This window comes from Megalodesulfovibrio gigas DSM 1382 = ATCC 19364, from assembly GCF_000468495.1.
GTDB classification, from domain to species: Bacteria; Desulfobacterota; Desulfovibrionia; order Desulfovibrionales; family Desulfovibrionaceae; genus Megalodesulfovibrio; species Megalodesulfovibrio gigas.
Genome location: NC_022444.1, coordinates 2,492,698 through 2,540,742, shown reverse-complemented (window position 1 = coordinate 2,540,742; position 48,045 = coordinate 2,492,698). Strand labels below are relative to the sequence as shown.

49 protein-coding genes, 1 tRNA gene and 1 pseudogene (1 of these 51 only partly in view) are annotated in these 48,045 nt (G+C 58.8%); 19 read left to right on the top strand and 32 right to left on the bottom strand.

Going from position 1 to position 48,045, the window contains the following annotated elements:
• Positions 1–511 precede the first annotated feature (511 nt).
• The 7 genes from DGI_RS11220 to DGI_RS17315 all read left to right on the top strand — a co-directional run bounded on the left by DGI_RS11220 (position 512) and on the right by DGI_RS17315 (position 11,705).
• Positions 512–4,174 carry a chemotaxis protein CheB gene (locus tag DGI_RS11220; protein WP_021761166.1) on the top strand — a complete coding sequence of 1,221 codons (3,663 nt, stop codon included), beginning with the start codon at positions 512–514 and terminating at the stop codon, positions 4,172–4,174.
• Positions 4,175–4,180: 6 nt separating this feature from the next.
• Positions 4,181–4,648 carry a PAS domain-containing protein gene (locus DGI_RS11215; RefSeq protein ID WP_021761165.1) on the top strand — a complete coding sequence of 156 codons (468 nt, stop codon included), beginning with the start codon at positions 4,181–4,183 and terminating at the stop codon, positions 4,646–4,648.
• Positions 4,649–4,655: 7 nt separating this feature from the next.
• Complete coding sequence (locus DGI_RS11205) at positions 4,656–6,725, top strand: hybrid sensor histidine kinase/response regulator (protein WP_158407324.1); 2,070 nt, start codon at positions 4,656–4,658, stop codon at positions 6,723–6,725.
• A 94-nt stretch (positions 6,726–6,819) separates the two neighbouring features.
• On the top strand, positions 6,820–8,523 hold the full coding sequence (gene kaiC / locus DGI_RS11200; protein WP_021761163.1) for a circadian clock protein KaiC: 1,704 nt from the start codon (positions 6,820–6,822) through the stop codon (positions 8,521–8,523).
• 34 nt (positions 8,524–8,557) lie between these two features.
• Positions 8,558–8,884 carry a circadian clock KaiB family protein gene (locus DGI_RS11195; protein WP_021761162.1) on the top strand — a complete coding sequence of 109 codons (327 nt, stop codon included), beginning with the start codon at positions 8,558–8,560 and terminating at the stop codon, positions 8,882–8,884.
• A gap of 20 nt (positions 8,885–8,904) precedes the next feature.
• Positions 8,905–9,240, top strand: coding sequence for a circadian clock KaiB family protein (locus DGI_RS11190; RefSeq protein WP_021761161.1), 336 nt, complete (start codon positions 8,905–8,907; stop codon positions 9,238–9,240).
• Between the two features lie 8 nt (positions 9,241–9,248).
• Positions 9,249–11,705: a PAS domain S-box protein gene (locus DGI_RS17315; RefSeq protein WP_021761160.1), complete on the top strand. Its 2,457-nt coding sequence runs from the start codon at positions 9,249–9,251 to the stop codon at positions 11,703–11,705.
• A 1,188-nt stretch (positions 11,706–12,893) separates the two neighbouring features.
• On the opposite strand, the gene DGI_RS11180 is transcribed toward DGI_RS17315, so the two are convergent.
• The 10 genes from DGI_RS11180 to DGI_RS11140 all read right to left on the bottom strand — a co-directional run bounded on the left by DGI_RS11180 (position 12,894) and on the right by DGI_RS11140 (position 20,851).
• A complete protein-coding gene (locus DGI_RS11180) occupies positions 12,894–14,255 on the bottom strand; it encodes a glycerate kinase type-2 family protein (RefSeq protein WP_021761159.1) in 1,362 nt (453 codons plus the stop codon).
• A 26-nt stretch (positions 14,256–14,281) separates the two neighbouring features.
• Positions 14,282–14,839, bottom strand: a complete 558-nt coding sequence (locus tag DGI_RS17310) for a TerC family protein (RefSeq protein ID WP_051286711.1) — start codon at positions 14,837–14,839, stop codon at positions 14,282–14,284.
• 254 nt (positions 14,840–15,093) lie between these two features.
• A complete protein-coding gene (gene garR / locus DGI_RS11170; RefSeq protein WP_268741856.1) occupies positions 15,094–16,008 on the bottom strand; it encodes a 2-hydroxy-3-oxopropionate reductase in 915 nt (304 codons plus the stop codon).
• Between the two features lie 29 nt (positions 16,009–16,037).
• The gene (gene hyi, locus DGI_RS11165; protein WP_021761157.1) at positions 16,038–16,823 is read right to left on the bottom strand and encodes a hydroxypyruvate isomerase; all 786 of its coding nucleotides are present in this window, start codon (positions 16,821–16,823) and stop codon (positions 16,038–16,040) included.
• Positions 16,824–16,837: 14 nt separating this feature from the next.
• Complete coding sequence (locus DGI_RS11160; RefSeq protein ID WP_144284174.1) at positions 16,838–17,548, bottom strand: GntR family transcriptional regulator; 711 nt, start codon at positions 17,546–17,548, stop codon at positions 16,838–16,840.
• Between the two features lie 210 nt (positions 17,549–17,758).
• Positions 17,759–17,911 (bottom strand): transposase, encoded by a 153-nt coding sequence (locus DGI_RS17995; RefSeq protein ID WP_021761155.1) that lies wholly within the window; start codon positions 17,909–17,911, stop codon positions 17,759–17,761.
• Positions 17,912–17,914: 3 nt separating this feature from the next.
• A complete protein-coding gene (locus tag DGI_RS11155; protein ID WP_021761154.1) occupies positions 17,915–19,069 on the bottom strand; it encodes a tyrosine-type recombinase/integrase in 1,155 nt (384 codons plus the stop codon).
• Positions 19,070–19,340: 271 nt separating this feature from the next.
• Positions 19,341–19,434: transfer RNA gene (locus DGI_RS11150), tRNA-Ser, on the bottom strand.
• Positions 19,435–19,463: 29 nt separating this feature from the next.
• Entirely contained in the window at positions 19,464–20,015 is a 552-nt protein-coding gene (gene tadA, locus DGI_RS11145) for a tRNA adenosine(34) deaminase TadA (protein WP_327023878.1), read from the bottom strand.
• The gene (locus tag DGI_RS11140) at positions 20,012–20,851 is read right to left on the bottom strand and encodes a phosphoribosylformylglycinamidine synthase subunit PurQ (RefSeq protein WP_021761152.1); all 840 of its coding nucleotides are present in this window, start codon (positions 20,849–20,851) and stop codon (positions 20,012–20,014) included. The genes tadA and DGI_RS11140 overlap by 4 nt, the downstream gene beginning before the upstream one ends.
• Positions 20,852–21,145: 294 nt before the next feature.
• Between DGI_RS11140 and DGI_RS11135 the strand changes: the two genes are divergently transcribed.
• The 11 genes from DGI_RS11135 (at position 21,146) to DGI_RS11085 (ending at position 30,968) form a co-directional block, all read left to right on the top strand.
• Positions 21,146–22,804: a CTP synthase gene (locus tag DGI_RS11135; RefSeq protein WP_021761151.1), complete on the top strand. Its 1,659-nt coding sequence runs from the start codon at positions 21,146–21,148 to the stop codon at positions 22,802–22,804.
• Complete coding sequence (locus DGI_RS11130; RefSeq protein WP_021761150.1) at positions 22,801–23,370, top strand: KdsC family phosphatase; 570 nt, start codon at positions 22,801–22,803, stop codon at positions 23,368–23,370. Before DGI_RS11135 ends, DGI_RS11130 begins: the two co-directional genes overlap by 4 nt.
• 189 nt (positions 23,371–23,559) lie before the next feature.
• Complete coding sequence (gene rpoN, locus DGI_RS11125; RefSeq protein ID WP_021761149.1) at positions 23,560–24,987, top strand: RNA polymerase factor sigma-54; 1,428 nt, start codon at positions 23,560–23,562, stop codon at positions 24,985–24,987.
• Between the two features lie 57 nt (positions 24,988–25,044).
• Positions 25,045–25,605 (top strand): ribosome hibernation-promoting factor, HPF/YfiA family, encoded by a 561-nt coding sequence (hpf, locus tag DGI_RS11120; RefSeq protein WP_021761148.1) that lies wholly within the window; start codon positions 25,045–25,047, stop codon positions 25,603–25,605.
• Positions 25,606–25,623: 18 nt separating this feature from the next.
• Positions 25,624–26,073 carry a PTS sugar transporter subunit IIA gene (locus DGI_RS11115; RefSeq protein ID WP_021761147.1) on the top strand — a complete coding sequence of 150 codons (450 nt, stop codon included), beginning with the start codon at positions 25,624–25,626 and terminating at the stop codon, positions 26,071–26,073.
• Entirely contained in the window at positions 26,049–26,990 is a 942-nt protein-coding gene (rapZ, locus tag DGI_RS11110; RefSeq protein ID WP_021761146.1) for an RNase adapter RapZ, read from the top strand. Before DGI_RS11115 ends, rapZ begins: the two co-directional genes overlap by 25 nt.
• 18 nt (positions 26,991–27,008) lie before the next feature.
• A complete protein-coding gene (locus DGI_RS11105; protein ID WP_021761145.1) occupies positions 27,009–27,458 on the top strand; it encodes a PTS sugar transporter subunit IIA in 450 nt (149 codons plus the stop codon).
• Positions 27,459–27,471: 13 nt separating this feature from the next.
• Positions 27,472–27,942 (top strand): PTS sugar transporter subunit IIB, encoded by a 471-nt coding sequence (locus tag DGI_RS11100; protein ID WP_021761144.1) that lies wholly within the window; start codon positions 27,472–27,474, stop codon positions 27,940–27,942.
• A 66-nt stretch (positions 27,943–28,008) separates the two neighbouring features.
• Positions 28,009–28,731 carry a PTS sugar transporter subunit IIC gene (locus tag DGI_RS11095; RefSeq protein WP_081697008.1) on the top strand — a complete coding sequence of 241 codons (723 nt, stop codon included), beginning with the start codon at positions 28,009–28,011 and terminating at the stop codon, positions 28,729–28,731.
• 92 nt (positions 28,732–28,823) lie between these two features.
• On the top strand, positions 28,824–29,741 hold the full coding sequence (locus tag DGI_RS11090) for a manganese-dependent inorganic pyrophosphatase (protein ID WP_021761142.1): 918 nt from the start codon (positions 28,824–28,826) through the stop codon (positions 29,739–29,741).
• A 300-nt stretch (positions 29,742–30,041) separates the two neighbouring features.
• Positions 30,042–30,968, top strand: a complete 927-nt coding sequence (locus DGI_RS11085) for a DMT family transporter (RefSeq protein WP_027193442.1) — start codon at positions 30,042–30,044, stop codon at positions 30,966–30,968.
• A 388-nt stretch (positions 30,969–31,356) separates the two neighbouring features.
• On the opposite strand, the gene DGI_RS17990 is transcribed toward DGI_RS11085, so the two are convergent.
• The 21 genes and pseudogenes from DGI_RS17990 to DGI_RS11000 all read right to left on the bottom strand — a co-directional run bounded on the left by DGI_RS17990 (position 31,357) and on the right by DGI_RS11000 (position 45,478).
• A complete protein-coding gene (locus DGI_RS17990; protein ID WP_021761139.1) occupies positions 31,357–31,929 on the bottom strand; it encodes a toll/interleukin-1 receptor domain-containing protein in 573 nt (190 codons plus the stop codon).
• A complete protein-coding gene (locus tag DGI_RS17985; RefSeq protein ID WP_021761137.1) occupies positions 31,913–32,425 on the bottom strand; it encodes a TIR domain-containing protein in 513 nt (170 codons plus the stop codon). Before DGI_RS17985 ends, DGI_RS17990 begins: the two co-directional genes overlap by 17 nt.
• A 1,129-nt stretch (positions 32,426–33,554) precedes the next feature.
• The gene (locus DGI_RS11080) at positions 33,555–33,797 is read right to left on the bottom strand and encodes a hypothetical protein (protein ID WP_021761135.1); all 243 of its coding nucleotides are present in this window, start codon (positions 33,795–33,797) and stop codon (positions 33,555–33,557) included.
• Positions 33,794–36,118, bottom strand: coding sequence for a hypothetical protein (locus DGI_RS11075; RefSeq protein WP_021761134.1), 2,325 nt, complete (start codon positions 36,116–36,118; stop codon positions 33,794–33,796). Before DGI_RS11075 ends, DGI_RS11080 begins: the two co-directional genes overlap by 4 nt.
• Positions 36,115–36,924 carry a hypothetical protein gene (locus DGI_RS11070; RefSeq protein ID WP_021761133.1) on the bottom strand — a complete coding sequence of 270 codons (810 nt, stop codon included), beginning with the start codon at positions 36,922–36,924 and terminating at the stop codon, positions 36,115–36,117. Before DGI_RS11070 ends, DGI_RS11075 begins: the two co-directional genes overlap by 4 nt.
• Positions 36,924–37,232: a Mor transcription activator family protein gene (locus DGI_RS11065; RefSeq protein WP_021761132.1), complete on the bottom strand. Its 309-nt coding sequence runs from the start codon at positions 37,230–37,232 to the stop codon at positions 36,924–36,926. The genes DGI_RS11070 and DGI_RS11065 overlap by 1 nt, the downstream gene beginning before the upstream one ends.
• Positions 37,229–37,546, bottom strand: a complete 318-nt coding sequence (locus tag DGI_RS11060; protein WP_021761131.1) for a hypothetical protein — start codon at positions 37,544–37,546, stop codon at positions 37,229–37,231. The genes DGI_RS11065 and DGI_RS11060 overlap by 4 nt, the downstream gene beginning before the upstream one ends.
• Positions 37,539–37,985, bottom strand: coding sequence for a regulatory protein GemA (locus tag DGI_RS11055; protein ID WP_027193443.1), 447 nt, complete (start codon positions 37,983–37,985; stop codon positions 37,539–37,541). Before DGI_RS11055 ends, DGI_RS11060 begins: the two co-directional genes overlap by 8 nt.
• Before the next feature lie 88 nt (positions 37,986–38,073).
• Positions 38,074–38,235: a hypothetical protein gene (locus DGI_RS18795; RefSeq protein WP_021761129.1), complete on the bottom strand. Its 162-nt coding sequence runs from the start codon at positions 38,233–38,235 to the stop codon at positions 38,074–38,076.
• The gene (locus DGI_RS11050; RefSeq protein ID WP_021761128.1) at positions 38,228–38,524 is read right to left on the bottom strand and encodes an HU family DNA-binding protein; all 297 of its coding nucleotides are present in this window, start codon (positions 38,522–38,524) and stop codon (positions 38,228–38,230) included. The genes DGI_RS18795 and DGI_RS11050 overlap by 8 nt, the downstream gene beginning before the upstream one ends.
• 18 nt (positions 38,525–38,542) lie before the next feature.
• Positions 38,543–39,160 carry a DUF3164 family protein gene (locus DGI_RS11045; RefSeq protein ID WP_021761127.1) on the bottom strand — a complete coding sequence of 206 codons (618 nt, stop codon included), beginning with the start codon at positions 39,158–39,160 and terminating at the stop codon, positions 38,543–38,545.
• Positions 39,161–39,169: 9 nt separating this feature from the next.
• Positions 39,170–39,787 carry a hypothetical protein gene (locus tag DGI_RS11040; RefSeq protein WP_027193445.1) on the bottom strand — a complete coding sequence of 206 codons (618 nt, stop codon included), beginning with the start codon at positions 39,785–39,787 and terminating at the stop codon, positions 39,170–39,172.
• Positions 39,774–40,493, bottom strand: coding sequence for an AAA family ATPase (locus DGI_RS11035; protein WP_021761125.1), 720 nt, complete (start codon positions 40,491–40,493; stop codon positions 39,774–39,776). The genes DGI_RS11040 and DGI_RS11035 overlap by 14 nt, the downstream gene beginning before the upstream one ends.
• A 13-nt stretch (positions 40,494–40,506) precedes the next feature.
• Positions 40,507–42,705 carry a DDE-type integrase/transposase/recombinase gene (locus DGI_RS17305; protein ID WP_021761124.1) on the bottom strand — a complete coding sequence of 733 codons (2,199 nt, stop codon included), beginning with the start codon at positions 42,703–42,705 and terminating at the stop codon, positions 40,507–40,509.
• On the bottom strand, positions 42,702–42,965 hold the full coding sequence (locus DGI_RS11025) for a hypothetical protein (protein ID WP_021761123.1): 264 nt from the start codon (positions 42,963–42,965) through the stop codon (positions 42,702–42,704). Before DGI_RS11025 ends, DGI_RS17305 begins: the two co-directional genes overlap by 4 nt.
• On the bottom strand, positions 42,965–43,567 hold the full coding sequence (locus DGI_RS19265; protein ID WP_021761122.1) for a hypothetical protein: 603 nt from the start codon (positions 43,565–43,567) through the stop codon (positions 42,965–42,967). Before DGI_RS19265 ends, DGI_RS11025 begins: the two co-directional genes overlap by 1 nt.
• Before the next feature lie 32 nt (positions 43,568–43,599).
• Positions 43,600–43,926, bottom strand: coding sequence for a hypothetical protein (locus DGI_RS19260; protein WP_027193446.1), 327 nt, complete (start codon positions 43,924–43,926; stop codon positions 43,600–43,602).
• 91 nt (positions 43,927–44,017) lie between these two features.
• Positions 44,018–44,167: pseudogene (locus DGI_RS19255) on the bottom strand (helix-turn-helix domain-containing protein); the annotation flags it as partial.
• A 51-nt stretch (positions 44,168–44,218) separates the two neighbouring features.
• The gene (locus DGI_RS11010) at positions 44,219–44,437 is read right to left on the bottom strand and encodes a hypothetical protein (protein ID WP_021761121.1); all 219 of its coding nucleotides are present in this window, start codon (positions 44,435–44,437) and stop codon (positions 44,219–44,221) included.
• Positions 44,438–44,447: 10 nt separating this feature from the next.
• Positions 44,448–45,206, bottom strand: a complete 759-nt coding sequence (locus DGI_RS11005; RefSeq protein WP_027193447.1) for a BRO-N domain-containing protein — start codon at positions 45,204–45,206, stop codon at positions 44,448–44,450.
• Between the two features lie 83 nt (positions 45,207–45,289).
• Complete coding sequence (locus DGI_RS11000; protein WP_021761119.1) at positions 45,290–45,478, bottom strand: hypothetical protein; 189 nt, start codon at positions 45,476–45,478, stop codon at positions 45,290–45,292.
• Positions 45,479–45,685: 207 nt separating this feature from the next.
• On the opposite strand from DGI_RS11000, the gene DGI_RS17975 reads away from it, so the two are divergent.
• Positions 45,686–46,579 (top strand): helix-turn-helix domain-containing protein, encoded by an 894-nt coding sequence (locus tag DGI_RS17975; protein WP_158407323.1) that lies wholly within the window; start codon positions 45,686–45,688, stop codon positions 46,577–46,579.
• A gap of 512 nt (positions 46,580–47,091) precedes the next feature.
• Here DGI_RS17975 and DGI_RS17300 read toward each other — a convergent pair.
• On the bottom strand, positions 47,092–48,045 hold the 3' portion of the coding sequence (locus tag DGI_RS17300; RefSeq protein ID WP_021761116.1) for a phage minor head protein. Its footprint extends 258 nt past the window's final position; the window shows 954 of its 1,212 coding nt (coding positions 259–1,212); its start codon lies beyond the right edge, outside the window; it ends in the stop codon at positions 47,092–47,094.

Below are 48,045 nucleotides of genomic sequence, written 5' to 3'. Positions count from 1 at the left end.
GTGGCGTTGGCCGTGATCTTCTTGGTCAGGAAGCCGTCTGCATTGTATTCATACTGCGTGTCGCCGGCACGGAGCAGGCGGTCAGAAGTGGGTGCGCATTTCTGGACAGGTCTGTACGGTGAGAAGTGGCCCCGGAAAACCGGGCCACACGAATAATCCGGAGCGGAACCTCGGGAGTGCTTGATGCACTGGTCCTTGTTTTTGCCATGACGGTCTATGCAATGCCCGGAGACCGGGAGCGATTCCTTGCGGCAGCATGAATGGTTATGTAGCCAAGCCTGTACCGGTGGAAGAGTTCAAGAAAGCGCTTGAGCGGGCGATGGATGGCAATCGGCAAGGGAACTGAGTAGTAGCTTGCTTGTCCGCCCATTCATCCACCCGCATATAATCAGGTTTTTCCCCCTCTTGAATAAACTGTTTTGATAGGCGACTTATCTTGCAAGAGGGGGGGCTTCATGAATGGTGTCTCGCGCTTCAGGGTTACTCCTCTTATTCAAAACCGGAGGCTGCAGTGAGACCAGCGACGCACTATGTTGGAATCGGGGCCTCTGCTGGGGGACTGGAAGCCATCGAGGCTTTTTTCAAGAACATGCCCCCAACGTGCGGGCTTGGATTCATCGTTGTCCAGCATCTTTCCCCCGATTATAAAAGTCTCATGGTAGAGTTGCTTTCAAAGCGTACGGATATGCCTGTGTATCGTGCCGAGGAGGGCATGACCGTTGAGGCGGACTCCATCTACCTCATCCCGCCCAAGAAAAACCTGACCATCTTCCATGGCAAATTACTTCTGAATGATCAGGATTATTCGAGAGGCATCAATTTACCCATTGATGTGTTTTTACGATCCCTGGCGGAAGACCAGGGAGAGAAAGCCGTGGGCGTGATTCTCTCCGGCACAGGAAGCGATGGCATGCGTGGGGTGCGCGCCATCAAGGAAAACGGGGGGATGGTCATGGTCCAGAACGAGGAATCCGCCAAGTTTGACGGCATGCCTCGTTCGGCCATCTCCACAGGCTTGGCGGATTTCATTCTCCCTCCCGACAAGATGCCCCAGCAACTGCTCTCCTTTGCCAAGCATCCCTATGTGGTCAACAAGGGCGACACCGCAGAGCCTTTTGCCACGGAAGGAGATGACCTGAGCCGCATCTTTGCCATTATCCGCGACAAGACCAAGGTTGACTTTACGTTCTACAAGCCAAGCACCGTCAACCGCAGAATTGAACGCCGCATGACGGTGAATCAGATCTCTGACATAAAAGACTACCTTTCATTTCTTCAGAGCTATCCAGGGGAGGCTGTGGCCCTGTATCGCGAGTTGCTGATTGGTGTGACCAGCTTCTTTCGCGATGCTGAGGCATTCGAGTTCCTTGGCAACGAATGCATGCCGAAAATCCTGGAGAAGACGGACCGGGAAATACGTTTGTGGACCACAGGCTGCTCCACCGGAGAGGAGGCCTATTCCTTGGCCATCCTCATCCGCGAGGCCATGGAAAGCATGGGCCAGTTTCATGACGTCAAGATATTCGCCACAGACATTGACAAAGACGCCGTCCATGTTGCTGCGGCAGGGAGCTACCCGGAATCCATCGCGGCGGACATAGACCCCAGGCTCCTGGCAAAATACTTTTACCGCAGGGGCGAATTCTTCCAGGTTGCCCGCACCATTAGGGAAATGGTTGTCTTTGCCCAGCACAACATCGTCAAGGACCCGCCCTTTACAAATATCGACCTGCTCAGCTGCCGAAACCTGCTTATTTACCTCCAGCCTGTCCTGCAGCACAAAGCCATGGAGCTCTTCAATTTTTCATTGAAAGCTGAAGGATATCTCTTTCTTGGCTCCAGCGAAACCACCGGAGAAATGGCTGAATATTTTGAACCTGTGCATCAAAAGTACAAAATCTACAGGTCGCGCGGACGACACAAACAAATCACGGACAGCGACAAGCTGATCGTCGCCTCCGAGGCCCGACATCTGGGGAGAATGGCGAAATTCACCGGACTCAGACGGGCCTTGAAGGCCAGCGACGACGAACGCATTCTGGAGCGACTCCTTGAAACGCTGGCTGGGGATTATGTGCCGCTTGCTGTGGTGGCCAACGAGCAGTTGGAAGTGTTGCACGTGCTTGGCGACAGCTCGGGTTTTTTCAAACTGCCCTCGGGGCGCACCGTGAACGACATCTCAAAAATGGCCACCAAGGAACTGGCCATTCCCCTCTCCACAGGCATCCAGAAAGTCCTGCGCACTGGCAAGGAGCTGCGATATTCCAACATCCGGCCCCGTGCCAGCGATACGGCCAAATCCATCAACATACGAATCAAGCTTCTCCCGACCAACAAGAGCCAAGATCCCTTGGTCGCAGTGTTTCTTGAGGAAGTGACGGTGGCAAGGGACGCGCCCGCAGATGTGATGTCCTTCGACATGAGCAGAGAGACGGAACAGCATATCCGTGACCTTGAACATGATCTGCAGTTCACACGTGAGAACCTCCAGGCCACCATCGAGGAACTTGAAACGTCCAACGAGGAGCTTCAGGCAACAAACGAAGAGCTTCTTGCAAGCAATGAGGAGTTGCAATCCACAAACGAAGAGCTTCAGTCCACCAACGAGGAGCTTTATACAGTCAATGCCGAGCATCAAAGCAAGATAATTGAATTGACAGAGTTGCACAACGACATCAACAATATCCTCACCAGCACGCAGATTGGCTTGCTCATGCTTGACGAGAACCTGGTCATACGTCGCTCATCGCCCCAGGTCCGTACGATTTTCAACATCCTGGAGCAGGACACAGGCAGGCCCTTCAACCATCTTGCCCATACCTTGATCAATGTCGATCTCTTGGCAATGGTTCGAGACGTCCAAAGGACCGGCAAGTCCCTGGGCAAAGAGGTCCGCACTGAGGACGGCAAGTGGTTCCTCATGCGCGTGCTGCCATACACTGTTGGGCCCAAGACATTCTCGGGAACGGTGATTTCCTTCGTGGACATCACCGCCATGCGCCAGGCGCAATCGATCCTTGAGGACACCCGCAAGACCACCGCCGAAATATTGCGGTTCATGCCCTCGGGCCTCTTTCTCTATAAACTGGAGGACGACGGCCGTCTGGTGCTCCTGGATGGAAATCACGAGGCGGAGCAACTGACAGGAATTAAAATCCGCGATTGGCTGGGCAAGGAGTTTGACGAAATTTGGCCCAAAGCCAAGAAGCAGGGACTGACCGAAAAGTTTCTTCAGGTGCTTCGGAACAGCGAGGCCTTGCACTCCGAGGAATATGCCTACAACGACGGGAGCACTTCCGGGATATTCAATATTACCGCCTTCCCGTTGACCCAGCGGCGACTGGCTGTGGCCTTTGAGAATATCACCAGCAGGCTTCGCCTGGAGGAAGACCTGCGACTCAGCGAGGCGCGCTACACCAAGCTGTTCGAAAACATGACGCAGGGAGTGGTGTACCAGAATGCCGACGGGTCGATAATCGATGCCAATCCTGCGGCTCAACGTATTCTTGGTCTCACAAGGGATCAGCTCTTGGGGAGATCCTCCTTCGATCCTCGCTGGAAGGCGATTCGGGAAGATGGATCCCCGCTCCCCGGGGAGGAACATCCGGCCATGGTTGCCTTGCACACAGGCATGGAGGTGCAGAAGGTAATCATGGGCGTGTTCCATCCCGAGCGTGGTGAAACCAATTGGGTATTGGTCAGTGCTGTGCCTCAATTCCGCCAAGGCCAGGAACAGCCCTGTCGGGTGTTCACTACGTTTGAAGACATCACGGAAAGCATTCGCAGTGAAAAGGAGCTTGAAGCCGCCCGAAAAAGGTTGGATGCGGACTATGCCGCGGCAGGGTTGGCCTGGTGGGACTGGGATGTCAGGAGCAATAAGTTGGTGGCCAGTCCGCTCAAATCGTCCATGCTTGGCTATGCCCCTGATGAAATCGGCAGTGAGGTGAACGACTGGCTTGCTTTGATCCACCCCGAGGACAGGGACAAGGCCATGGAGGCCATGCAGTCACTTCTTGAAGGGAAGGGCAATGACTATCATTTACGCTATCGAATGCGCGCCAGGAGTGGGAACTACATCTTGCTGGAGGAAACCGCCCGTTTAGATCAGACCGCCGACGATGGTACGCCGGTCAGCATTGTAGGTACCGTGCGAAGAGTGTCCGAGGAGGTGTGAGTCGCGATGAAAAAGAACAAGCAGTACATGGAAGAGCTGAGGAAGAAGGCGGAATCAATAAAGAAATCAATTGCTACGAACAAAATCGAATACGACGCCTCAGAGTCGAAAAAAATAATACATGATCTTCAGACGTATCAAATAGAGCTTGAGCTACAGAATGAGGATCTTCGCAATACCCAGCAAGAGCTGGAACGTACGCGAAGCATGTTTTCACGTCTTTTTGACAATGCTCCAGTTGGCTACATCACTATCGACGAGTTCGGAATAATCCACCAAGCCAATCAGACCTTCGCGGAATTGGTGGCCATGCCTCACGGATCCTTGCTGCGCAAGCCATTTTCAAGATTCATCCTTGATGAAGACAGCCCCATCTTTCTCTCTCGGTTCAGAGCCTTTTTCAGCAAGCCGGGAGGCAAGACCATGGACGTGCGCCTGTCCAGGGCCACGTCCTTTTTTTTTTGCCAGGCTTGAGGGACGTGTGGATGATCTTCCATGTCCCAGTACAGAAAGCCATGAACAGCGACTCTTGCTAATTGTAAGCAACATTAGTGAACAGAAGCAGGCGCAACAAGCGCTTGAGCGAGCCAATCAGCGCCTGAACGAAGCACAGACCCTGGGCAGGCTCGGCGATTGGGATTGGGACCCGGCGACAGACACGGTGACTTGGTCTGACAATCTGTTTTGCATCCTTGGCTTGGACCCAGAAGGCCCTCCGCCAGGATATCAGGGGCAATTGCAGCTTTATCATCCCAAAAGTGCGGAGCGACTCCATCTGGCAGTGAGCCAGGCCCTGGAACACGGTACTCCCTATGAACTGGAATTGGTTCGAACCAAGCCGGATGGGCAGGAAATTCATGTTCTGGCAAGGGGCATGGCCGAAGAAGAAGGAGAAAGGGGCGTTCGGCGTCTTTACGGTTCGGTTCTGGATATCACGGAACGAAAGAAAGCTGAAATTGATCTGCGTAATGCCCTAAATCGGCTCTCATTTCACGTAAGCAACTCGCCGCTGGCTGTGATTGAATGGCAAGAGGGCAAGTACATCACAAGCTGGTCTAAGCAAGCCGAGGCCATCTTCGGCTGGACCGCGGATGAAGTGATGGGAAAAAACTGGGGGGATTTCCCGATAGTGCATCCCGAGGACCAGGATATTGTCCAGAGGCAGGTGAGCCGTCTCTTTGCTTGTGCGGAGTCCTCGAATATTTGCAAGAATCGTAACCTTCGGAAAGATGGAAGCGTATTGCATTGTATGTGGTACAATTCCATATTGCGAGAAGAATACAATGGAGCTGTATCAATATTGTCACTGGTGTCAGATGTAAGCGAACTCACAGAAACAATTGAAAGGTTACTGATTACAAAGGCTGTCGCAGAGGCTGCAACAAAGGCCAAAAGTGAATTTCTGGCTAACATGAGCCATGAAATCCGCACGCCACTCAACGGCATCATGGGAATGCTCCAGCTTTTGCAGACGACCACCATTGATGCCGAGCAGGCAGAATACGTGACAACGGCCGTACAGTCTTCCCGGCGTCTGACCCGACTGCTTTCGGATATCCTCGACCTCTCCCGCGTGGAGGCCGGCAAGATGGATATCGTCATGCAGTCTTTCGACTTCAATGACGCTATGGAGGCCGTTATTCATCTCTTCGTGCCCACAGCTGTGCAGAAACAACTGCGCCTCAGCATGCACATCAATCCCGCCATTCCGTCCCGACTGGTGGGCGATGCCGCTCGGCTGCAACAGGTGCTCAGCAATCTGATCGGCAACGCCCTCAAGTTTACCAACGCAGGGTCCGTCCTGGTCGAGGCCCACCCGCTGCCCGCCAGAAACGCGGAGGAATACCGCGTGTTTTTCACGGTGACCGATACGGGAATAGGCATTCCCGACGACAAACTGGGCTTGCTGTTCAAACCGTTTACCCAGGTCGGCCAGGGCTACCAGCGGGAGTTTCAGGGAGCAGGGCTTGGCCTTTCGATTTGCAGGCGACTTGTGGAACTCATGGGCGGGAATATCTCCATCGAAAGCGAGCCAAATGAAGGGACCTCCTTCAACTTCTGCATCACATTCGGCGTCGCAGCGCAGGTTGGCTATGAGCTCGCTATGAAGACAACCCTGGAGGACGAGCGCAGGCTCTCGATCCTCGTGGCAGAGGACGATCCGGTCAATCGGGTTTTCACGGTGCGGATGGCGGAAAAGCTCGGGCACAGGGTGGTTGCCGTTGTCAATGGGCAGGAAGTCCTGGAGGCTCTGGGGACTGACGAATTTGACCTCATCCTGATGGATATCCAAATGCCCGCCATGGACGGCGTTGAGGCCACCCAGCGCATCAGGGCAGGAGAGGCCGGCAAAGACAAAGCCTGTATCCCGATTGTCGCTCTCACGGCCTACTCCATGGCGGGTGATCGGGAGCGTTTCCTGGCAGCAGGCATGAGTGGCTACCTGGCAAAACCAGTGGAATTGGAGGCACTCCAAGAATCGATACGCCATGCAAAGGGGATCAATAACCGTACTACAAACGCTTCTGGATGCCTATCGTCAGGCGTCTGATATCGCACGAAAAAGTAATTAATCACTGATCGTTGTTGGCTTGAGCAGAGCACGAAGTCCTCAAAATTTACAGTAAAGTCAAGGAGCGTCCAGGATGGCCATCGACCCCTCTCCCATTGCTGGCGAGACCACACTCTCCAAATGCCTGACCGGCATCCAGGGGCTGGACGAGATAACCGGTGGTGGCCTGCCCAAGGGTCGCCCCATCCTGGTCTGCGGCGGGCCGGGCTGCGGCAAAACGCTACTCGGCATGGAGTTCCTTGTCCGTGGGGCCAGGGAATTTGGCGAGCACGGCGTGTTCGTCACCTTTGAGGAGCGCCCAGAAGAGCTGGCCCAGAACGTGGCTACCTTCGGCTGGAACCTGAAGGAATTGGAAACCAAGGGCAAACTTGTCATTGAGCATATCCGGGTGGAGCGTAGCGAGATTGAGGAAACCGGAGAATACGACTTGGAGGGGCTGTTCATCCGCCTGGGCGCGGCCGTGGCCGCCGTAGGAGCCAAGCGCATCGTGCTGGACACGGTGGAGTCCTTGTTCGCAGCCCTGCCCAACGAACTGATCCTGCGGGCCGAACTGAGACGGCTTTTTGGCTGGTGCAAGGACAAGGGGTTGACCGCAATCATCACCGGGGAGCGCGGGGACAAGACCCTCACCCGGCACGGCCTGGAAGAGTATGTGTCCGACTGCGTGGTGGACCTGAACATCCGCGTAAAAGATGACATCGCCACCCGCAGACTGCGCATCGTCAAATACCGGGGAAGCATGCACTGCACTAACGAGTACCCCTTCCTCATCGGCTCGGAGGGGTTCTCGGTAATGCCCATCACTTCCATCAGCCTGGATTACGCCACCTCAAACGAGAGGGTTTTGACCGGGGTGGAGCGCTTGGACGCCATGCTCGACGGCCGCGGGTACTATCAGGGCTCAAGCATCCTCATCTCCGGCTCGGCGGGCACGGGCAAATCGAGCTTGGCCGCCGCCTTAGCCAAATCGACGTGCTCCTTGGGAGGCAAGTGTTTGTACTTCGCTTTCGAGGAACCGGTCAGCCAGATCATCCGCAACATGGACTCCATCGGCATGGACCTGGGCAAATGGATGGACGCGGGCCTTCTCAGGTTCCACGCGTCCAGGCCTACCAGTCATGGGATGGAGATGCACCTTTTGACCATGTACCACCTGGTCCGAGAGTTTAAACCCCAGGTGGTGATCATCGATCCCATCTCCAACCTCTCTTCCGTGGGCAACGAGGACGAGGTGAAATCGTTGTTGACCCGGTTCGTGGACTTCCTTAAGGGGCGCGGAGTCACCACCCTGTTCACCGACCTCACCTCTGGCATGAGCATGGGCGAGTACACCGAGGTGGCGATCTCCTCGCTCATGGACACCTGGATTCTGTTGCGCAACATCGAGACCAACGGGGAGCGCAACAGGGCCTTGTTCGTGCTCAAGTCCAGGGGCATGGAGCACTCCAACCAGGTGCGGGAGCTCATCCTCTCAAGCCAAGGGCTGGATCTGGCCGACGTCTATCTTGGAACCGAGGGAGTGCTCATGGGCTCGGCCAGGGCCACTCAGGAAGCTCGGGAGCGCGAAGACTCCTTGCGGCGCGTCCAGGAGCTGAAAAACCAGAAGCGCACCCTGCTGGCCAAACGGGTCAGCCTTGAGTCGCAGATTGCCTCGATTAGGCAGGAGTTGGTCTCCATGGAAGCAGAGATGGAGGCGGTCGAAGCCGCTGGCAAGGCCCAGCTTGAAGCCGTGGCCATGTACCGCGATGAGATGGCCCGCATCCGCAAGGCTGACTGAATTTTGATAACCACTTTGAGCAGGCATAGATACAATGACAGATAAGAATTTCGTCCGTCCCGTGGAGAACTCAGAAGCCGGAAATATCTGGAGGCTGCGCCTGTACGTGGCCGGACAGACCCCCAAGTCCCTGAAAGCCTTTGCCAACCTGAAGAAGGTCTGTGAGGACCACCTCAAGGGCCGATACGAGATTGAGGTCATCGACCTCGTTGAAAACCCCAATTTGGCACGCGAAGACCAGATCGTGGCCATACCTACGCTTATTAGGAAGCTGCCCGAGCCAATCAAGAAGATCATAGGCACCCTTGCCGACACTGAGAAAGTCCTGGTTGGCTTGAACATTCTCGTGAGAACCGATTAACTTTAATACCTGGGCACGCTATGCATGAAGCGAAAAACTGGTCCGACGATTTCGAGAAGGCTCTAAAAGCTCACGACCAGCAGCAGTATGTCCTTCGCCTTTTTGTGGCCGGGATGACCCCCAGGTCCATGGAGGCCATTTCCTCCATAAAAGATATCTGCGAGGGACACCTCAAAGGCCGGTACGAAATAGATGTCGTCGACATTTACGAATACCCTGAGTTGGCCAAGGAGCAGCAGGTTCTGGCCGTCCCCACTCTCGTAAAGCTTCTGCCGCTCCCCTTGCGCAAGTTCATTGGCAGCTTGTCGGACGAGGAGCGCATTCTCAAGGGACTTGATATCCAGCCAAAAAAGTGAGCTCTGCAATGCCCACGGAGACCGACAAGCCACCTGAAGCTCTGGCACGGGAAAACGATGAACTGCGTGCCCGCTTAATAGAGGCCGAGGAAACCATCAGGGCCATAAGGCTCGGAGAAATTGACGCACTCGTCGTAACCGGCCCTAGAAACGACCAGGTTTTCATGCTCGAAGGCGCGGACCATGCCTACCGGGTGATGGTCGAACAGATGAACGAGTCTGCTGTAACCCTACGTACAGACGGCTTAGTGCTTTTCTGTAATTCGAATTTTTTCAATCTCCTGGAGTCCCCTGCGGAGCGCGTCCGAGGGAGATATTTCCAATCCTTCGTCTCGCCCGATGACCAGAAGCTGTTTGCCAGCCTCCTTGAGCAAGCCGCCAAGGACAGTGCCAAGGGTGAGGTTTTGCTCAAGGCGGCCAGTGGAAGGCAAATCCCGGTCCTTCTTTCTTTGAGAATCATGCGGACTGGTGGGCCTCCAAGTATCTCCATGCTGATCACTGACTTGAGCGAGCAAAAGAAGTCGGAAGCTCTGCGCCGGACAGCCAAGCGGCTTGCCGAGGCCCAGCGTATTGCCCAGGTCGGCGACTGGGCATGGGACCCGGAAGCCAACAAGGTGACGTGGTCGGATCAGATGTTCGAGATTCTCGGTATGGACCCGTCAGCGCCCGTGCCCGACTATGGCGGCCAACTCGCCCTCTACCACCCAGAAAGTGCTCAGCGGCTGAACGAGGCCGTGACCCAGGCGTTGGAGCGCGGTGGAGGCTACGAGTTGGAATTGAAACGCACCCGGCCCGATGGAAGTCAGGTGGATTTGCTCGTGCGCGGGATGACCGAACAAGACGAAAAGGGCTGTCCCCACTTTCTTTACGGCTCGGTGCAGGACATAACTAAACGCAAGCAGTCTGAAGAGGCGCTCCAGCGCAGCGAGGAGCGGTATCGATCCCTGTTCATGTCACAGCTTGATGCCTTCGCTCTGCATGAAATCATCCTCGACGACTCTGGCAAGCCGGTGGACTACCGGTTCCTGGCCGTCAACCCGGCCTTTGAAAAAATCACCGGCCTTGCAGCCGACAAGGTTCTAGGCCGAACAGTTACCGAGCTACTGCCGGATATCGAGCCCCATTGGATCGAGGCATACGGCAAGGTGGCCTTGAAAGGCGAAGCGCTGCAACTGGAGAACTTCAGCACCGACCTGGGCCGCCATTTTGAAGTCCAGGCCTATTGCCCGGAACGGGGCCAATTCGCCGTGGTTTTTCGGGATGTGACCCGAATGATTAACGACAGTGTCGCGCTTACCCTTGCAAAAGAGGCATCCGAAGCCGCCAACAAGGCTAAAAGCGAATTCCTGGCCAACATGAGTCACGAGATAAGGACACCGCTCAATGGCATCTTGGGAATGCTTCAGCTTCTGCAAACAACTCCGGTTGACGACGAACAGCATTTATACTTGCTACAAGCCGTACGGGCATCTCAACGTTTGACACGGCTTCTTTCGGATATTCTTGATCTTTCCCGGGTCGAGGCAGACATGTTGCACGTCGCCATGGATGCTTTTGACTTCAAAGACATCATGGATGCCGTAATTCAACTTTTTACACCCGTGGCGCATAAAAAGAATCTGAGCCTTGCGTGCCATATTAATCCAGACATACCCTCTGTATTGAGAGGCGATGCGGCGAGGTTGCAGCAGATACTTGGCAATCTGGTTGGAAACGCCATCAAGTTTACAGACAAAGGGTATGTCATGGTCGAGGCAAGCCCCTTGTCCCCTCGTAATCATGAAGAATACCGAGTGCTTTTTTCGGTAACAGATACAGGCATAGGCATTCAAGATGACAAACTTCATAAGCTCTTCAAGCCATTTACGCAAGTCAGCCAGGGGTACAGAAGAGACTATCAGGGCGCAGGTCTTGGGCTTTCGATATGCAAGCGCTTGGTTGATCTTATGGGAGGCAATATTGCTGTTGAGAGTGAAGTTGGTATTGGAACAACCTTTTATTTCAATGTCAAATTGAGTAACATTGATCCGCAAAATGAAGTCACCAGCACTGAACCATTCCGTGGTAGCGTTCTTCCTGGGACGCTATCCATCCTTTTGGCGGAAGATGAGCAGATTAATAGACTATTCACGGCGCGTCTTGCAGAGAAGCTCGGCTACAGGGTCGTTACGGTTAAAGACGGCAAGCAGGCACTGGACGCCCTGAAAAGTGGCGAGTTCGACGTTGTCCTGATGGATATTCAGATGCCAGTCATGGACGGCGTTGAGGCCACAGCGCGCATTAGAGCTGGTGAGGCTGGCAAGGACAAGGCCAGCATCCCTATCGTCGCCCTGACGGCCTACGCCATGGCCGGCGACAAGGAGAAATTCCTTGGCGCGGGCATGGACGGCTACCTGGCCAAGCCTATGGAGACGGAGGCGCTGCTCAAGGTTATTGAGGAAATCACGGCGAAGCGCCAAAGGTGACGTGATGATGGCCCCGTTGTCCGGCTTATGCCGGTGACTGTCAGCAGTGTTACGGCAAGGAGACCACCCTGGGCAGCGAATTGTTGCGCAGTCTGCTGTTGGTGGTGATCCGCAACGCCATTATCAACTCTGCCTAGCCCCCTGAACAACAATCCACGGGCCATGTTAAATCAGCGTCGCACTGTCGATGGCGCCGAGAATCCGGAATGCAATCTGCAACTCCCCTCGTGGCAGCTTGTCCGGGCCAGCACTGCAGCGCCAACCTATTTTTGTCCCGAAGAAATCACCTCTAGCCTACGCACGACACATTCCCCTTGCGATAATTCTGCCCCGTGGTGCTTGATGCCGGGGTGCCGGCACGAGGGTGGGAAGAGGCGCTGCAACAAGAAGCCGTGCGCTTCGTGTCGGCCTCAGAAATCAGGTTGATGCGACCTGCCGGCAGGTAACGGGCCTTTTCGCCTACCACGTCGAAAGGATGACTCGCGCCGCCCCGACCTCGGGCTGGCCGGACTGGCGCAGTGTTCGCACTCGACTGCAAACTCCTGTTCATCCCTCAGCCTTCCACAACGCCGCGGCCTCCAGGTCAAGTGCTGCCGCACCGGCGGGCTGGCAGCATGTTCCTGCCAAGCTCTGCCCGCGCCGCTTGCCTGGGGACAGGCGGGGGGGAGGGCTGTCTCGTACCCCCCGTGTCCACCCCGGTCATGGCGCCATGCAGCACCATCCAGGCGTACTCCATCATGCTGCGGTAATCGTTCTCGACATGCTATACTAGATGTTCATTGGAGTTTGCACTTGAATGCAAAAAGATGATTCAGCTGATTAAATTGATGCAATCGTGCTATGATTGGCTCTTCACGAGTGATTATCTTGATTCATAATAATGTGTGAAAAAATTAACACGTTGGAGTGGCAACATTTTTATCGTCGTTGTATCTTTTATGAGTGTATGATGACTTGCTTGATTTTCACTGATTTGCATATTGATGCACGCATATGATAATAAAATGAATCTGGATCAATCATTCAAACAAGGCATGCAAATAGTGGCGTAGGTAAATGATGAAGAGGAAAAAGTGCATGTTGGTGTTGTCAAATCAAAGAATGGTTACATTGCGCATGGGCTGTGTTGTTTCTCTGGCCACACCATGGGGAATGGGTGCGGGCAGGTCAGCTCGCTTCCCCTCATTTCTAGGGAACCAACAACACTTTGATGTCGCAAACGTTTGTGTTGGTGGGGCCGGTTTTCAGCAGTTCGTCCAGGGCTTCGAAGTAGTGGTAGGAGTTGTTCGCTGCCAGGAAAGACGCAGGCTCAAGTCCGGCGGCACGGCCCCGTTTCAGGATGTCCATGGAGGCGAAGGCTCCCGTCGCGTCCGTTGGGCCGTCGCTGCCATCGGTGGAGGCCGCCAGGAAGAGGCTGTCACCGGCGTCCTTGGGAGAGCGCGCCAAGCCAGCCAAGTAGGCCAGGGCCATCTCCTGGTTGCGTCCGCCCTTGCCTGAGCCGCGCAGGGTAACCGTGGTCTCTCCCCCGGCGATGAGGCATGCGGGACGTTTGACCGGGATCGCATTGACTGCGATGTCCTTGGCGATGCCACAAAACAGGCTGGCCATCTCACGCGCCTCGCCTGTCAGGTGGGAGGTGAGCAGCATGGTATTGTAGCCCAGACGGCGCGCTTCGTCCTGGGCGGCCAGAAGGGCCTGGTAGTTGGTGCCGATGAGCACCGTCCGCGTCTGGTCGAAAGCCTTGTCTCCGGCCTTTGGGGTGTCCGGTTCGAAGCCCTTTGCTCCTGCGCGAAGCAGGTCTTCGGCGGTCTGGGGAATCTTCCCGGCCAAGCCATAGCGCTCTATCACCCCCACGGCATCGACGCAGGTAGTGGAATCGGGCACTGTGAGCCCGCTGGCGATGGCGTCCAGGTCATCGCCGATGACATCGGAGAGAATGAGGCTTAAGCACTGTGCCGGGGCAATGGCCTTTGCAAGCCTGCCGCCCTTTATACTTGAAAGTTTCTTGCGGACACAGTTGACTTCCTGGATGGTGGCCCCGCAGGCCAGGAGTTCCTTGGTAACTCCTTGCTTGTCCGCCAGCGACAGGGTGCCGGTCTCGCCGTTTAACGGCGCGGCCAGGATGGCGGAGCCTCCGCCCGACACCAGCACGATGACCAGGTCGTTCTCGCCCGCGTTGGCGGCTTCCTCCAGCACGGCCCTAGCCGCCTTGGTGCTTCGCTCGTCGGGTACCGGGTGAGAGGCCTCGACCAGGCGAATACTAGAGAGGAATTCCAGGTGTCCTTCTTTCACCGCCACCAGACCGGAATGGATGCGATTGCCCAGGACGCGCTCCAGGCCAAGGGCCATGCGTGCAGAGGCCTTGCCCGCTCCCAGCACCAGGATTCGTTCGAAGCGTGAAAGGTCAAGGCTGAAGCGCTCCGTCTCCGTGGCCAGGGTCAGGGTGTCTCCTGACAAGGACAACAAGCGTTCCATCATGGCCAGGGGGTCAACGCGGGCAAGTCCTGCCCGAAAAATGGCCTCCGCGTGGGAATGGATTTCAACGCTCATGCTCACCTCCCTCAACCTCTCATTGTTTAGCACCAGCATCGATTGCAATCGGCTGCAAACGCAGCCATGCCCGAGCGGCCACAATAACCTCTAGCGCGCCCCAGCTTTCCCGCCACTTGCGTGGAGGCCTCCAGCCGGTTGTATTGCACCGTCCAGAGGTCGGTGAAGATCATCTCTCCAAGGTAACCTTCCCAGCATGAAAGTGCCCAGGTAAGGCACCCATGGAGGCTGTCCCCGGTCCGGGTCAAAAGCATCGAGGTGAAGGCCACCAACGGGATGGACCGTCCCAGGCCGAAGATCTGCATGAACGAGTCGCTTCTGGAAGCCACGGCAAGGTTGCTTTCCGTGGAGATCACTTGGTCGGCCACGATGATGGTTGTCAAGGCCTGGAACAGGGGCGTGCATTTTCGCCGGCAGTTGCTCTGCGGGCATCCAGCCACCAGGAGCATGACGCCGATCAAGGATATGAGCATCTCGCAGATGCGTTTCACGTACGGCATGTCCATGAGTTTTGCGGAGAAGACGGTCAGCGCGACCCGCAGGAAGACCGCCGCACCGGTGCCCACCGCGATGGCGATGGCCACCGCTTTGTCTCCGGCCAGCGCTAGGTCGATGAGGATGCTGCTGCCCCCTTTGAGGGCATCTGCTCATCTGCCCCTTGCTCTTGAAGGACATTGGCGTGAAAGGGGCAGAGCAGACGTTCACAGTTATCTAACCACCTTCATACACATTGTTTTCTTCGGTCTCGACGTTTAAGTAATGCCGCAGGGGTCAGGTAAGATCTGGGCCTTTAAACTTTGTCTCTATTCCGGCCACGCTGCTCGTCTTGCAACAGATATCAGCGTCGCACCTCCACCTTGGCCAACTTTTCCCAATAGCGGATAAGCGCCCCGTGGTCGGCGTCGCCCAGGCCGTCCGCCTTGAGCGCCTGCATGATCTCCATCACTTGAGATGTCAGTGGCAGGCTGACGTTTAGTTCGTGAGACGTCTCAAGCACGTTGCCAATATCTTTGGCGTGCAGGTTGATGCGGAATCCCGGTGCGAACTTTCCGTCCATAACCAGAGGCGCCTTGGCATCAAGCACCGTGCTTCCAGCAAGCCCCCCCCGAATGGCCTGATAGACAAGCTCCGGTTCGGCCCCGGCCTTGGTGGCCAGCACCAACGCCTCAGACATAGCACAGATGTTCAAGGCCACTACGATCTGGTTGGCAAGCTTGGCCACGTTCCCTGCTCCCAACTCGCCCACGCGCACAACTGAGGCCGCCATGGCCTTAAATACCGTCAGACACTGGTCGAAATCGGCTTGTGCACCACCGACCATCACGGCCAGCGTTCCTTCGATAGCTTTGGGTTCGCCGCCGCTTACAGGTGCGTCCAGCATACGGATGCCCTTCGGGGCCAGTTCGGCGGCTATTTCCCGGCTGGCCAGGGGCGCGATGGAACTCATGTCCGCCAGGATAAGCCCTGGCCTCCCCCCGTGGGCCACGCCATCTTCGTCCAATACGACCTCGCGCACCTGGGGCGAGTTGGGCAACATGGTGATAACCATGTCCGAGGATTCGGCCACCGCCTTTGGGGAATTTGCCGCCTTGGCGCCGGCGGCAACTATGGGTTCCACATTAGATGCCGACCGGCTGAACACCGTCAGTTCAAACCCGGCCTTGAGCAAGTTTTTGCACATGGGCTTGCCCATGACACCAAGTCCGATGAATCCTATGCGTTTCATGTCGTGCTCCTGTCGATGGTTTTCAATTGTTCCGGCAAGCTTCGCGTCCACGGGAGTCAGGCTCGAAGCCCCATCCTGTGTATCCACTCCAGGGAGGCGCGGGTGTCCGGTGTTGGAACGTATTCCAGGCCGATGTGCCCCTGGTAGCCTAGGCGGTCGATCTCGTTAAAAAGGAATGGGAAGTTGATCTCACCAGTTCCAGGCTGATGGCGCCCGGGGTTGTCTGCAACCTGGATGTGCCCGATGCGTGCGATATTAGCTCTCAAGGTGCCGGTCAGTTCGCCTTCCTCCCGCTGTGCGTGGTAGACGTCGTACTGCATCAATAGATTTGGAGCGTTCACCGCGTCGAGAAGCCTTAGGGTCTGCCCGGAGCCGTGCAGGAAAAAACCTGGGATGTCCTTGCGGTTGATGAACTCCACCAGCAACGTGCAGCCGACTTTTGCAAGCTCACCCGCCGCGAGTCGTAGGTTATCCACCAAGGCATTCCAGGCTTGGTTCTCATCCACGTTGGCTGGGAGTTTTCCGGCAAGGCAGTTCAAGCGTGGAGTGCCAAGGGCCTTTGCGTATGCCACTGCTTGGGCTACCCCAGCGCGGAACTCTTCCACGCGGGCGGGGTCGCAGGCAATGCCTCGGTCTCCGTCGGCCCAATTTCCGGCTGGTAGGTTAAAGAGCACCTGCATTAGCCCATTCTCAGTCAGCAGCCGTCTGAGCATCTCTGGTTCGTACTCGTAGGGAAATAGATACTCCACGGCACTGAACCCCATCTCAGCCGCGGCGGTAAAACGCTCAGGAAACGGCAGGTCTGTAAATAGCATTGAGAGATTGGCTGAAAATTTCGGCATGTTATTCCTGTATGTTATCTGTTTGTTGTGTTTCTGTATTCATCAGCCTCGCGGCGCAGGGCGTCCAAGGACTTCATGATATGGCGGCGCATGGCCTCGCCACAGGCAGCCGCGTCGCCGCACTCAAGTGCGTCGATGATCGACAGATGATCTGGAATGGTGTCGTCCCAAGGTCTGGGGTTTCCCTGCAGATACAACGAGGCCATCATGTTCACAGGGGCCAGAGCCGCACGCAGATAGGGGTTGCCCGCAAGCTCTGCCAGTCGCCAGTGAAAGCGCCGGTCATGGTCGATGAACAGTGCGTGAGATGCCGGGGTGTCCGCAATATCCGCCATGCCGCGCCACTGGATCCGCATGGCTCGCGCTTCGTCCGCCCCGATGCGGACCGCGGCCAATTCGGCTGCCAGGGGTTCCAAACGCTCACGCAGTTCGTAAAGGTGGACAAGTTCCTCCGGGTCAAGAGAGCGTACATAGATGCCTCGGCGGGGAACCCATTCCAGCAGCCCTTCCTGGGTCAGGCGCTTAAGGGCGCTGATCAGTGGCGTGCGGCTGATGGCTAGCTGTGCGGCAAGTTCCTCCTGAATGATGCGCTGCCCGGGCGTGAGAGTTCCCCGTGCGATCATGTCCCTGATGCGCAGGCAGACCTTGTCGTCAAGGTTCTCGTGCTGGATCGGGATCGTCTCTGAAGTGGATAAATCCTTTTCAGGTGTGTGCTTCTTGCTCATGCAAACACCGTAGTGCATTTTGTATACAAAATACAAGTGGTCAGCTTCGGATTATTCCACCAACCTGAGACCTCTGCGCAACGCCGCCCGAATGGCCTTACTTTGGATAATTGGCCTTTTCGACCTCAGATTTTGACCGACATTGCCATCGTTTTCTTCATTTACCCCTTATTCTCTGCATTTCTCTTAAAAATTGGGCGCACCATCCCCTCAAGTCCGCATCAACAGCACGGCTTTCTTCAAATTGAAGGCTATCCCCACCAGATACAGTTTCGCCTGGACCTTTTTCAGGCCCAGATAGCGCGCCCGGGCTAGGCCGTAGCCGCGCTTCCAGGTCCCGAACACCCGCTTGGCCGGAGTCACAGGTCAGGGCCTATGCTGCTGCGCTCTTGCAACAGCTTCCGAACGAAGAGTGTCCAGCATGTCCGCCCAGGCCTGCATGAGCGCCCGGCGCTCTTCTTTGTACTGCGCCCGATTGTAGATGGCCCTGATCTTGTCCGCACTGGTGTGGGCAAGCTGGGCCTCTATGACATCATGACGGAATCCAGCTTCATTGAGCAGCGTCGAGGCCATGGACCGGAAGCCGTGGGTCGTCATCTGTTCTTTGGTGTAGCCCATACGTCGGATGGCCACATTGACCGCGTTCTCCGACATGGGCAAATCCTTGTTCCTGGGATTCGGAAAGATGTAACGGCCTCTGCCTGTGAAATGCTGGACTTTTGAAAGCAGCAAGATGGTTTGTGTTGCCAGCGGAACAATATGAGGCTCGCCCCGCAACTTCATTTCCTTCGTGAGTTTCATTTTGTCGGCAGGAACAACCCATTGTCTTGCATCATAATCAATGTCGTCCCATTCGGCGTGCCGGATTGGGCCGGGTCGATTGAAGGTTAGGGCCGAGAAGACCAACGCGGCCCGAACCACGGCAGTCCCCTGATATTCGTCAATTCGCCGCATGAGTTCCCCTGCTTCATCAGGAGTCGTCAGGGCGGCGAAACGCGATTTGACTCGTGGGCAGAGTGCGCCCCGCAGATCTCGACACGGGTCGGACGTAATCAACAGGCGGGCGACCGCAAACTGAAAGATCTGGGAGCATATGCCAAGCACTCGTTTGGCGACTTCCAACGATCCGCGCTCCTCAATCCTCTGCACCACCCAGAGTACGTCGGCAGGTACAATCTCGGCGACGGGCTTGTTGTCAAGCGCGGGATAGACGTTGGTGACAAGGCGATCCACCACGGTTTCGGCGTGCCGCTGTGACCAGATTCCCATTCTCCCCGCAATCCAGTCTCTGGCCACGTATTCAAACGTCATACCCCTGGAGACCGGGAGCACTTTCTTTCTGCTCGCCACACCTGGGTCCTGGCCTTCCTGCAACACTTTCCCGTGAATGTCGCGCTTCTCCCTGGCCTCTTTCAGACTGACATCAGGCCAGGCGCCCAGAGCCAGCCGCTTTTCTTTCCCCTCAAAGCGGTACTTCCAGCGCCAGAGCTTGCCGCCGGCCTTGCTCAATTCCAGGTACACCCCAAGGAATCATGATACCGCTCAATCTTTCCTGATGCCTTGATATTTCATATTCTTACTTCGGTCAGTGGGGGCATAGGGGTCACACCACCGTCAGGATTTGGGGCATAATCGAAGAGAAAGGGCTTCCAGGGTGAGCTATGCCCCCAAAATGCCCCCAATGTGCATGCGCGGTCAGTCATCAGCCTGGTTGCCATGAGACGCGTAAAGCGCAAAAAGTGAAGGCTCTCAGTGCCTTTAAGACACTGAGAGCCTTCTTGAAAATCTTGGATGGCGGAGAGGGTGGGATTCGAACCCACGTGGAGGTGATTAGCCCCCAACTCGATTTCGAGTCGAGCCCGTTACGGCCACTTCGGTACCTCTCCGCATATTCTGACGGGTGAAGCGGAGTTGTTTACCCCATTCCCGGCGCGTTCGCAAGGGGAGATTGGTGCTGACGAGCCAGGCGCCGGGTGCGGAAGAAGTCCGAAAGCAGGCGGCCGCATGTTTCGCCCAGCACGCCGCCCAGGGTCCAGAAGCGGTGGTTGAAGAAGGGCAGGGCGGCACCCGGCAGGTTGGACACCAGCGCCCCGGCCTTGGCGTCCAGCGCGCCGAACACCACGCCGGCCACCCGCGCATGCACCAGCGCCCCCAGGCACATGACGCAGGGTTCCAGGGTGCAGACCAGCACGCTCCCCGGCAGGCGATAATTGCCGCAGGCCCGGGCCGCCGCGCGCAGGGCCAGTATTTCCGCATGCGCCGTGGGATCTGCCGTGGCGATGGGCGCGTTGTGGCCCGTGCCCAGCACCTGGCCGGCGGCATCCAGCAGCACCGCACCCACGGGCGCTTCCCCGGCGGCGGCGGCCTGATGCGCCTGCTCCAGGGCCAGACGCATCAGGGCGTCCCAGTCGGGCCACGCCGTCCAGGCCGCAGGCGGACACAGCGGCGGGGCAGGGCAGATCATCATCCCCTGAGAAAGGCCACACCCCGGGCCAGCAGCTCCACGCCCAGGGTGCCCACGATCTCCGCGCCGCCGCGCGTCCAGTGCGGATGATTGGTCACATCGTTGAAGGCTTCTGGATGCGGCATCAGCCCCAGGATGCGGCCGCTGGGGTCGGTCAGGCCGGCAATGCCCAGGGGCGAGCCATTGGGATTGTGCGGGTAGGCGTCCGTCGGCTCGCCCGTGGCAGGATCAATATATTGCAAGGCAATGAGGTTGTTGGCGATGATTTTTTGAAACACCGCCTCGTCCGCCGGCACCAGCTTGCCTTCGCCGTGGCGCACGGGCAGGTCGATCACATCAATGCCTTTGGTAAAGACGCAGGGCGAGGCCGGGTTGGCCTGCAGGCGCACCCAGCGGTCTTCAAACCGGGCGGAATCGTTGGGGGCAAGGCTCACCTGGCGTTCGAAATACAGGCCGTCCAAGGCTGGCAGCAGGCCCAGCTTGACCAACAGCTGAAACCCGTTGCAGATGCCAAGCACCAGCCCGCCGGCGTCCAGGAAGGTTTTCAGGTCGTCCAGCAGGGAGCGGCCGGACGCGGTGCGCACGTGCCGCCAGCGCAGGGCCGCGGCCTGGCCGGCGCCCAGATCGTCGCCGTCGAGAAATCCGCCGGGGAAGATCAGGAAGTTGTAGTCAGTCAGGCGAACGCGGTCGGCCACCAGGTCGGGAAAAAAGACGATGTCCGCCACGTCTGCGCCGGCCTGTCTGGCGGCGTGGGCGCATTCGCGTTCGCAGTTGGAACCATAGCCGGTGACCACAAGCGCCTTGACGGACGCCGGGGAGGGTGCAGAAGAGTGGGGCATGAGAGACTTCCTTGTATCCAATCGTGCTATGCGTCATGAGATGCGCCAAGATGTCGCAGGGGGCTTGACGAAAGGGAGGTCTTTCGCAAAAGTATTCTCCCGAGCGCCGTGCCACCCGCCGCCGTTGTGCACAGTCTTGGCCGGGATTTCAAGCGCCAGTTTTGCTCCCGCGTGCAGCGCCTTCCAGCATGAGCCGTCTGGCGCAGGCTGTTTCGCGGCATGTCCTTAATTCACTTTGACCTGATTGGAGATTCCGCGATGAAGACCAGCGGTTATTACCGTGGCGGCAAGCCATTGAAAACAAAATTTATCTTTGTCACCGGCGGGGTGTTGTCCTCCCTGGGCAAGGGCCTGGCCGCGGCCTCTTTGGGGGCGCTGCTCATTGCGCGCGGCCTCAAAGTCACCATCCAGAAGCTGGACCCGTACATCAACGTGGACCCCGGGACCATGAACCCCTTCCAGCATGGCGAGGTCTACGTCACGGATGACGGCGCCGAGACTGACCTGGATCTGGGCCACTACGAGCGCTATCTCAACGTGCCCCTGAGCCAGAAAAATAATTACACCTCTGGCTCCATCTACCACAGCGTCATCACCAAGGAGCGCCGCGGGGACTACCTGGGCGGCACCGTGCAGGTGATTCCGCACATCACGGACGAGATCAAGCAGTCCATCCTGAATCTGGCCACCGACGACATGGACGTGGTGATTGTGGAGATCGGCGGCACCGTGGGGGACATTGAGGGCCTGCCGTTTCTGGAGGCCATCCGTCAGCTGCGCGGGGACCTGGGCAAAGAGCAGGTGCTGTACATCCATCTGACCCTGGTGCCGTACATCAAGACCGCCGGCGAACTGAAGACCAAGCCCACCCAGCACAGCGTGAAGGAACTGCGGTCCATCGGCATCATGCCGGATATCATCCTGTGCCGCTGCGAGCAGGCCATTCCGGCGGAGCTCAAGACCAAGATTGCCCTGTTCTGCAACGTGGATGCGGACGCCGTGTTCACCGCCGTGGACGTCAAGAACATCTACGAAGTGCCCCTCAAGTTGTACGAAGAAGGGCTGGATCAGAAGGTGGCCATTCTGCTCAAGCTGCCGGCCAAGAATCCGGACCTGAGCGCCTGGAAGCAGATCACGCAGAAGCTGGTCCACCCCACGGGCAAGGTATCCATTGGCATTGTGGGCAAGTATGTGGATTTGAAAGAAGCCTACAAGAGCCTGCACGAGGCGCTGGTTCACGGCGGCATTGCCAACGAAGTGGCTGTGAATCTGGTGTACGTGAACTCCGAAGAGGTGACGGACAAGACCGTGGCCGGTGCCCTGGCCGGGCTGGACGGCATCCTCGTGCCCGGCGGCTTCGGCAATCGGGGCATTGCCGGGAAAATTAGGGCCATCCAGTACGCCCGGGAAAACAACGTGCCCTTTTTTGGCATCTGCCTGGGGATGCAGTGCGCGGTCATCGAATTTGCCCGCAACGTGCTCAAGCTGGATGCAGACTCCCAGGAGTTCAATCCCCTCACGCAGCATCCGGTCATTTACCTGATGAAGGAATGGTTCGACTACCGCACCCAGAAGGTGGAGGTGCGCGGCAAGGATACGGACCTGGGCGGCACCATGCGCCTGGGCGCATACCCTTGCGTGCTGGCGTCGGACACCAAGGCGCATGCGGCCTACGGCAAGGACGAAATCCAGGAACGCCACCGCCATCGCTACGAATTCAATCAGACCTACAAGGAAATGTGCGAGGAAATGGGCCTGGTGTTCTCCGGCCTCTCCCCGGACAAGCAACTGGTGGAAATTGTGGAACTGCCGGACCATCCCTGGTTTCTGGGCTGCCAGTTCCATCCGGAATTCCAGTCCGGTCCCATGCGGCCGCATCCGCTGTTCCGGGAATTCATCAAGGCCGCCAAGGCTGCCCAGGCCGCCAAGACCGCGGCAACGGGCAAGGCATGAGGCCCGTTCTCCACGGCAATCCCGCCATCCGCCGCGCCCGAGCCCTGGGCGCGGCGAGGCATGTGCGGCTGCTGGTGCTGGATGTGGACGGCGTGCTGACCGACGGCCGGCTGCTGTACGAGGAGGCTGGTCCCGTGGGCAAGGCTTTCCACGCCCAGGACGGCCTGGGCATGAAGGCCGCCCAGGCCCAGGGGCTGCATATCGCCGTCATCAGCGGGCTGGATTCTCCGGTGGTGGCCCGGCGGGTGCACGAGCTGGGGGTGGAGGAATACTATCCCGGCCATCGCCACAAGGTGGAAGCCCTGCAACTGGCCCTGGACCGCTACGGGCTGGACTGGCCGCAGGCGGCCTACCTGGGAGACGACTGGGTAGACCTGGCCGTGATGCAGCGCGTGGGCCTGCCCATGGCTGTGGCCGACGCCCAGCCGGAATGTCTGCGCCAGGCGCTGTGGATTGGCCGGCGACCCGGCGGCCGCGGCGCAGCACGGGAAGCCATCCGGTTTATCCTCCAGGCCCAGGGCCGGCTGGACAAGGCCGTGGCAAGCTTTATTCATAAGGAGCGATAACCTCCCTGCCGGCCCGCGCATCCTCGCGCTTCCCCCTTGACATGTCTGGATATGTTCCGCCATCCCACCATCTATTGCAAGGGTCGTGCTTCTGTGGCATTACTTAAACCGTCCAAGACGTTAGGATGCAGGTTGCAGCCGCTGTCTTGTCAATCTTGTGATTCTTTGCTCATGGAGCGCAGCTGAAACATGGCCCTGGAACTCAGACAATCCCTCAAGCTGAGCCAGCAACTGGTGATGACCCCCCAGTTGCAGCAAGCCATCAAGCTGTTGCAGCTTTCCAGAATAGAGCTGCTGGAGACCGTCCAGCAGGAGCTGTTGGAAAATCCGTTTCTGGAAGAATCAGCCCAGGAAGCCACGCCGGAGCAGGCCTGTCAGGATGCCGCCCCCGTGGGCCAGGAGCGTGACGCCGTCACCGAACGGGACATGCTCAAGAGTGCGGATTGGGAAGATTACATCGGCGACTTCGCCTCCACCACGCGCCAGATGAACCCGCGCGAAACGGAAATTCCCGAGGACGGCCTCTCGTTTGAGGCTCGTCTCACCTCCAGCCACAGCCTGGAAGGGCACCTGGAATGGCAGTTGCGGCTCTCCTGCGCCACGCCGCGGGAGCTGGAGATAGGGGATGCCATTATCGGCAATCTCGGGTCCTCCGGCTATCTTCAGGCCACCGCCGAGGAGCTGGCCGCCATGACCAGCGCCACCGTGGACGAGGTGGAGGCCGTGCTGTACAAGGTGCAGCGCCTGGACCCTGTGGGCGTGGCAGCCCGCACGCCGCAGGAATGCCTGTTGCTGCAGCTGGAATTGTACAAAATGGATACGGACCCCATCCTCGTGGGGCTGGTCCGGGAGCATCTGGAAGATCTGGAAAAAAAGCGCTACAAGCCTCTTGCGCGCAAATTCAAGATTTCCCTGGAAGAATTGCGAGAGTACCTGGAGGTTATCCAGGGGCTGGATCCCATGCCCGGCGCGAGCTTCGGATCGGGCGAGCCCAGCTACGTCAGCCCGGATGTCTTTGTCTACAAGCTCGGCGACGAGTGGGTGGTGCTGCTCAACGAGGAAGGCCTGCCCCGGTTGGAGCTGTCCACAGCCTATGGGGAGCTGCCCTCCAGAAGCGAAAAGGAACGTGATTACCTGCAGGAAAAAATGCGTTCCGCCCAGTGGCTGATGAAAAGTCTCTACCAGCGTCAGCGTACGCTCTTCAAGGTGGCGGAGAGCGTGGTCAAATACCAGCGGGAGTTCTTTGAACACGGTGTTACGCAGCTTAAACCGTTGATTCTCAAGGATATTGCTGAAGATATCGGCATGCATGAATCCACGGTCTCCCGCATTACCACCAGCAAATACATGGCCACCCCCCACGGCACCTTTGAGTTGAAATTTTTCTTCAACAGCGCTCTGGAACTGGACGATGGCACCCAGGTGGGTTCGGAGAGCGTCAAGGCCCTCATCAAGCGGCACATCAGTGCCGAGGATGTCAAGGCGCCCCTTTCCGACGAGCGCATTGCAGAAATCCTCAAAGAGACGTTGCATGTAAACATCGCCCGCCGTACAGTGGCCAAGTACCGTATGGCCCTGGACATCCCTTCCTCGTCCAAGCGACGGGAAATGTTCTGATCCTAAACCCCGCCCGACGCTTATAGCGGCGCGGCGGCGCACCGACCGGGAGCGCCTATGCAAATTACCTTTACGTTCAAGAACTTTGAGCCGTCCGAGCACCTCAAGCAGTATGCGCATCGTCGCTTTGAGAAGCTCACCAAATACCTTGAGCGCACCGACGCCACTGCGGAGCTGCAAGTCGCCCTGAGCGTGGAAAAACAGCGTCACATGGCCGAAGTGAAGCTCGTGGGCGATGGCCTGCACCTCTCCGCCTCCGAGTCCAGCGAAGACATGTACCAGACCGTGGACCTCATCCTGGACAAGCTCGACGCCCAGATGCGCAAGCACCGCGAAAAGAGCAAGGACAAGCGCAAGGGTGGGGACGTTTCTGCCAGCGGCCGCACCGTGCGCACGGAAGTGTTCCAGTTCAGCGCCACGCCCTCCGGCGGTCGCGAGCGCAGCATTGTGGACTCGGACCACTTTGAGCCCAAGCCCATGAGCATCGACGAAGCTGCCGAACAGCTGGAAAATGCCCAGGAACAGTTCCTCGTGTTCCAGGATTCGGATACCAGCCGCGTGAATGTGCTCTACCGGCGCAGAAACGGCGACTTCGGCCTCATTGATCCTGGCCTGTAGGGAGATTAGAGCAGCGGTATGAAACTGGAGGAATACCTCGACCCGCGGCTGGTGCTGCCCGACCTGCACGCAACCGCCAAGCCGGCTGTGTTGCAGGAGCTCATCACCCCGGTGGCAGATGTGCTGCCCGGATTCGACGTCAAAAAAGCCCTGCAGGTGCTGCTGGAGCGCGAATATCTGGGCACCACCGGCATTGGCGACGGCATTGCCATTCCGCACGGCAAGCTGGCGGAACTGGACAAGATTGTGTTGGTGGTGGGCCGCAGTAAGGATGGCGTGGACTTCGAGGCCCTGGATCTCAAACGCTGCACCATCTTCTTTCTGGTCCTTGCACCGGAGCAGGTGGCCGGCATGCATTTGCGCATTCTGGCTCACATCTCCCGCCTGCTCAAGGATGAAGCCTTCCGGCGCGATTTTCTGAGCACGCCGGATAAGGAGAGTCTGTGGAAACTGCTTGCGAGAACATAGCGTCGTCCGCCACGTTCCCCCTGGTCATTGTCTGTGGCCTGTCGGGAGCTGGCAAATCCACCGCCCTGGGCGTGTTTGAAGATCTGCGGTTTTTTACCGTGGACGGCATCCCGCCCAGCCTGGCGCCCAAGCTGGCCGGACTCTTCATCGGCGAAACCCGCCGGCAGTTCCGCGGCCTGGCCCTGGGCGTGGATGTGCGCAATGTTGAGAGCAAGGAAAGCATCGCCAATGCCTGGATGGCGGTGATGGAAGAAATGAAGGGCCTGGGGGCCAGCCCCCAGGTCCTCTTTCTGGAAGCCCGCACCCCGGTGCTCATGCGGCGCTACGCCGCCACCCGGCGGCCGCACCCCGTGCTGCAACTGCTCTGCACCGGGGAAGAAACCTGCGGCATGGGCCTGGAACAGGCCATCGAAACAGAAGTCGAAGCCCTGCAGCCCCTGCGTACCCTGGCCGACCTGGTGGTGGACACCTCCGACCATTCCGTGCACGATCTGCGGCGCGTCATCAAGGACAAGTGGGGCGCGCTGGACCAGAACGGCAAGGCCCTGACCATCCACCTCATCACCTTTGGCTTCAAATACGGCCCGCCCTCGGAGGCCGACTTGATGTTCGACCTGCGCTTCCTCCCCAACCCGTATTTTGTGGAGGAATTGCGCCCGTTGACAGGAAAGGACCCCGCCATCGTGGACTATGTGCTCGCCACGGATCCCGGGAAAACCTTCCTCCACCGGCTCAAGGAATTTGTGCTGTACCTGATGCCGCTCTATGACGCGGAAGGCCGGTACCGCATTGCCATTGCCATCGGGTGCACCGGTGGCCGGCATCGTTCCGTGGCGGTCACGGAAGCCCTGTACGCCACGCTCAAGGCTGCCGGCTATCCGGTTTCTATTGAGCACCGGCACATCGCGCTGGGCTAACCAACATCAGGGGAACGCATGACTCAGGACTCCCAAGCCCAGCCCCGCACCGGCGTGGTGGTGGTGACCCATGCCGACTACGGCGCGCACCTGCTGCATGCGGCGGAATTCATCCTCGGCCCGCAAACCGGCTGCGCCGCCTTGTGCGTGGACAACACCCAGAGCGTGGACGCCATTGTGGAGCGCCTCAAGGAAGCCGTGGTTCGCTGCAACGAAGGTCCCGGCGTGCTGCTGGTGACGGATATGTTCGGCGGCACTCCCACCAACCTGAGCCTCTCCCTCCTGGGGCAGGAACCACCCCTGTGCGACCTGGAAGTGGTGACCGGCGTGAACCTGCCCATGCTCCTCAAGGCCCTTGGCGCACGGCATCTGGGGCCGGAGCAACTGGCCGTGGAAGCCAAAAAGGCAGGCGGGCAGGGCATTGTCGTGGCGGGCGAACTCTTGCGCAGCCGCGTCAAAGGAAGTTAAAAAGGGAGCCGCCATGTTCTGGGTGCGTGTGGACAACCGCCTGGTGCATGGCCAGGTGATCGAAACATGGTTGCCGCATACCGATTGCGAAGTGCTGGTGGTGTGCAACGATGCCGTGGCCGGCGATGTGCTGCAGCAGGAAATCATGACCCTGGCCATCCCCCACGCCATCGAAACCTTGTTCGTCACGGTGGCCGATCTGCCCGCCACCATGACCCGTCTGGCCCGCAATTACGAGGTGACCAATACCCTGGTCCTGTTCAACTCCTGCATGGATGCCCGCGCCGCCGTGGAGCACGGCTTCCGCTGCAGGATTGTGAACATCGGCAACCTGCATTATGCTCCGGGCAAGCGTCAGCTGTTGGCCCATGTGGCTGTTTCCGAAGAAGAGTCCGGCTGCCTGGCCTGGCTGGCAGGGCACGGCGTGGAGTTGGATTTCCGTTGCCTGCCCACGGAGCCCGTCACCCTCAAGCCCATCTGGTGAACGCGCCATGGATCTTGCCCTCATGCCCCTGCCTCTGGCCGCGTTGACGGCAAGTTTTTTTTTGCCCTGACAGGTCTGGGCCGCTTCACCATCAATCTGGGTATCCTGGAACGGCCTCTGTGCATCGCCTTTCTCTGGGGCCTGTTTTTCGGCGATATGACAGCCGCCCTGGGCGTGGGCATCTTTTTTGAGCTGTTCTGGCTGGATTCCATCCCCGCCGGCACCCACATCCCCCCGAACAACGCCTTCTCCACCATTCTGTGCCTGGGGCTGCTCTCCTATTTTTCCATGCCTGCCCCGGCGGAATTGCCCCTGGCTCTGGCGGTGTCCTTGCCGGCAGCCCGGCTGGGCGCCCGGCTGGAAGCCCGGCGTCGCACCGCCCTGGATGCGGACTATGACCGCATGCTGCGGTGGGCCACGATGGAAGGCGATGCCTCCCTTGCCATGGCCGGCGCAGATGCGGCCTCCCCCGGCGCGGTGATCTGGAAAGCCGTGAGCAGAATGTTTGTCCTCAATTTGATTGTGTGTTTTGTCACATTTCTTGGCCTTGGCCTGCTCCTGCGCTGGCTGAACCTCCCAACCCTGTGCCGGGACATGAATATTACCGTAACATGGGGACATTGCTGGCTTGCTGCCGCACTGGGCGGGGCGCTTTCCCTGCGCAACAAACGCGCGTACGCTGTTTTAATGACGCTGGTGGCCGTGTTTACGCTCTGGAGGCTCTTTCAGTGCGGAGAAGGCGGTTGTCAGGCGCTTTGGTTTGTGATAATTGGAACGAACTCCATGTGAGTTAATCTGTACCACGTTGAAATCACTGGACGTTTGTGCAACATCCGTTGCCTTGCGTCGATGCATGCCAACAACCTGTGAGGAGGAGAGACATGTCTGTTCTCGTTTTCGGCCACAAGAGCCCGGATACCGACACCGTCGTCAGCGCCATCGCCGTTGCGGATCTCAAGAGCAAGTTGGGCGTGGCTGCCAAGCCTGTGGCCCTCGGCAAGCTGAATCCCGAAACCGAATTCGTGCTCGGCAAGTTCGGCCTCACCGCTCCTGAAGTGGTGGAGTCCGTGGCTGGCCAGAAGGTCATCGTGGTGGACACCACCGACCTGACCCAGCTGCCCGACGACATCGCCAAGGCGGAAGTGCTGGGCGTGGTGGACCACCACAAGCTCGGCAGCCTGACCACCCCCGCCCCCCTGGAAATGTGGGTCTGGCCCGTGGGCTGCACCGGCACCATTGTCAAGGCCATGTACGACTTCTTCAAGGTCGAAGTGCCTGCCAACATCGCCGGCGCTCTGCTGTGCGCCATCCTGTCCGACACCGTGATCTTCAAGTCCCCCACCTGCACCGACGCTGACAAGAAGGCCTGTGAAGAACTGGCCGCCATCTGTGGCGCCACCGACCTGCAGGCCCTGGGCATGGAAATGTTCAAGGTCAAGTCCGCCGTGGACGGCGTGCCTGCCCGCGAATTGGTCTTCCGCGACTACAAAGACTTCGACATGAGCGGCAAGAAAGTTGGCATCGGCCAGCTGGAAGTGGTGGACCTGGCCATCCTGGACGCCCACCGCGCCGGCCTGGCTGAAGAAATCATCAAGATCAAGGCCGAAAAGGGCAACCACAGCGTCTTCCTGCTCCTCACGGACATCATCAAGGAAGGCTCTCTGATGCTCATCGCCACCGACGACGCCACCGTGGTCGAGAAGGCTTTCGGCACCAAGGCCGACAAGGAACTCTGGCTGGCCGGCGTGCTCTCCCGTAAGAAGGACGTGGTGCCTCCTTTCGAGAAGGCTTTCGCCTAAGTCTGCCGTCTCCCCGTGCAGCGGGGGGAGATGCAGCCCATGCGCCCCGTCCGGACCATGTGTCCGGGCGGGGTTTTTTTGCCAAAATCGCTCGACTTTTTCCCGATTCGCGCCACACCTGCGCTGGCGATGCACCGTGCGGGCGTTCCTGTTGACGCGGATGGCTGCCGGCGGCGCATGGTCAGTCTGGCGCCGCGGCACTGGGGTGTGCACAAATCAATACCGATCTGGCCGGCAGGGCGAATAGGCGGACCTGTTCCGTCTTGACAGCGCCGGGCAAAGGGATCACAGGCAGCAGTCATGAACGTCAAATCCACTCCCTCTTCGTTTCCTCCGGTGGCCGTGGCGGCGCTGTGCGTGGCGCTGCTGTTCTGGTCCTCGGCGTTTGTGGCCATTCGCGCAGCGTTGCCGGACTTTTCCCCGGGCCACCTCGCCTGCCTGCGTTTTCTGACGGCCTCGGCCTGTCTGGTGCCCATGGTCATCGTCCACCGCCTGCGCAACGGTTTCTTCCCGCCGCCGCGTCTCCGGGACCTGCCGGGCATCTTTCTGCACGGGTTTGTGGGATTTTTCGTCTACCACATGCTGCTAAACGAAGGGGAAAAGACCGTCACCGGGGCGTCGGCGGCCTTCCTCATCGGGGCCATCCCGGTCTGTTCCACCCTGCTTGCGGCGCTGTTTCTGAAGGAAGCCCTCACGCGCCGGGCCATCCTGGGGCTGGTGGTGAGCATCCTGGGGGTGACGATCATCGCACTCGGCGAGGGCGGCGGGCTGACCTTCGACCGCGGCGCGCTGCTGGTGCTGGTGGCTGCCGTGGCCGAGAGCGTGTACTTCGTGGCCATCAAGGAGCGGCTGGCCCGCTATGGCAGCCTGGCGTACACCATCTATACCATGTGGGCCGGGACGATATTCCTGTGCCTGAGTCTGCCCGGCCTGGGCGACGCCGTGGCCAAGGCCTCGCCGCAAGGGTTCTGGAGCGTGATTTACCTGGGCGTCTGCCCCGCGGCCCTGGGCTATGTGCTGTGGAACTACGCGCTTTCCAAGGGGCAGGTGGGATGGATCTCCAGCACGCAGTTCAGCCAGCCCTTCATTGCCATGGCCGTGGGGCTGGTGTGGCTGGGGGAATTGCCAGGCCAGTTGTCCATCCTGGGGGGGCTGGTGGCCATCTTCGGCGCGGCCATCACCACGGGCCAGCTGAAGCTGCTTGCGCGGCGCTGGCGCAAGGCCTGATGGCGCCCCGCCACTTTCTCCGGGGGGATGGCGATTGATTGGCTATCCCACTGAAACCGTCATGCGATAGTTGCGCTGGCGGGAATTATCTCTATGACCTCTTGCATGGCACCCAATCCACAACAAACAAAAAAATAACGCTTAACCCTCTGACATTCCGAGCATTCCCCGTCACTCCGCCGCACATTCGTTTTGTGCATGCCGTGCCGCGCTGCGCATGATTTCAAGAGGTTGCGCAGGGGGGAAATATGAGAGCGGACACATAGCGGACACGATTGAAGTGGGCAAATGAGATACTCGTCATAATCCATGTTATGTGAATCACTCACAGGTCTCAAAAGTGATTTTTGCCAATGCAAGAATGCAAAACGATACAATTCAATGGGCTCTAATGACGTTTCTTAAGGAAGTCTTTGACGAGAATGTCTGCTTTAGATGACGACTCAAGAATAATTCCATCTGATTTCTTGGCAGTCTGTATCGAGGACTTCACTATAAGCTCTTCTTTTGAATTGTATTCGAATGATTGATATAGTTGTAGATATTCGTTTTTTGTGTGAACACCAGTGCTGTCAGCGACAGGTATGATTGCAATTCTGTCGGGAGATTTTAGCCCATCGGCTAATCCAATTTCCCAAGGCACCCAGCGAGATTTCAAAGCGTTATTTGTCGCAAGCAAAAGAACAAGGTCTGATTCATTTACTTTCTGTTTTAATGCTTTTGCTGTTGTGATGTCGGTGACTGGAGATAAGTTGCTGTCAAGCCAGTCAATATATATAGTGTAGTCGAGTTTTTCTAGGACATATTTGATGCCTAACGCTAGATCCTTGTCGTGATGACTATGTGATAAAAAAATATTAGTATCAGGGTCTCGCCTATGAGCATAGATTTTTTTCACAAAAAAGCTTTTATGGTGTTCAGTTTTGGCTAGCCTCAAATCGTGCTCAGTAATGAATACCATGTAGAGTGCCTCTCCCTGCTTTTGATGCAGCATTTTCGATCCATGCTGCAAGGTTGGCTTGACCGTTGTTAATCACCCAATCATAGACGGGATAGATATCAGACAAATTAGCATTTCTTCCGTTGTGATGCGCAGTTAGCACAGAGAAGGGGTTGGCGCCTTTTGGTGAAGTGTTTCCAAGGCGATCTTTCAGGTTGTGAATAAAAATTCCAAGCAATCCATTGCCCCTCGCGTGGCTCTGCAAGATTTCATATCGAACGAATTTTCTTTTAAATGTCTCTTCTCCTATTAAAACAATAGTTACAGATGTGTTGAATAATTGCGAATTGATCCATGATTTAATTGCCTCGTCGCCGCGGCGCTTGATACTCTCCCATTCTGCTGCATCCCAAAATCCAGCAGCTGTTCTTTCTTTAGTGACCCAACAGTTACGTATTTGAGCAACACGCCAAATGTCATTCTGGTAATGAAAACTGAAGAATACGCGTCTTGCCACCTTGTTTTCCTTATTGGGCTATACAACATACGAAAAATATTGAGATAATTATACCAAGATAAAAAAAGCTAATTGACCATGATTTCAACGCATCCCAGCAATTAGCGGCCGATAAGCCTCGGTTGGACCTCTTTGCGACAAATAATTCGTCTTTCGAGAATGTGTTATCATGGAGTTTTTCGACAGAATTGTTGTACATATTCCTATATTCCCTTTCAAGGGATAAGTAAAAAACATCTAAAGCGCAAAATAATAACGTTACAAAAACAGCGATTAATAGGACACTAGTGGTGTTTTCACTGGTTACGGCAATCGCAACCACTGCAGCAGTGAGAGTTATGCACAGTGTCTTGCACAGGGCACTATTTCCAGCGAGTCTGCTGATAATGCCTTGCAGAATTGATAGATGAGTCTGAATGTTAGTTGAGTCTATTGTTAGTATGCCATTCTGTTGCATGAGGCCTCCCTCTGTAATGACGCGTGATTGGTCATGCGTTTGTATTTGGATATTTGCCTAGCAACGCGGGGTATTTATTTTTTGGGGCTCTGGTATAGCCAATCCTGAATGTGAATAATGCCACTTTCGATGTCTTTGCTCGTGCCCACGCCCCAAGCGAGCGAGGAGCGAGGCTGGGAGGCCACGGCCTGCGCGAGGGGAGGTGCCGGGATCGGTGTTGGCAGCCAGCCCCCTGCCGCCTCCGTCGCCGTCGCCGTCGCTGGCCCCAATAAGCCATAAGGTGGCGGGGTTCTGCAAGGGAAAAATCATCGTCTGGGCGTAGTTGACGCCACATTTTTCATTGCCTCGCACATCTTCCTGATTCGCCGGGAGTTTTCCCGTACCGATTCCCGCGCGCATGGCACCATGTGGCAGACACGGCGGCCAAGGCAGGCCCGCGCCTCCTTGCTGCCATCGCGCAAGAAGTGCCTGGCACTCAAAAACCGGAAGCTGGAATCGGGAGTGGGTGCGTCTACGGCTTTGCAGCGAGAATTATAAAAAGGGAATCTGGGGGAGAGGGGGGAAAGTTCAGTCATATCGTGGGAATAAAATTTTTTTCGCCAAAAAACCATTTTTATAAAAATGAGGCCAAATTGGCCTCATTTTGTGGTCATTTTTATAAAAAGCGAACGCCTAGTCTATAAAAATTTTTTTCGGTTGGGTTGCCGCGCCGACCGAACCGACGCAGATATACCCTGCAGGCGTGGCCATGGCTACCACTTTTGCGCCCAGGGCAGGCCGGGCACCAGTGATCCGCACCGTCAGCGTGGTTGAACCGACTTTGAGCAGGGCACGATCTCCGACGAAACCGGCAACTGTGCCGGTCAACTGTCCTTTGTCCTTGCTGTTGAATAACTCCGGCGACAGCTGTTTCATGACCGGACCTCCCATCGGAATGCATTTTCGGTGTGGATGGCAGTGGTGAACTCGGCATCGTCAAACGCAGCCTGCACCAATGCAGTCAACGCCATTTCCAGTGCCGCATCTGTTGGCAAACTGAATGGCGAGACAGTCAATGGATCGTCCAACACACTGCCGCTGCCCGCGGCCACGACAATGTCGAAGCCTGGGTGTACGTGCTTTGCTTCACTATTCACGTAGGGCTCCACCCACCATCGCCTTGATACCATGACGTATGCGAACAACCATGATCGGTGCGTGCGCAGGCCGAAGCCATTGACGGTCACCGTACGATCATTCCAGGTCCATTCCCGGACATCCTCATCTCCCTGCGGCGCGGCAGGCTTGCGGACGGTTGTTTTTTCCGTCCATTCGCAGTCTGGCCGGAAGCCAACCCCTGGAAATGTGACGCGGTCTGTTATTTCTTCTTCAAACAGCACCAAATTGTCCGAGAGGTCCGTTGCGAAAAACACCTCACGGCGTGCCGAATATGTTCGGGACGCCTGGATCACGCTTTCGAACTCAGCCCAGACGCACCGCACCGAGTAGGGAGGCCTGGATAATGATGATTCCCTCTCGTTCTGGATAAACGGATGTTCCTCATGCCAGTATTGCAGCACATGGATGTGTCCTTCCTCATTTATGAATTGATGGGTCACTTGGCGGTCCATGGAGGCGGTGTCGTATCCGCTGACTGCATTGGGTTGTTGTATTTCGTCATGACAATATCCGCAGTGTCCGCCCAGTCGTTCACCGTCTACATATGCGTTGTACCAAGGGCACTCGTGTGGGGGATCGCAAGCCAAGTCGGCGCACATGCGTCCTGCCGAGGGCCATGCATCCACGCGTCCTGAGGCGGTCTCCTGCCAGCCCAGGCGCTCTGCCGCGTGCAGGTTGTCCATCTGATCCTCAACAGATACGGAGCGGCTCTGCTCCAGCCAGGGCAAGATGACATCCCGGGTGCAGGGAAAGACGCTGGGCGGGAGCACTCCTCCATTACCATCAGGTAAATCGGCAGCCGGCCGACCGGCCACGGCATCCCAGACTAAGTAGAACTCCCGCCCTCCATGATTGGGGATGCCTGTTGATATGACAATATACTCGGAACATGGCCGGGGAGCGCCATCGGCAAATCCGAAAACGACATGCGCCACTTCCTGCGCGCGGGTGGAGGCTACAATAACGGCGTCGCCTGGTTGGAAGGCCGTGTGGCCCCCGGCCACGGTGGCAGCCTCCGGGCAGTGGTAATGCGCAGGGACGTCGTAGGCCATGCCCCAGGGCATCTCAATATCCATGGTGCCGTTTCGGTTGACAGCGGCGATTGTGCCCGTGCGCAGGCACAACGCCAGCACGTCTCCCATGGGGTGCCGTGTGACGCGAGGCACTGGCCATGGTTGATACGGCGTGGATTCAGCGATGTATGCACCTGCGGCCAGGGGCAGGATGATGCCTCCTGTCAGATCAACCCGCGTTGTGGAGCCTGTCCCATCATTATATATGTCTACCGGCGTCATGGCTTGATCATCGCAGTCGTCGAGGCCGATGGCGACAATAACCCAATCGCCAATGGCCCACTCCGCGTAATCACTGGGGGTGCACATGCATTTTTGCAGGATGGCACCTGCCGGGCCGATCACTGCCACGAGGTATTGCACGTCCTGACTGCCATGCTTTCCCAGCACGTCCAGCACTCTGCCACCGGCGAGACATGCCGTGGCAAAATGTGTGCCTTCGCCGGTGTGCATGGCATACTCGATGCCGTCGAACATGGTCATGGCAGGTTCGATCCATTCGCCCGGCGCCACGCACACATTCTGGAGATCGGAACGGATCAGGGCACCGGCTCCGGGGATGAGTTGCTCGCTCTCTGCGTCTCCACCCTGCATGGAGGGTTGGGAACTGACGCCAACCTGGATGCCCAGCGGCCCGGCGGCAGCATCGTAGCCGTGCTTGATCGCACGGGACCCGCGCCAGCGGCAGTCATCCGGATTGTTGAACTGCACCACTGCATATGGGAGGGGCGCGATATCATCACTGCCGTAAACTGCCTGTGCTGCTTGGCCGACGGTCAATCGTGGGTCAGCGAGGTCGCAATACTGTGTGGCCTGACGCGGGCGGGTTGCGACGGTGACATACACATCGCCAGGGCGGCCCGAGCCGGCCGGCTGCGCCTGGATGGTCAGCACATCCCCCTGTCGCTGCACCCTGGGCGCATCGTCACACACACGTTGCCGTAGGGAGCCCCGTTGGGTGCTATTGGCGCAGCAGACGTAGATATCCACGTATTTGTCGTTCATAACGTCACCCAGTCATTATGCAGGACGTCTTCATAGCTGGGGGTGGATTCAGGGGAGGTGATGCGCAATGTGACACGCTGACCCCGCCGTCCCGGGCCAAACATCGCATAGCCTTGGGCATCCGTGTAGCCGTTTCCCAGGGACGTCTGCACATATGCGTTGGCAATGGGTGTCTGGGTACATTTGTTGATGACGGATAGATGCAGATAGACGGTGGCTTCGGCAGCGGCATCATTCAATGTGAGGTCCTCGGCAGGGTTGCTGCCGTCGGATACCATGTATGCCGAAGATGCACTGGATGTTGCGAGAGTGCTGGTCGTTGCCGTTGTGCTCTTGGATTCAGGATCGATTCCCAGGGACGCCAGTGCATCCCGGCAGGACGCCACCACAGCGATGCGGGGCAAGGCCAGTGCGGAAACAGGCAGTTGCCAGCGGTCATACGACACGGCATATTCCACCAGCAGCACACCAACTACGCTCTGTGACAGCGTGATATCGCTGCCGGCCAGCGTCCATATTTGCCCATGATCAACGCCAATCCAGGTGCAGGCTATGGATTGATCTGCAGGGACGTATTGCAGGCTGGCTGCGTCACTCATGGTAAATGTCAGATATTCGGCGTGATTAAACCTGAGATCACGGCCTATTTTCCGAATGGTTCCGCGGCAGGATGACATCAGTGCATACTGGCAGGCGGCGAAGACACGGATGCAGGCTTCTGACTCTGGATCCTGTTCCATGGTGATGAGTTTTGTATCTGCCGCGGCGGTGCTCACGTCGATAAGGAGGTGGGTGGTTTCAGGCATTACAACTCCAGCAGGTTGCCCTGGCGCATAGGATTTTGTTTTTCTTCAGATTGTGCAGGTGTTGTCTTTTTTGTGCTGGCGACGATTGCCCGGATGCGCTGGGTGGACAGGTTGTACTTTTCGGCGAGCGCGCGATGGTTTGAGCCGGTAAACTCACGTACGATTGCCTCATTGCGGGCCGCGCGTTCGATCCGGTCCAGCTTGTGGAAGTAAATGTACTGTCCGCCGAAGACCGTGGCGATCTTGAGTGCGTTTTCCTCGCCCACCACGGCGGCCAGCTCTCCGTAAATCCCGTCCAGTTTCGTCATTGGGCCATCACCTCCAGCACGGCCTGAGCCTGGGCAAGGAAGAGCTCCCGGCAGGCGTCGCATCGCCGCATGGGACCGGCGGCGCAGCGGGCGCAGGCCACGGCTTGAATGGCCTCGGCAACCTGCGCCATGCGCCCCGCCTCCATCTGGTTTGCCAGCGCCGCTTCAATACGCCGGAGCTGACGCGCGGTGTTGCCTGCATAGCGTCCGGCGAGCACCTGGTAGACCGTGCTTCGCCCAATGCCGGCGGCCAGGCAGAAACGATGCACCGTGCCATGGCGGGTGCGAATCCGTGCCAGGATGTCATCATGCATGCCCCGTCTCGCGCTCCAGTATTGCGATGACCTTGCTTGCCGTCTCGCGCGGCAGCCATTCCAGCCGGGCGACCTTGTGAAATCGGTTCAGCCACACTTCCAGGGACCCCACGTCTTTGCTTCTCGCAAACTCACTCCACAACTTGCGGATATAGTTGATTTGCCGTTGCGTGGCCCTGGATTGAGCCCCGGACGCACGGCGTGCAGGCTGTTGCGCCGGCAGCACGCCGCCCAGGTGATTGGCGAGCGCCACCAATTTTTCTACGGGCAGGTCCCCCGAACTGGAGACCTGAAAATTTTCGGCGAGCATGGTCCGCCACGCGGCGTCATCCATGCCTTGCTGGCGCTTGAGCACATGCACTTTTTTGAGGAGTGCGGTGCGGCGCGGGTCTTTTGGGGGAAGTGTTTCCACCTGGCGTCGATTTTTTACCTGTGCCATAGCTACTCCCGGGATGGTTGGACGTGTGTTTCTCCTGGTGCTGGGGCGCTTACGCAGATGGGCCTGCGTAAGCGCCCCTCTTCTTTTTTTAAGATTCGGGCATGGGCGGATCGAGGCCTGGGTCCGTCAGCCACAGGATGAGGTCCAGCACAGTCGCGGCACCAGGCACGCCGTCGTCCATGGCATCGGCCCAGACGTTCTCCAGCTCGGCCAGTTCTTCGAGACTGCGGATAATGGGATCATCAGGCATTGATGGTCTCCTTGAGGGCCTTGCCCGGGGTGAAGGTTGCGGCCTTGCGGGCAGGGATGGCGATGGCTTCGCCGGTCCGGGGGTTGCGGCCCTGGCGGGCGGCGCGGGCCTGAGTTTCAAACACACCCAGGCCGGGGAGCTGCACGCGGCCGCCTTCGGCCAGGACGGCGGCGGTTTCCGCGGCCATAGCCTTGAGCGTTGCTTCCACTGCCGACTTGCTGATGTGCAGCGTCTCGCCGCTTTGCCTGAGCCGGCCAACGATGCGGGCTGTAAAGTCTTGGAATGTCATGGTGCTATCCTCCTGTTTTTAGAGCGAGCTCATGTCGAGGGTGACGGGATCGTACCTGCCCTCGGCATTGCGCCTGTAGAGCCTGATCAGTCGCTTGGAACTGGAGACCTGCAGCGCCTCGTTGATGGCCTGCATGGCCTTGATCCAGCGCGGTTCCTTGATGTCCAGGTTGCGCAAGGAAAGGATGCGCACGGCGTTCAGGGCGCCGGCCTTGTCCTTCTGAAAGGCGTCCTGGATGAGCGCCTTCAACTCGTCGGGGCTGCCCTTGGTCCAGTCCTGCAGGCACTCTTCAATGAGTGCTCTGGCAGCCTCGATTTCTTCGCCAAAGGCCACGCGTTCAGAAACCTGCACCTGAATCCGAAGCTCCCGATCAAAGGTGTCGAGCTGTGCATTGCCCTTTCGACCGCCGATGGTGGCGCCGAATTTGTCCGCAACCAGGGCGATGAAGGCGTCCACGTTCTGGAAGGCGTAGCTGCGGAATTCCTTGATCGATTCCTGGACAGCCAACGCCTTGGAAACCAGCTCGCGGACCAGCTCGTCTTCCATCTTGTCCTTGTCGGACACGATACTTTCCGGAACCAGGCGGCCGAGGGCGTCCCGCATGTATCCAGGTGGGACATCAACAGCAGTGGTCATAGATGCTCCTTATCTGCCGCACTGGGCGGCCGCATGTTGGGTGTTCATTTGCCGCAGTTCCTGGGCAATGACCTCGCACAGAGCCTGGGCACGGGCGCAGTCCTTGGGAATGCGGGCGGCCTGGCCGGTGGCCAGCAGGCGGATCAGTTCGACGGCCTGCACGGTGAGTGCGTCAGGCGCCCAGGGCGTATCCACGCTGGGGTTGGGATAGTCCTTGGCCTTGGCCGTGGTGCGGAAGAGCTTGATCCGGCCGCCTTCGGGCAAGCTGCGCTGCCCGTACTGCTCCACCAGGCCGGCCTTGCGCCAGTAGACCAGGCAGCGCCGGACGTAGTTGATAGTGGTGCCGGCCTGGCGGGCGATATCGTCCAGAGTCCAGGCCGGCGTATTGATGAGCATGGCATGCCAGACACGGGCGGCCACGGATCCGGACACCCCGGAGGATGCCTGCCACGCGTACACGCCACGGCCGGTTTTCACGACGCGCCCGCGCTCCACCAGTGCGTGCACGGCGTCCTTGGCCTGGTCTTCCGTCAAGCGCAATTCCTCGCGCACCTGCTTGATGGAGGACTTGCCCATTGCCCCAAGAAAGGCGGCCACGGCCTGGATGATCTCGTTACGCACGCCCATGGAGGCCTCCAGAGGGTTGCAGGGATGGCAGCGCCGCGATCATGGCCGGGGTGATTGTCTGGACGCCGGACGCCTTTCCCAGACGTTCCAGGGCCAGCATGTCCCGGCACACCAGACGGAAGTCCCCGCCGGCACGCTCGCACAAGGTGTGGGCGACGTCGGCCACGTCCAGGCCGGCGGCCTTGCCGCCGTAGACCGTCACGTCTTCCGGGGTGATGGGGCCGAATTCCACGCATTGCGTGACACGGGACCAGATGCGGCGGCGGGCGTTGATCATGCCGAAGAGGGCTTCCTCTCCCACCAGGACAACCGGCGCGCCGGTGATGTCGTGGATGTCGCGCAAGTGCTCTATGAGGGAGATGTGGCGCAGGCGGTCCGCTTCATCCATAATGACCACGGCGCGCCGGGCGTCCAAGGCGGCGAGAATCAGCCGCTTGCTTTGCTCAATGGTCCGCGGTTCCGCAGCAGGCACCAAGAGCGCGGCCAGGGCGCGACACATGGCAGCCGGGCTCCAGCCTTCCATGACTCGCAGGTATTTGGCTCCGGAGCGCACGGCGTAGGTCCGGCAACTCTCGGTCTTGCCGCGGCCGGCCCTGCCCCACACGAGGCCCAGGCCGGGCATGCCCTGGGCAGCGTCCTGCAGGATGGTCATGGCTTCCAACAATTTTACGTGGTTGGCTGTTTCAACAAACACTGCGTGATTCATCGGGATGATTCTCCTAGGCTGCCGCACGCTGCTTGTCCTTGCGGGCGAGGACTTGGGCCAGATCCGCGAAGCGCTGGCGGTACGGGTTGAAGGCGTTGGATTGTTCGAATTCAGCGCGCCAGGCCGCGTCATCGGCTGAGACGGCCTTGCCTGCAGCCTGGGCGCGGAAAATCCATTCATATCGGGCGAGATCGGAAACAAAGAACGCTGGCCGGTCGCTGGCCGGTTCTGCCCGGCTCTGCTGGTCCTGCTGGGCCGCGACGGCCAGGCTGCGCAGGCGCGCGGTTTCCTCGGGAGAGGTGGCCGGGATGGGCTGGGCTGCTACCTGGCCGGCAGGCAGGGCCTTGGGCTTGACTGCGGCAACGGCCATGGTTGGCTTCCAGTCCAGCACCTCAGCCAGATCCCGGCCTGTTTCGCCCAGGGCCTCGGCCAGGTCGGCTTTTGCCTTTTTGGCCATGCCGCGTTGCCGGGCCAGTGCCTCCTTGAGATCGGACAAGGCGGCGTCGCCGTCTTCCAGCATGGCCACCAGGGGATGCACGGCCTGCACGGGCAGGGCTTCGCCCAGGCTGCGGCCATCCAAGGCAATCTCCACGCGGGTCATGTCTGCGGTGTTGTAGTAGACAGTGACCGGGACCTTGATGCCCATGAGGGCATCGCTTTCGTAGTCCACGCCATAGAGCTGGACGCGGCAGTTGGCGGGCGTGCGCTCTTCGCGCCAGAGGAATTCGCGGTCCAGCCAGGCCATGTCCGGCGTGGGTTCCGGGAGGCCGGCTTCAAAGACTTCCAGGGGGGTCATGCCGTCCAGGCCGTCATGGGGCGTGCGGGCGTACCATTGGATGTAGGCGTCCAGCATGTGGGCGGCCTCGCGCACGGTGGGCACCCAATTGTTGGTGCGGGCCTCGTGCCAACGCCGGTGAAACTCTTCATTGCGCATGAGGTGGGCCGGCTTTGCCTCGATGGAGCTGCCGCAGTAGGACGGCACCAGGGGCTCGAACTGGGTTTGCAGCGTCCAGAAGAAGCGTTCAATGACCTTGGCGCGGGCGTTGTATGGGGCCGCGAAATGCACCAGGATCCCAAGGCGGCCGAAGAGCCCGGCAAAGTCCTGGAAGTCCGGGCTGGTGCGGGTGAACACCTTGGCCTTGAAGGCCTTGCCGTTGTCCAGGAGCAGGTGCAAGGGGGGCCGGCCCAGGGTCTGGCAGGCCATGCGCAGGGCGCCGGCCACGGCAATGGTGGATTCCGTGGGCATGATCTGCCAGCCCACGGGATAACGGCTGGCCCAGTCGTACATCATGACCAGCATGAGGCGTGCCGGCTTGCCGGTGCGCGGGTGGCGCACCGTGAAGTTGAGGACATGGCCGTCGGCCACCACGACATCCCCGACGCGCAAGACGGAATCGTCGCGGGTGATGTAAGGCAGGGCCTTGTCCTTCAAGGCTTTTTCGCCAAAGCGTGCGAGCAAGACCAGGTCGTAATTGCGCTCCTCGAAGCGCTTGATGAAGCGGTAGCAAACGTCGTAGCTCAACGCCGCTTTCTCGGCGTCTTTGGACTCCTGGGCGTCCTTGGTATGTTGGGCATCCTTAATCCCAAGGGCGGTGCAGGCGGCGCGCCACGCCAGGCGGATGCTTGGCCGCGAGGGGTGCAGCCAGCACCGCAAGATGACCTCCCGATATTCCATGGAAAGAGAGAGCCCGATCTGACGTGGCGTCGGGCAGAAGGCGAGGTAGTCGCCCTCGCTGCGGCGGTAGGTTTTGGACCACAACCGCAAGGACGCCTCGCTGACACGGCCCACGCGGGCATGGATTTCCGGGAACACCACCCCAGAATTGTAGGCCAGCACAAAGGCCTTGGCGGCTTGGGCCTTGTCGCCTCGCGGGGCGTTGTCCAAGGCTTCCTGAAACGCCTCGCCCAGGCGATGCCGGTCCAGGGCCTTGCGCTTGCTGCGCTCGCTGACGGGCAGTTCCGCCGGCACGTCCTGCTGCCGGATGGCCAGGGAGGACGTCTGCATGCCGGGCAGAGCCAAGGGCGTTTCCAGGTGCAGTCCCTGGGCTTGGGCCTGGCGGACGGCTGCCCGGACGGTCTCCGGGAGTTCCGCCAGGGCGAAGCGCAAGGGCTTGATGGACAGGGCCGGCCAGCCTTCGGCCACGGCCCGGCGTTCCAGGGCGCGGGGCGAGAGGGAGAGCACGTGGGCGAGCTGGGTTGCCAGGATGCTCATAGCGCCACCTCCATGTCGTCCAAGAGAGTATCGCCGCCATCGTGCACGGCCTCCAGGCTCGCATCCAGGCCGCCGCGCCGCGTCAGGCGGGACAGGCAATCCGGGCAATGCAACCGGTTGGCGGAGTGCACGCCACAGCAGCGGCACGGCCAGGTGCGCGCAGGGGGCGGCACATCCTCTGCCTCATGCAGGGCCAGCCATCCTGACGCCGCCGAAGACGACGTCAGGATGGAGGCGTATTGGCGCAGGCCCGGCTTCATCAGGCCGCGTCCTGCGTGGTGGAGGTGGAGGACGCGGTGGAGAGCGAGCCGGGGGCGTCGGTAGGATCCGTGAGGGGATGCAGCCGGACGGTGACGCGCAGGGTGGTGCTGCCGTCTTCCGGGGCCTGGTCGGGCCGGTCGGGCTGGTCGGGCTGGTCAGCAACGACATCGGCGATGTAGTTCGGCACCGTCCCCAGGCAGAACCCACCCGCGCCGCAGTCCGGGTCGAATTCCGTGACCAGACTCATGCGCTGCAAGGCCCACAGCCGCTGTTCATGGGCGATGATGGCCTGATGCACCAGCATGCCGCGCGGGCTTTTGCGCTCCAGCACCGCCAGCACCTTGGCCATGGAGAGCCCGATGAGGGGATCGTCCGGGCTGCTGTCGATCCAGTCCCGGCCGCAGGCAAACCCGAACTGCCGGCAGCGGAACTCGAACCAGGCGCGCGGATCGTGCCTGTCATGCAGCTCCAGGGCGTCGGCCAGACAGTCCAGGGTCATGACCCGCAGGGGACGGCCGTCCATGTCCACTTCTGTGGACGCGATGAGCACGGCCTCGGAGGGTGGCAGTTCAGGCAGGGCGGTGTCGGCATGGGGTTCCATAACGTCTCCTTTTGCGTTGGTACGATGAGGCGCTACGCCGCCTTGGGCGCGAGCTTGGGTTTGGCGGTTTTGGCGGGCTTGACGTCGGACATGGCCTGCAAGACATCGGCGTTGGCGGGGTTGTGCGGGCAGTTCACGCAGCCAAGTATGGGCTTGTGCATCGGCAGTGAGGGCAACAGCTCCGGCGGGCAGCCGCGTTTGAGCAGGGCGCGCGCGACGCCGAAGTCCGGCCGTTCGCCCTTGATGAATTTGTTGACCACGCTGGGGTTGATCCGCAGCTCGAAGGAGAGTTCCTGCGCATTCTGGATACCGAGGTTTTCCTGACACCACCCAAGCAAGGCTTTGGGATCGAAGGTCATGATGGGGCTCCTTGGGGAAGATTGGTGGAAGTGGAGCAGCGTTGTCGTCGGGCCGGGAACAGAGGATTGGTGGGACTATTCCAAACGCCAACCAATCAGCGGACACGTTGAATTTTTGAGCGATTTCAAAGAACCAGGCCGGAGGGATCGTCTTGCGGCTGAGCGCTTTGCTGACCGATTGCGGGGTGATGCCTAAGGCGATGGCGAGATCAGCCGCATATCTGGCGGAAATCGCTTGCATGAGCCGTGCGAATTGCCCTTCAAAACCAGAGGCCGGGTGTTGGCTGTGCATCTAGGGCCTCCCTGTCGAAGAGGGGTGAATCCCAGCGGGATTGGCTTCACGACTGGCCCGCAATTCCTGGCGCAGCTCGGCCAGTTCCTGACGCAGGGCAGCGACATCGCTGCGAAAAATCGCGCTGGTGTGCTCCGCGTTGGCAGCATGGCGGCAGGCATCGGTCAGGAACCGCCAGAAGGCGTTATCGGTTTGGTCGCAGACAATGATGGTTGCCATGGTCGTGCTCCTAGGCAGCCTTGCCGCTGGGGCGCGAGGTTTTGGGGGAGGGGTTGGGCATGCGGATGACCGGGGCACGGCGGGTGGCGGGCTCCAGCAGGCCCAACTTGCGGGCGGTGGAGAGGGCGGAACCGACGGTACGGTCGTGCTCGTCCAGCAGCTTGCCGATCTCCCGGTTCTTCAGGCCCATGCGCCGGTAGCGCACCGCGGGCAGGATGTGCTTGCGACGGCTGGGATGCAGGCCAAGGGCCAGGCGCACGGCGGCTTCCTTGTCCTCCCGGTGTTGCACCTTCAACAGCTCGATCTCGCCCTGCAGGGAGGCGATGTGTTCCTGCAGCTTGCCGTCATACAGCCGCTTGAGGAGCTGGGCGAAAACCATGCTGACTTCATTGGCTTTTTCCGTGTCGGACTTCATGATCAGGTACAGCGCACCAACCTGAGAAAAAACCCTGGTATTGCGGGTGCCTGCTTCGGTGGTCAATTTGACCACCGAAGTATGCTCCTGTAATTGTTGAACGTGGCGGCTGTGCAACTTGGCAATGTTTCTGTGAGGATCCGAGTACCCGAGCAACTGGCCGAGCTGGTCGCCGGTGAACCAGAATTCGCCATCGCGTTCCAGGTACTTGATTTCGCCCAGACCCTGGAGCAGGGGCTGCCCCGCGGCGATGGCCGGGGACAGGGACTGCAAGGAGGCGACGGGTTCCGCGTTGGGGGTGGCGTTGGGTTCGGGCTGGGGCTTGGGGGTGGTGAAACGGGAGAAGAAAGACATGGTGGGCTCCTTTGTTGTTCCGGATAGTGCCGAGTGTTGCTCCGCTTGGCCGGCCTGACAGGTGTCAGGCCTAAATCTGGCTCTTAGAGGATGAACCCTTTCAGAGCGGCGGCGTCTTCAGCCTGGACGGCTGCGGGGCTGCGGGCGGGGATGGTGGTGACGGTGACGCCTTCGGGACCGGCGGGCGTGTACGCGGCCAGACCGTCAAAAGAGATTCCCGAGAAGATGAGGGAGGTTGCGGACTGCTGGGCGGTGGGGGCGGTGTTTTCCATTGTGGGGCTCCGCAGTTTAAGCTATTTGCTGTCATTAAGGCCTTGCGGCCTACATTCGATGTCGTGACTAATGAAATACAGTCTAGAGATTAAATTGGCAATAGAAAAATTTGAAAATTTACGGGTGAGGCTAAAATAATGACAGAACAGACTGTGAATTTTAAGGATTTATACGCAAGGATGTTGGAGTCGATCCACGGAAATACCATGTCAGACTTGGCGCGCGCGCTTGAAATAACGCCTCAATCTGTAAAACGCGCCGTCGACAGCGAGACGATTCCACCAACATGGCCACTGAAAATAGCTTCTCAAAAAAATGTTTCCCTGGATTGGCTGTATTTTGGCCGTACTGCTGAATCCTCCATGGACGATCCGCAGCCCCTCGGTGCTCCTTTCTCCAAGGAGTTGGCGAACAGGCAACCTGCTGACTTGCCAGGAAGAATAGAGCGTCTCATGCGGGCTTCTGATGCTAAAAACTACAGCGAGCTTGCGCGAGCTCTGGGGATCAAGCCTGCAAGTGTCAGCGGGGCAATTGAAAAGAAGTCTCTTCCATCTAGCTGGTTCTTTAAAATCGCTGAGGATTTTAATGTTTCTATAGACTGGCTCTACTATGGGCCGTCCTCCCCACACATTGCCATCACCCCGGCGGGCGCTTCCGCCCATGGGGTTCGAGATGTGCAAGCCCCTGACTCTGGGTTGCCTTTGGTTCGGCTTCGGTTGGTCGGGCACCGCCTGGATGAGCATGGTGCATTGATCAATCACGGCGAGGCTTCGGTTGCATTTCATAGGGAAGCAATGCAGGCCCTTGGCGATCCCGATCGGATGGCCTGCCTGCGGGTGACGAACAACGAGATGGACAATGTGATTGTGAACAATGACTTGCTGGTCTTTGACCAGGGGCAGGTGGAGCCCGCCAGTGGCAAGGTGTATGTGGTGGCCGTGGCTGGGGAACTGCTGGTGCGCACGCTGTTGCGCATGCCCAGCGGCATTGCCTTGTGGGCGGCAAGCCGGCCCACGGACACCCAAACGATGCTGCCCAAGGACAGGTCTGCGGCCTGGATTGTGGGGCGCGTGGTGTGGCTTGGGCGGGCGTTTGGATAGTTGACGCCCCGCCCTGGAAGGCGCATATTCTGTATGCGGCGCACGCGACACGGTGTTATTCTCCCGGCCGTAGCACGTGGATCCTTCGGGGTCTGCGGAGCGCCATGCAGGGTTTTGCGGGAGGCCCTGCCGTGCGCCGTTTTCTTTTGCCTTCCATTCACAATCCCTTGATAATATTGTATCTAAGTCATCCTGACGTGCGTTGCTGGATGGCCTTGCCCACCCCATATTGCAGGGCGGATATATGCAGCAATTGCAGCACGATGAAGGTGACACCATATTGGGGCCTCCTTCATCTGCCTGTAATGCTGTGCCTTTTTGATTTCCCTTTGAGAATGTGCAGCAATCACAGCGAGATGCTTCCGTCCCCAAATTGACGACGGAAGCATCTCGCTGTAATGTCACACCTTTTCTTCCAACAGTCGGAAATGTGTTGCAAATCAAGCATGATACTTCGGTGGTCAATATGACCACCGAAGTATCATCCCGATATATCACATTTTTATGCCGCCTCATTCCGCCACCTCGCCCAAGAGCACTTCGCCGTTGGTCAGGCGGCGTTGAATGTCTGCCCAGCGGGTACGGCGAAAGCTGGTCACGTAGTTGCGCTGGCCGGTCTTGGTGGCCTTGACGGCGGCCAGCCACCATTCGCCGTCTTTCTTGAGGCAGACCACGGTTTGTTCCCCGTCCTGGATGACCAGGTCCGGAGTGGAGAGCAGCTCCGGGATCCGGGCGTAGTCTCCCATGCCCAGTTCGGGGTGATGGTCCTTGTTCTTCTGGAGGGTGTCTCCGGAGAGGAAGGCCCCTGGCCCCTGGGCGCCGATGGCTTCTTGCACGGGCTCGGGCACCACGCCGGCCAGCATCTCCACGCCGGGCACGGGGTTGTTGTAAAACTCCTGAAAGGCCTCGCCCTTGAGCAGGCTTTCGGCCACCTCTTTGGCCAGCCCCTGGGGGGCGGCGGCCATCTTGGCGGCCAGGGAATCGCCCATGCGGGCGGGATCGCCGGGCATGTGGTCGAAGCCGGGATCCTGACCCCAGGGGACGTCGAAGACTTCCCCGTTGCGGGGGTTGGTCCATTTGCGGGTTTCGCCGTAGCCGGGAATCTGGTCATCAGGCGTGGGCGCAAGGCCACGGCGCTGGCGCTTGCCGTCACTCATGGAGCTGACGGTGCAGCGGCAGAGGTAGGCGTTGGGCGGAAAATGGGTCTTCCACCAGGGGTGGTCATGGCGCAAGAGCATGCCGTCCCAGGCGCGATGCTGCGGGCGGGTGCGGTCATCCAGGACGCTTTCGTAGCGCCACCAGGGGCGGCGGTCGGCCATGTCCTGCAAGCGCTGGCGGCGGCCGGCGTTGTAGGCGTCCAGCATGTTCTGCCGGAAGATCAGCTCCAGGCGGCGCGGGCTGCCCAGCTGGACGGTGCGCTTCTTGCCGGTTTTGGGGTCGATGATTTCCTTCTTGCCCCACCAGCC

Coding starts and splice junctions, on each gene's coding strand:
- DGI_RS11000 (WP_021761119.1), bottom strand. CDS start 45,478: ATGGAAAACACCGCCCCCACCGCCCAGCAGTCCGCAACCTCCCTCATC.
- tadA (WP_327023878.1), bottom strand. CDS start 20,015: ATGATGATCTGCCCTGCCCCGCCGCTGTGTCCGCCTGCGGCCTGGACG.
- kaiC (WP_021761163.1), top strand. CDS start 6,820: ATGGCCATCGACCCCTCTCCCATTGCTGGCGAGACCACACTCTCCAAA.
- DGI_RS11080 (WP_021761135.1), bottom strand. CDS start 33,797: ATGAAACAGCTGTCGCCGGAGTTATTCAACAGCAAGGACAAAGGACAG.
- DGI_RS11005 (WP_027193447.1), bottom strand. CDS start 45,206: ATGTCTTTCTTCTCCCGTTTCACCACCCCCAAGCCCCAGCCCGAACCC.
- hyi (WP_021761157.1), bottom strand. CDS start 16,823: ATGCCGAAATTTTCAGCCAATCTCTCAATGCTATTTACAGACCTGCCG.
- DGI_RS11100 (WP_021761144.1), top strand. CDS start 27,472: ATGTTCTGGGTGCGTGTGGACAACCGCCTGGTGCATGGCCAGGTGATC.
- DGI_RS11045 (WP_021761127.1), bottom strand. CDS start 39,160: ATGACCACTGCTGTTGATGTCCCACCTGGATACATGCGGGACGCCCTC.
- DGI_RS11215 (WP_021761165.1), top strand. CDS start 4,181: ATGAAAAAGAACAAGCAGTACATGGAAGAGCTGAGGAAGAAGGCGGAA.
- DGI_RS11115 (WP_021761147.1), top strand. CDS start 25,624: ATGAAACTGGAGGAATACCTCGACCCGCGGCTGGTGCTGCCCGACCTG.
- DGI_RS17975 (WP_158407323.1), top strand. CDS start 45,686: ATGTCAGACTTGGCGCGCGCGCTTGAAATAACGCCTCAATCTGTAAAA.
- DGI_RS11050 (WP_021761128.1), bottom strand. CDS start 38,524: ATGACATTCCAAGACTTTACAGCCCGCATCGTTGGCCGGCTCAGGCAA.
- DGI_RS11090 (WP_021761142.1), top strand. CDS start 28,824: ATGTCTGTTCTCGTTTTCGGCCACAAGAGCCCGGATACCGACACCGTC.
- DGI_RS11140 (WP_021761152.1), bottom strand. CDS start 20,851: ATGCCCCACTCTTCTGCACCCTCCCCGGCGTCCGTCAAGGCGCTTGTG.
- DGI_RS11195 (WP_021761162.1), top strand. CDS start 8,558: ATGACAGATAAGAATTTCGTCCGTCCCGTGGAGAACTCAGAAGCCGGA.
- DGI_RS11105 (WP_021761145.1), top strand. CDS start 27,009: ATGACTCAGGACTCCCAAGCCCAGCCCCGCACCGGCGTGGTGGTGGTG.
- DGI_RS11180 (WP_021761159.1), bottom strand. CDS start 14,255: ATGAGCGTTGAAATCCATTCCCACGCGGAGGCCATTTTTCGGGCAGGA.
- DGI_RS11035 (WP_021761125.1), bottom strand. CDS start 40,493: ATGAATCACGCAGTGTTTGTTGAAACAGCCAACCACGTAAAATTGTTG.
- DGI_RS17990 (WP_021761139.1), bottom strand. CDS start 31,929: ATGGTATTCATTACTGAGCACGATTTGAGGCTAGCCAAAACTGAACAC.
- DGI_RS11190 (WP_021761161.1), top strand. CDS start 8,905: ATGCATGAAGCGAAAAACTGGTCCGACGATTTCGAGAAGGCTCTAAAA.
- DGI_RS11075 (WP_021761134.1), bottom strand. CDS start 36,118: ATGAACGACAAATACGTGGATATCTACGTCTGCTGCGCCAATAGCACC.
- rpoN (WP_021761149.1), top strand. CDS start 23,560: ATGGCCCTGGAACTCAGACAATCCCTCAAGCTGAGCCAGCAACTGGTG.
- DGI_RS17305 (WP_021761124.1), bottom strand. CDS start 42,705: ATGAGCATCCTGGCAACCCAGCTCGCCCACGTGCTCTCCCTCTCGCCC.
- hpf (WP_021761148.1), top strand. CDS start 25,045: ATGCAAATTACCTTTACGTTCAAGAACTTTGAGCCGTCCGAGCACCTC.
- DGI_RS11010 (WP_021761121.1), bottom strand. CDS start 44,437: ATGGCAACCATCATTGTCTGCGACCAAACCGATAACGCCTTCTGGCGG.
- DGI_RS19260 (WP_027193446.1), bottom strand. CDS start 43,926: ATGACCTTCGATCCCAAAGCCTTGCTTGGGTGGTGTCAGGAAAACCTC.
- DGI_RS11025 (WP_021761123.1), bottom strand. CDS start 42,965: ATGAAGCCGGGCCTGCGCCAATACGCCTCCATCCTGACGTCGTCTTCG.
- DGI_RS11070 (WP_021761133.1), bottom strand. CDS start 36,924: ATGCCTGAAACCACCCACCTCCTTATCGACGTGAGCACCGCCGCGGCA.
- DGI_RS11065 (WP_021761132.1), bottom strand. CDS start 37,232: ATGACGAAACTGGACGGGATTTACGGAGAGCTGGCCGCCGTGGTGGGC.
- DGI_RS11130 (WP_021761150.1), top strand. CDS start 22,801: ATGAGGCCCGTTCTCCACGGCAATCCCGCCATCCGCCGCGCCCGAGCC.
- DGI_RS19265 (WP_021761122.1), bottom strand. CDS start 43,567: ATGGAACCCCATGCCGACACCGCCCTGCCTGAACTGCCACCCTCCGAG.
- DGI_RS11085 (WP_027193442.1), top strand. CDS start 30,042: ATGAACGTCAAATCCACTCCCTCTTCGTTTCCTCCGGTGGCCGTGGCG.
- DGI_RS11060 (WP_021761131.1), bottom strand. CDS start 37,546: ATGCATGATGACATCCTGGCACGGATTCGCACCCGCCATGGCACGGTG.
- DGI_RS18795 (WP_021761129.1), bottom strand. CDS start 38,235: ATGCCTGATGATCCCATTATCCGCAGTCTCGAAGAACTGGCCGAGCTG.
- DGI_RS11160 (WP_144284174.1), bottom strand. CDS start 17,548: ATGAGCAAGAAGCACACACCTGAAAAGGATTTATCCACTTCAGAGACG.
- DGI_RS17315 (WP_021761160.1), top strand. CDS start 9,249: ATGCCCACGGAGACCGACAAGCCACCTGAAGCTCTGGCACGGGAAAAC.
- DGI_RS11055 (WP_027193443.1), bottom strand. CDS start 37,985: ATGGCACAGGTAAAAAATCGACGCCAGGTGGAAACACTTCCCCCAAAA.
- DGI_RS11040 (WP_027193445.1), bottom strand. CDS start 39,787: ATGGGCGTGCGTAACGAGATCATCCAGGCCGTGGCCGCCTTTCTTGGG.